Here is a 57,364-nt window from a genome sequence, read left to right as displayed (position 1 = left end):
AATTCTAGAAGCGGCACCGGCGTGTCGGATGGCTGGCTCATGCATGGACCTCCTCTTCGCTGACGCCGAGATAGGCCGCGACGACGGCCGGATCGTTGGCGACGTGTTCAGGCGTGCCGTCGGAGATGACCTCGCCATGATCGAGCACGACGATGTGGTTTGAAATGCGCATGACGAGGCCCATGTCGTGCTCGATGACGAGCACCGTCTGGTCGTGGTCGGCGCAGAGCCGATGGATGACCTCCGCAAGATCCCGGGTTTCCGAGGGGTTCAGGCCGGCGGCCGGTTCGTCGAGGCATATGAGGCTCGGGCTCGTGCACATGGCGCGGGCGATCTCGACGCGGCGCTGTCGGCCATAGGGCAGCTCGCCGGCAAGGCGGTTGGCGTCTTCGGCGAGATTCATCTGCCGCAGCCAATGATAGGCGCGGTCGACTGCCTCTCTCTCGGCCTTGCGGAACATCGGCGTGCGGAAAACCCCGCTCAGAATATTGTTGCGGGTTGCGAGATGCTGGGCGACCAGAAGGTTTTCGATGACCGACATTTCCTTGAACAGGCGGATGTTCTGGAACGTCCGGGCGATCCCGGCGCGGGTGACGAGGTGCGAGCCGCCGGTGATCGGTTTCGTCACCAGCTCGCCGATATCGGTCGGACCATCGCGCCCGTTCAGGATGATGCGGCCGTCGCTGGCGCGATAGAAGCCGGTGATGCAGTTGAACATCGTCGTCTTGCCGGCGCCGTTCGGGCCGATCAGCGCGGTCACCGCGCCGCGTTCGACGGTGAAGCTGACGTTCCTGTTGGCGACGATGCCGCCGAAACGCATCGTGACGTTCTGTACGTCGAGGATGGTTTTACTCATCGCCCCGCCTCCGCCTTGCTGGGGAAGGACAGTGCGCTGCCGACGCCTTCTTCCATCGTGCTCGGAAAGAAAGCCGGGCGTTTGATGCGCACCAGCCCGCGCGGCTTCCAGATCATCATGACGACCATCAGAATGCCGAAGACCAGCACCCGGTATTCGGCGAACTCGCGCAGGAGCTCGGGAAGAATGGTGAGGACCAGAGCCGCCGCGATGACGCCTGCCGTCGATCCCAGGCCGCCGAGCACGACGATTGCCAGGATCAGCGCGGATTCGAAAAACGTGAAGGATGTCGGGTTCACGAAACCCTGTTGTGCGGCGAAGAAGACGCCGGCCAGCCCGCCGGTGGAAGCGCCGAGCATGAAGGCGGTGAGCTTGGTGAAGACGTGATTGACGCCGAGCGAACGGCAGGCGATCTCGTCTTCGCGCAGTGCTTCCCACATGCGGCCGAGCGGTATGACGCGCAGCCGCTCCACCGCGTAGATAACGAAGCAGACGACGAGAAACAGCACGAAATAGAGGAACCAGAACTTGTAATCCGCACTGTAGGGGATGCCCAGATATTCATGAATGGGCACGCCGCCCTGTTTGGCCGTGCGGGTGAATTCGAGGCCGAAGAAGGTCGGCGGCGGAACCGGAGCGCCGTTGGGGCCGCCGGTGAACTCAAGCCAGTTGTTCAGCACCAGGCGGATGATTTCACCGAAGCCGAGCGTGACGATAGCAAGGTAATCGCCATGCATCTTGAGGACGGGAAAGGCGAGAACCATGCCGCAAAGGCCGGCGAGGAACGGGGCAAGGATCAGCGCGCTCCAGAATCCCAGGCCAAGATATTGCGATCCGAGCGCCAGTAGATAGGCTCCGACGGCGTAGAAGGCGACGTAGCCGAGGTCCAGCAGGCCGGCAAGCCCGACGACGATGTTTAGCCCCAGGCCGAGCAGGCAGTAGATCAGCGCGAGGATTGCAATGCCTAGGAAATATTTGTCGGCAAAAAACGGCAGGCTCAGCCCTGCGACAAACAACAGGGCAAGGACGAGCATCGGCGACCGTTCCTGGCCGTTCATGACGGTCACGCCGGCGCTGTTGCCTGCCATGCGCAGGCTGAGCTTTCGACCGAGGCTGCTCATCTGAAATAGTGAGAGCGCCGATCGGCCCACCGTGACAATGGCGGCGAGCAGCAGCGCCCGTGTCAGTTCGTTGGTGAACGAAAATCCGTCGAGCACCAGTCCCGAGATCGGGCCGAACAAGATGATGGAGACCGTGAAGGTGAGGAGCGCTTGTTTGAGGAGCGTGTAAAGGCGATTGGGTTCCATGATTTCTGCTCCTCCTCAGACCTTCTGGATTTCAGGACGGCCAAGCAGGCCATACGGTCGGAAAAACAGAAGGGTGATGAGCAATGCGAAGGCGAAGACGTCCTTGTAGTCGGTGCTGACATAGCCGGCGAACAGCGCCTCCGTCAGGCCGAGGACGATGCCGCCGAGCACAGCACCCGGCAGCGAGCCGATTCCGCCGAGAACCGCGGCCGTGAAGGCCTTGATGCCCATGACGAAGCCGATGAAGAAGTTGAAAGACCCGTAATTGAACGTGACCAGCGTTCCACCAACGGCGGCGGTCGCTGCGCCCATGACGAACACCGTCGAGATGATCCGGTCGGTATTGACCCCCAGGATCGCCGAGATGCGGATATTCTGCTGGGTGGCGCGGCACTCGCGGCCGATCCTCGTGTAGTTGATCACATAGGTGAGCAAACCCATGGCGATCAGCGAGGCGAACAGGATGACCGTCTGCATATAGGTGATCTGCGCGAAGTGAGTTTCGTTGCCGATCCGGAACGCTCCCTGGATCAGCGTCGGTACGCCCTGGTCGCGCGCGCCCTGGGCGATCTGGACATAGCTCTGCAGCATGAGCGAGATGCCGATCGCCGAGATGAGCGGAGCAAGCTTGGTCGAGCCGCGAAGCGGTCGATAGGCCACGCGCTCGATCACCCAGCCATAAACGGCGGTGATTGCGCAGCTTATCACCAGCACGGATATCAAGGCGAAGGGAACCGACTGGACGCCGAAATAAGCAAGCACGGCAAGGGTGATGGCGGCGATATAGGCCGATACCATGTAGACGTCGCCATGGGCGAAATTGATCATCCGGATGACGCCGTAGACCATGGTGTATCCGACCGCGATCAGGCCGTAGATCGTCCCGAGCGTGATGCCGTTGAATAATTGTTGAACCAGGATGTAAAAGTCCATGGTGAACCCCTCTTATGTTTTCGGGGATGGATAAGCCGGCCGAACCTTGGGGTCCGGCCGATCCGGCAAAATTGCCTTACTTCACCAAGACAGGGCTTCCCTTGTCGTCGAAATTGTAGAAGACGAACTTGAAGTCCTTGATGTCGCCCTTCGCATCCCAGGTGATCTTGCCGATGGCGGAATCGACGGTGTTGTTGCGAAGATAGTCGGCTTGGGCCTTCAGCTCGTCGCCGGCCTTCAGCGCGGCGACGACCGCCTGCGCATTGGCATAGCCGTAGAGCACGTAGTTGGCGGGCGTAATATTGGCTTTCTTCAGCGCATCCTGGACGCCCTGCGTGGACGGATCCGCCAGCGGATCCGGTGTCGCCGAATAGTAGACGTTCTTCAGATTCTGAGCGCCGCCGGCGGCTGCGACGAGTTCTGCCTGGGCGAAGGCGTCGCCGCTGACGACGGCCACGTCGACACCCTGTTCCTTCAACTGGCGGATCAGCGGGCCGCCTTCGGGAATGAGCCCGCCGAAATAGACGGCGTTGGCGCCGGAGCTCTTGATCTTGGTGACGAGCGCATTGAAGTCGCGTTCGCCGCGGGTGAGACCCTCATACATGACCGGCTTTACGCCGCGCGCTTCGATCGTCTTCTTGACGGCGTCCACCAGGCCCTGGCCATAGGTGTCCTTGTCATGGATGAGGGCGATCTTGTCCCGCTTCAGCGTATCCAGAATGAAGCTGCCGGCCACCACGGCCTGCTGGTCGTCACGGCCGCAGCCGCGGAACAGATTGTCGAAGCCGCGATCGGTCACGGTCGGGTTGGTCGAGGACGGCGTCATTTCGAGGATGCCGGCGTCATTGTAGACTTCGGACGCGGGGATGGTGTTGGACGAGCAGAAATGCCCGATCACGGCCTGGACCTTGTCCTGGTCGACGAAACGGTTGGCGACCGCCACTGCCTGCTTCGGTTCGCAAGCGTCGTCGCCCTTCACCAGTTCGATCTTCTTGCCTTTGATGCCGCCATTGGCGTTGACGTCGCCGACATAGGCCGAGACGCCGCTGAACACCTGCTCACCGAAGGTCGCATTGGCGCCGGTAAAGGGGCCGGCGACGCCGATCTTGATCGTGTCGGCTGCGAAAGCGCTGGAAAAGAGCAGGGCGGAGGCGAGCGTGGTCGCCGTAAGAAGCGTTGAGATGGATTTCATTGTGCTTTCCCTCTGGTTGAAGCAACTCTGATGTTCTTGTCTTTCGGGATGCGGGTTCGGCCCGCATTCACCCTTCGTCGTCACGCGAAGCCATTATTTTTATTCAGTTATTCGGCGTTCTCCAAAAACGCTTGGAAAGCGCGTTTCGAGATTTTTGACTGTTTTTCCAATTGACACTTATATGATAAGTGACATATACGAGGATCGTCAAGCGGAAATGTTGCAGCGGCGCTGGCAACAGTGAAGAATGGCTGGATGCGGGGCCGCATGAGCGCGGACTCAAACGTGAGAACTGGGGAACAAGACGGTGAGCAGCACGCCACGAAACTGCCGGGTGGGCGTCGATATCGGCGGCACCTTTACGGATATCGCTCTCGACCTCGATGGGACGCTTCACTCGACGAAGATATTGACCGATTATACGGCGCCGGAGCGGGCGATCCTGAAGGGCGTCAAATCCGTCGCCGAGATGGCGGGCATCGCTCTTTCGGAGATCGGCATCCTTATCCACGGCACAACGCTTGCCACCAACGCTCTCATCGAGCGGCGCGGCGCCAGGACCGCTTTCGTGACGACCGAAGGGTTTCGCGATGTGCTGGAGATGCGCACCGAGAACCGTTTCGAACAATATGATCTCAATATTTCCCTGCCGCCGGCGCTGATCGCCCGCGCCGACCGCTTCGTCATACGCGAGCGCATCGATGCTACCGGCAAGGTCCTGCTCGATCTGGACGAGGCCTCGGTCGCCGCAGCCGTCGAGAAGATTGCGGCGGGCGGTTACGAAAGTGTCGCGATCGGCTTCATTCATGCCTATGCCAATGGCGCGCATGAAATTGCCGTCCGCGATGCGATCCTGAAGCGGCTTCCTGGTATTTCCGTTTCGATCTCGTCGGAAGTTTCGCCGCAGATGCGCGAGTTCGAGCGCTTCAACACGGTCTGCGCCAATGCCTATGTTAAGCCGGCGATCAAATCCTATCTCGACCGTCTCGTCGTGTCGCTGAAGGAGATCGGCGTCGGCTGCCCGGTCTTTATGATCCACTCCGGCGGTGGGATCGTTTCGGTCGAGAGCGCCTCCGAATTTCCGGTGCGCCTCGTCGAATCAGGTCCTGCGGGCGGCGCGATTTTTGCGGCCGACATCGCCCGCCAATATGGCCTCGATACAGTTCTGTCCTTCGACATGGGCGGCACGACCGCGAAGATCTGCCTGATCGAAAACCAGGTGCCGAAGACAGCTAAGACTTTCGAGGTCGCGCGCACCTATCGCTTCCGCAAGGGATCCGGCATGCCGATTTCCATCCCTGTCGTCGAAATGGTCGAAATCGGCGCCGGCGGCGGTTCGATCGCTTCGGTCGACGGCATGCGCCAGATCCGCGTCGGGCCGCATTCGGCTGCCTCCGAGCCGGGGCCGGCCTGTTATCAGCGCGGCGGCAAGAATCCGACGGTAACCGACGCGGACCTGATCCTCGGTAAGCTCGATCCTGATAATTTCGCCGGCGGCGCCATCCCGCTTTCCATCGAGGCGAGCCGTAAGGCGATGAGCGACGCTATCGGCGCAGTCATCGGCCTCGACCCGGAAGCTTCCGCCTACGGCACCTGCGAGATGGTGGATGAGAACATGGCAAATGCCGGCCGCGTCCATACCGTCGAGAACGGAAAGAACATTTCCGATTTCACCATGATCACCTTCGGCGGCGCAGGCCCGCTGCATGCCGCGCGGCTCTGCGAAAAGATGGGGATCTCGACCTTCCTCGTGCCACCCGGCGCCGGCGTCGGTTCAGCGATCGGCTTCCTCAAGGCGCCGTTCGGCTATGAATCGGTCCGCAGCGCCGTCTTCAACCTGTCGCATTTCGAATATGCCGAGGCCAACCGGCTGCTGGAAACCATGAAGGCTGAAGCGCTCGGCTTCGTCGAAGGCGGTCTCGACGCCGGGGCTCCGGTCATCGAACGCACGCTCTTCATGCGCTATGCCGGGCAGGGCTGGGACATTCCGGTGCCGCTTGCTGACGACAACTTCGATTCAACGAGCGCTGAAGCGATCGCAGCCGCGTTCGAGCGTGAATATGAGCGCTTCTTCGGTCGTGCCATCGAAGGTTTGGATATCGAGATCGTCAGTTGGTCGGTCAAGGCGAGTTCGCCGCTGCCGCCGGTCGAGCGCATCCCTTCCGTCGCCGAAGGCGGTGTCGTGCCGCCGGTCAAGACCCGCCGCCTGTTCGAGGCCTCGCAGGGCGCCTATCTCGAAGCCGGCATTCACGAGCGGACCACGCTGAGGCCGGGTGACGTCGTCAAGGGTCCCGCCGTCATCGTCGAGCGCGAGACATCGGCGGTCCTTACCGCCTCCTTCAAGGCCATCGTCCAGCACGACGGCTGCCTGCTCGTAACCCTGATCTGAGGATCGTCACATGAACAAATCCATGATCGATATACATATGCAGGTCATGTGGAACCGGCTGATTTCCGTCGTCGAGGAGCAGGCGCAGACGCTGATCCGCACGGCCTTCTCCACCTCCGTCCGCGAGGCGGGCGATCTGTCGGCCGGCGTTTTCGACCTCGACGGCCGCATGCTGGCGCAGGCGGTGACCGGTACGCCCGGCCACGTCAATGCGATGGCGGAATCCGTCGCGCATTTCATTGCCGATATCGGGCCGGAGAATATCTTCGAAGGCGACGTCTACATCACCAACGATCCGTGGAAGGGGACGGGTCACCTGCACGACATCACCGTCGTCACCCCCTCCTTCCATCACGGCAAGCTGGTGGGGTATTTCGCCTCGACCGCCCATGTCGTCGACGTCGGCGGCCGAGGCTTCGGCCCGGATGCGCGCGAGGTCTATGAAGAAGGCATCTTCATCCCGATCATGAAGTTCTTCGAGCGTGGCGAATTGAACCGGACGCTGATCCATATCGTCCGCAACAATGTGCGCGAAAGCGACAAGGTTGTCGGCGATTTCTATGCGCTCGCCGCCTGCAACGAGACGGGTCATCGCCGGCTCGCCGATATGCTGACGGAATTCAATCTCCCCGATCTGTCGACGATCGGCGGCTTCATCCTCAAGCACAGCCGCGAGGCGACGCTGGAGCGGCTGAGGAACCTTCCGCATGGCGCCTGGAGCTACAGCCTCGATCTCGACGGCTATGACGAGCCGGTGCATCTGGCAGCCAGGCTCAGCATCGGTCCCGAGGGCATCGTCGTCGATTTCGACGGCACCTCCGGCATGAGCAAGTTCGGCATCAACGTGCCGCTCATCTATGCCAAGGCCTATGCCTGCTACGGCATCAAATGCGTGGTGGCGCCGGAGATTCCGAACAATGCGGCCTCTCTCGCCCCCTTCGACGTGGTGGCGCCTGAAGGCTGCATCCTCAACGCCAAGCGGCCGGCGCCGGTCGCGGTGCGCCACGTCCTCGGCCATTTCGTGCCGGATCTCGTTTTGGGCGCGCTGCACCAGGCGCTCCCGGGCCAGGTGCCGGCCGAAGGTGCGAGCGCGCTCTGGAATCTGCATATGAGCGTGCGCCCGCTTTCCGACCAGATCGGCGGCAAGGGCGCGGAAATCCTGATGTTCAATTCCGGCGGCACTGGTGCGCGCGCCTCCCTCGACGGCTTGAACGCCACCGCCTTTCCGAGCGGCGTGCACACGATGCCGATCGAGGCGACGGAGAATGTCGGCCCGGTCATCGTCTGGCGCAAGGAGTTGCGGGAGGGGTCGGGTGGCGCCGGCGCGCAACGCGGCGGTCTCGGCCAGATGATCGAAATCGAGGCGGCCGAAGGCTTCAGCTTCCGCTTCTCCGCCATGTTCGACAGGCTCGGCCATCCCGCGCGCGGCCGTGATGGCGGATTGGACGGCGCGGCCGGCGCCGTTGCGCTCGATGACGGCACGGTTCTCAAGGGCAAGGGGCTGCAATTCGTGCCGGAAGGCCGCCGCCTCGTTCTGTCGCTTCCGGGCGGCGGCGGTTACGGCGATCCGGCCGCCCGCCCGAGCGAGGCGGTCGAACACGATCTCATGCATGGATACATCACCGAAGAACAGGCTGGCGCTTACGGCCGGAGCCGGAGCCAGGGAGAGAAGGCATGAATATGGTTGCATTCGAAAGCACGCGTGTCGCGACGATCAAGTCCTCGCCCTCCATGGCGGTCTCCATGGCCGCCAAGGCAATGCGGGCCAAGGGAGAGCATGTCATCGACCTGTCGCTCGGCGAGCCCGATTTCGATACGCCCGCTCACATCGTCGAAGCTGCGATCGGGGCGATGAAGCACGGCATCACGCGCTATACGGCGCCGGACGGCCTGCCAGAACTGCGCCAGGCAATCGTCGCCAAGTTCAAGCGCGAAAACGGCCTCGACTATGCCATGGACGAAATCTCCATCGGCAACGGCGCCAAGCAGATCCTCTTCAACGCTTTCCTCGCCACCTTGGAGCCCGGCGACGAAGTGGTCGTGCCGGCGCCTTACTGGGTCTCCTACACCGACATCGTCATCCTGCATGGCGGCGTGCCGAAGGTCGTTGCCTGCGGCGTCGAGGATGCCTTCAAGATCACGCCGGAACGCCTCGAAGCGGCGATTACGCCAAGGACGCGCTGGTTCCTGTTCAACTCGCCATCGAACCCGACGGGCGCGATCTACACGGCGGACGAGTTGAGGGCGCTCGGCGCGGTGCTGGCGCGCCATCCCCATGTCGCCATCATGTCGGACGAGATCTACGAGCATATCGTCTGCGCCGACGTGCCGTTTACCTCCTTCGCCGTCGCCTGCCCGGAGCTGAAAGAGCGCACGCTGATCATCAACGGCGTCTCGAAAGCCTATGCGATGACGGGATGGCGCCTCGGCTATGCGGCTGGTCCGAAGCAATTGACCAAGACCTTGAACAAGCTCCAGTCGCAGAGCACGACCTGCCCGTCCTCCATCACCCAGGTCGCGGCCGCTGCCGCCCTCGACGGCCCTCAAGACTTCGTCACGACGGCGGTCGCTGAATATAAGGCGCGCGGCCAACTTGTCGCCAAGGGTTTCGCCGCGATACCGGGCCTCGAAGTGCGGGCGCCCGAAGGTGCCTTCTACCTCTTCCCCAAATGCGCCGGCTATATCGGCAGGACGGCGCCTGACGGCACCCGGATTTCCAACGATACGGAACTGGCCTCCTATCTCCTGAAAGAGGGGAAGGTCGCCACCGTCCCCGGTGCCGCTTTCGGCGTCGAGCCCTATATCCGCCTTTCGTTCGCAACATCGCGCGAAAATCTCGCCATTGCCATCGAGCGCACCGCCGATGCGCTGGCCAGACTTCGCTAAGGGGAAAATATTATGACCGATTATCAGCGCACGCTTCTGACCGGCGCGGCTGGCGCTCTCGGAACCCAGCTGCGCGAATCCGGAACAAGGCTCGGCAAGATCGTCAGGCTGTCGGCGCGCAAACCCTGCGAAAACCTTGCTCCGCACGAGGAGGATGTTCCGGCTGATCTTTCCGATTTCGACGCCGTCTCGAAAGCGGTGGAGGGCTGCGACGCCATCATCCATATGGGCGGCCAGGGGCTGGAAGCGTCCTGGAACACCATTCTCAACGCCAATATCGTCGGCAGCTACAACATTTATGAGGCGGCCCGGCAGCACGGCGTCAAGCGTATCGTCTATGCCAGCTCCGTTCACGCTATCGGTTTTTACGAGCGCACCGAGACGATCGACGGCAATGCGCCGACCCGCCCCGACAGCCTCTACGGCGTGTCGAAGACCTTCGTCGAAAACCTCGGCCGCTATTATTTCGATAAGTTCGGCATCGAGACGGTCAGTCTGCGCATCGGCTCCTCCTTCCCGGAGCCGACGGACCGGCGCCATCTCATCACCTGGCTCTCCTATCGCGATTGCCGCCAGCTCGTCGAAAAGAGCCTGTCGGCCGAACGCGTCGGCTTCATGGTCGCCTATGGCATGTCCGACAACAGCCGGGCTTTCTGGGACAACCGCACGGCGGCTTCCCTCGGTTACAAGCCGGAAGACAGCGCCGACGACTACGAAGAAAAGGTCTTCGCGAAGACACGGCAGGGCGATCCCAACGATCCGGCCGTGCGCTTCCAGGGCGGCAGCTTTGCCGCCGCCGGCCATTTCGAAGACGAGAAGAAGTGAGACGCCGATGCAAGCATCCAAGTCATCCTATGACGTGGTGATCGTCGGCGGCGCGGTAGTCGGCAGTTCGGCCGCCTACTTCCTCGCGACCAATCCCGACTTCAAGGGCTCGGTCCTGGTGATCGAGAAGGACTGGACCTATCAGCGTTCGGCCACCGCGCTTTCCTCCAGTTCCATCCGCCACCAGTTCTCCAATGCAATCAACGTCAAGGTCTCGCAATTCGGCACGGAGTTCATCCGCAACTTCAAGGAAAACGTCGCGATCGATGACGACACGCCGGAGATCGGCTTTCACGAGGCCGGTTACCTGTTCCTTGCCGAGGACGAGCGCGGCGATCAGGTCTTGAGACGCAATCACGAGACGCAGCTTTCCTGCGGCGCCGAGGTGACGCTTCTGGATCCTGACGGCCTCGGCCGGCGGTTTCCCTGGCTCAATCTCGAAGGGCTGACGCTCGGCAGCACCGGTGAGCGTGGCGAGGGCTGGTTCGACAGTGTCGGCCTGCTGCAAGGCTTTCGCAAGAAGGCTCGCTCGCTCGGGGTCGAATACATCGAAGACGAGGTCGTCTCCGTCAACAGAGAGGGACACCGCGTCGTATCCGTATCGACGAAGAGTGGTCAGACGATCGCATGCGGCACGATGGTCAATACCTCAGGCACCAACGGCAAGAAGGTTGCGCGGATGGCCGGTCTCGACGTTCCCGTCGAGCCGCGGCGGCGCTCGCTGTTCGTCGTCGATTGCCGCACGCCGCTCGAGGGAAAAGTCGGCCTGACGATCGACCCCACGGGCGTTTTCTTCCGGCCGGAAGGCAAATTCTATCTGATGGGCACCTATCCCAAACACGATCCGGAAGTGGACCCGAACGATTTCGACGTCATGCATGACGAATTCGACGAGGAAATCTGGCCGATCCTGGCGAACCGGGTTCCGGCCTTCGAAGCGATCAAGGTCGTCAACTCCTGGGCCGGCCATTACGACTACTGCACCCTCGACCACAATGTCGTCCTCGGGCCGCATACGGAAGTCGGAAATTTCCTCTTTGCAAACGGCTTCTCAGGCCACGGCCTGCAGCAGTCGCCGGCGATGGGCCGGGGTCTCTCGGAGCTGATCGCCTATGGCGGCTTCAAGACCCTCGATCTTTCGCCATTCGGCTATGAGCGGGTGACGGTGAACCGGCCCTTCCTCGAAGACGCCGTCATCTAACGAACAGGAGAGGGAACCCGATGAGAAACGAAACATCAAAGCGCAGCGGCGGCCAGGTGCTCGTCGATGCCTTGCACATCCACGGCGTCGATCGTGTGTTCGGCGTGCCGGGTGAAAGCTATCTTGCCGCCCTCGACGCCTTCCACGACCTAGAAGAGGCCATCGAATTCGTCATCTGCCGGCAGGAGGGCGGGGCTGCCTATATGGCGGAAGCCTATGGCAAGATGACCGGCAAGCCCGGCATCTGTTTCGTGACCCGCGGGCCGGGCGCCACGAATGCGTCTATCGGCGTGCATACGGCTTTCCAGGATTCGACGCCGATGATCCTGTTCATCGGCCAGGTGGCGCGTGACCAGATGGAGCGCGAAGCCTTCCAGGAGATCGATTATCGCCGGATGTTCGGCCAGATGGCGAAATGGGTGGTCGAGATCGAGGACGCCGCCCGCATCCCCGAACTCATCAGCCAGGCCTTCCACCGCGCCGTCAACGGCCGGCCGGGACCGGTGGTCGTCGCGCTTCCCGAGGATATGCTGACCGATATGGTTGATGTCGCCGACACGCCGCCCCACAAAAAGGTCGAAGCCTTTGCCGGCGAACAGCAATTGGAGGAATTGCTCGGTCTTCTCTCGCAGGCCAAGCGCCCGATGACCGTCGTCGGCGGCGGCGGCTGGACGCAGCAGGCCGTGGATGACCTCAAGGCCTTTTCCGAGGCCTTCAGCCTGCCGATCGCCGCGTCCTTCCGCTGTCAGGACCTGTTCGACAACCGCCACGAAAACTATGCTGGCGACCTCGGCCTTGCCGCAGGGCCGAAGCTGATCAGGCACGTCAAGGATTGCGATCTGCTGATATCGATCGGCGCCCGTCTCGGGGAGATGACGACAGGCGCTTATACGCTGATCGACATTCCCGTTCCGAGGCAGTCACTCGTTCACATCCATCCGGGCGCCGAAGAACTCGGGCGGGTCTATCACGCAAGCCTGCCGATCAATGCCAGCGTCGCCGGTTTCCTGTCGCAGGCGGCAAAGCTGAAGCCGCCTGTCGCACCGGTATGGACGGATTGGACCAGGACTGCCCATACCGACTACCTCGAAAACCTCAAGCATCCCGAGGTGCCGGGTCCGGTGCAGATGGGCGACATCATGGAATGGCTGCGCGGCCATCTCAAACCCGATGCCATCCTGACCACCGGCGCCGGCAATTATTCCGCCTGGGCTCATCGTTTCTATCAGTATCGCTCGTTCCGCACCCAGCTCGGGCCGACCAACGGCTCCATGGGTTATGGCGTGCCGGCGGCGGTCGCCGCCAAGATCACCGATCCCTCGCGCACGGTGGTTGCCTTTGCCGGCGACGGATGTTTCCTGATGAACGGCCAGGAACTCGCAACGGCGATGCAATATGACGCCCGGGCGATCTTCCTCGTCATCAACAACGGCATGTACGGAACGATCCGCATGCATCAGGAGCGCAGCTATCCCGGCCGTGTTTCCGGCACCCGCCTGACGAACCCGGATTTTGCCGCGCTGGCGCGGTCCTACGGCCTGCATGGCGAGACCGTGGAGAAGACGGAGGACTTCGCCGGCGCTTTCGAACGCTGCGAGGCATCGGGCAAGCCCGGCCTCATCGAAATCCGAATCGACCCGGAAGCGCTGACGCCGAAAATGAGCCTGACGCAGATTCGCCAGCAGGCGATTGCTCAGGGAAAATGATCGGGAATGCGCCGCCTGAAAGCTAGGCGGCGCGCTTCAATCTTCCGCGTCGATGCTCGCCGGCTCGTCGAGCATCGTGCGGTAACGATGCAAGCTTTCTTCCAGGTGGGTGATCAGCGCGTTCTTCGCGGCCTTGACGTCACCCTGGGTGATCGCGGCCAGAATGGCGGCATGTTCCTTGTTTATCTTCTTCAGATAACCGCTGTAGCCGCGCGCCGATTGCCGATGCTTGAGCACGAGATCGAAATTGATGCTCTCCATCACCGCTTCCAGAAAACTCGGAAAATGCGGATTGCGGGTGGCACGGGCGATCGCAAGGTGGAATTCGTAATCGGCGCGCGCCTCGACGACGGCATCATCGGTGACCAGGTTTTCGAGGGCGTCGTAGGCCCGGGCGATCTCGGCAAGCGCCTCTGGCGTACGCCTCGCGGCTGCAAGCGCGACGGACTGGATCTCGACGCCGAGCCGCAATTCCAGGATTTGCATCGCCGAGCGAATATCCTCGATGCGGCTGATCTCGAAATTGAGAGTCTTGGCATCCTTGTCGGAAACATAGACGCCGGCGCCCTGGCGCGCGGTCACCCTGCCGCCGACCTTGAGCGAGGTGAGCGCCTCGCGAATGACGGTTCGGGAAACGCCGAATTCCTCGCATAGCTGGGCACTTGACGGAATTTTCTCGCCGGGCGCATAAAGGCCGGAGTCGATGCGCTCCATCAGCTTCGCAACGACGATTTCCGCGAGATTGCCTCGTTGCGTGATGATTGACACTTGTGTGCTCCGGTTTCCACGATCGAATTTAGCACATATCACATGTCATGCCACATATGATCACGAGATGTCCGGCTTTTCGGAAATTATCCGGTTGATGACCTGAAACGGATGCGGGATACGCTTGCCGTCGATTTCCTTTACCTGGGAGCGGCACGAATATCCTGTCGCCATGAGGATATCGGCTTCACCGGCCGCATCAAGCTCGGGCTTCCAACTCATCGCATAGAGGCGTTCGGAGATCGGTCGGTTGCGGGCTTCGTGGCCGAAGGTGCCGGCCATGCCGCAACAGCCGGTTTGTGCCGCCTGAAGGTCGATGCCGAGGCTTTCGAATATTTTCTGCCATTGTGCGACGGAGGCGGGCGCATTGGTGCGCTCGGTGCAATGGGCCATCAAGCGGAAGCTTTTGCCTTCGGCAGCGGAAGGCGAGGCGGCGAGCCGATCGAGGTTGGCGACCAGCCATTCCTGCGGCAGCAGGACATTCGCCTTCGATATCCCCTTATATTCGCTGCGAAAGGCGAGCGTCATCGATGGATCGAGCCCGACGAGCGCCACGCCTGTTTCATCCAGTCGCTCGAGATAGCGGGCCGTCCGCTTGGCCGCCGCCTCGAAGCGTCCGAGATAGCCATGAACATGCAGGGCTTTGCCATTGGTGTGGGAGGCTGCAAGGAACGGCGTGAGCCCGATTTTTCTGGCGAGCCCGATTGCGGCAAGCGCAACGTCAGGATCGAAATAGGCGGTGAAGGCGTCGGCGACGAAGACGACGCAGCGCTGCCGTTCTTGCGGCGGCAGAGCTTCGATCGTTTGAGAGGTCGCAAGCGGCACGCCGAGGCGGGCGGCTTCCCTGGCGAGCGAGATCCGCGGCAAATGCGGCAGGGAGGTCAGCCCGACGACACGCATCATCGTCCTGCCGGCGCGCGTGCCCACGACCAGATTATAGGCGGGCCGGATGCGCCGGACGAGCGGCAGGGTGGTTTCGATCGCCGCGACCAGCGGATCCTTCAGCGGGCGGAGGTAGCGTCCGTAATACAGTTCGAGGAATTTCGAGCGGAAGGCCGGCACGCTCACCTTCACCGGACACTGCCCCGCGCAGGCCTTGCAGGCTAGGCACGTGTCCATCGCCGCGCGCACCTCGTGGGAAAAGTCATCGCGGTTTGCCGGGTTCAGCGAATTGAAGGCGCGCCGCGCGAGGCTGGCGAACGGAATGCTCCGCCGCAGGCGCGCCGCCTCCTGGCGGGGGTCGATGCCCTTCTCGGCCAGCAGCCTCAGCCATTCCCGCATCAGCGCGGCGCGGCCCTTGGGCGAAAAGCGCCGGTCGCGCGTCGCCTTGTAAGAGGGGCACATCGGGCTCGTTTCGTCGAAATCGAAGCAGGCGCCGTTGCCGTTGCAATAGGCGGCATTGTCGAAGGCGGAGCGGATCTCGTTGCCGATGATGCGATCGATGCCTCCGCGCAACGGAACATTGTCGATCTTCGTCAGTCCCTCCGCGGAAGGGGTCGCGATCTTGCCAGGATTGAGCCGATTCTCGGGATCGAATGCCCGCTTGATCTCCTGCAGGCTGGGATAAAGATCGCCGAAAAATTCCGGCACATATTCCGAACGTACGCCCTTGCCATGCTCTCCCCAGAGCACGCCGCCATATTTGCGGGTGAGCGCCACGACGGCGTCGCTGACTTCGCGAACCAGCCGGACGTGATCAGCGCGGGTCAGGTCGAGCGCCGGCCGCACGTGCAGGACGCCGGCATCGACATGGCCGAACATGCCGTAGGAAAGGCCGGCGCCATCGAGAAGTGCGCGGAATTCGCGAATATAGGCCGCCAGATTTTCCGGCGGCACGGCCGTATCCTCGACGAAAGCGACGGGTCTGACCGGCCCTTCCACGTTGCCGAGCAGGCCGACCGCGCGCTTGCGCATCGACCAGATCGCCTCGACATCGGCATGACCCCGGGCGATCGTATAACCGGCATGGCGGGCATTCGCGCCCGTGTCGAGCGCGGCGGTCACCTCCGCAAGCTGGCGTTCGAGTTCCTCTTCATCGTCGGCGAGCACTTCGGCAATATTGATGCCGTTCGTCGTGCTGTCCGGATCGTCGGGAAAGAAGCGCGCAATGCCGGTCCAGACGATGTCGCCTTTCGCGAGGCCGAGAACTTTCTCGTCGACCGTTTCCACCGAGGCGACGTTCAGCGCCACGAGGTTGCGGGCATCCTCCAGGGCGGTGTTGAAGTCGCCGTAGCGGATGTTGATCAGCGCCGCATGGGCGGGGATCGGCAGGAGGTTAAGCTCGGCTTCGGCGATCATCGCCAGCGTTCCCTCCGAGCCGCAGAGTATGGCATTGAGGTCGAAGTGTCCGTCGCCGCGCCTGACATGGGCGAGGTCGTAGCCGGTCATATAGCGGTTGAGCTTCGGGAAGATTTCGGCGATCCGCTCGTGTTTTTCCCGGGCGATCCGTTCAACCGCCCTGTGGATCTTGCCGACGCGGCTCTCTCGCGCGGCGATCTCCTCGAACGCTTCCGCGTCGAGCGGGCGCGACCAAAAGTCGGACCCGTCCGTAAGAACGATGCGCAATCCGAGGACGTGGTTGCTGGTCTTGCCGTAGAGGCAGGAACCCTGGCCGCAGGCGTCGGTGGAGATCATGCCGCCGATGGTGGCGCGGTTGGAGGTGGAGAGTTCGGGAGCGAAAAAGAGGCCATGGGGCTTCAATGCCCGGTTCAACTGATCCTTGACGACGCCCGCCTGGACGCGCGCAATCCTTCGGACGGGATCGATCTCGAGAACGGACGTCATGTGCCGCGAACAGTCCAGCACAATGCCCGATGTCAGCGATTGACCGTTGGTGCCGGTGCCGCCGCCGCGCGGCGCGAGGCCGATCCCTCGGAAGGCGGGTTCCGATAGCACGGCCGCCACGACCTGCAGGTCTTCGACGGCCCGCGGAAAAAGGATGCCGGTCGGTTCGACCTGGTAGATGGAATTGTCGGTCGAAAACACGGTTCGGCTTGCCGCGCCGGTTTCGATATCGCCGGAAAACCCCGCCTCGACAAGCCGCTGGAAGAAACCTGCGGGGGGCAGGGGGATTGAAACCTTCGGCTGGAGGCGTGGAATCATTTCGAAACCTTCAGAATGCACTTGAGCTTTGCCAAGCTTAGCATATAAGTGATAACATACAATGATGGCGCAGCGCCAAACAACGAGGTGGAACTTTGAAGAACCAGACCGCAATCATCGTCGGCGGCGCTTCCGGGCTCGGATTGACGACGGCGAAGCTCATGATCTCGCATGGGGCCACCAGGATTGGGCTCATCGATCGCAACGAGGAACTGCTTGCTTCGTCGGCTACGGCGCTGCGCGCGCTGGGCGCCGAGGTCGCAACGGCCGTTGCCGATATTTCCAAGTCGGAAACGGCGCATCGCGGGTTTAACGAGATCGCCGGCACGCTCGGCCGGATCCATGTGCTCGTCAACAGCGCCGCCATCTATCCCCGGCGGCCTATCCTTGAGATCACCGATGAGGAGTGGGATCTCGAAAATGCGATCAACGTCAAGGGTACCTATCATATGATGGTCGCTGCCGTCCTGCATATGCGCCAGCATGTGAACGCGCCCGCGGTGACGGGGCGGATCGTCAACGTGACCTCGGTCGATGCTTTCAAGGCCCACCCCCAAAACGCCCATTATGCCGCAACCAAGGCTGCCGTCGTCAGCCTGACGAAATCTTTTGCCCAGGAATGCGCCAAGGATCAGATCCTTGTCAATTCCGTCGCACCCGCCGGTTTTGCGACCGACCGCGCAAAGGAGCTCGGATTTCTCCCCGAGCTCGCCAAGGCCAGCGCGCTTGGCCGTGCGGCCGAGCCGGCCGAGATGGCGGAATGGATCGTCATGATGGCGTCGAGCCGCAACACCTATGCCACCGGCGAAAACGTCGTCGTCAGCGGAGGCTACATCTATGTCTGAGCCGCTGGCCTATCGGGTCGCCGTCGTCACGGGTGCGACGAGCGGCATCGGCCGCGCCACCGTCGGCAGGCTGCGCGACATGGGGCTGACGGTTTATGCCGTCGGCCGAAACGCCGAGGCACTCGATGAATTGGCCGCGGAGAGCGGAGCCAAGCCGATCCGGGCCGATGTCCGCGACACCGCTGAAATCGTGCGGCAGCTTGATGGCGTTGATGTCGACATCCTGGTCAACAATGCCGGCATTCTCTCGACGCGGGCAACGTTCAGCGAGATCGAACCTTCCGAGATCGATGCCATGATCGACATCAATCTCAAAGCGCCGATGCATCTGACCCGCGCGTTCCTGCCTGCCATGGTCGAGCGAAAGCGTGGCCATCTCATCTATATCGGTTCGAGCGGCGGCCAGGCGCCCTATCCGAACATGGCGGCCTACGGCCCGTCGAAGGCCGGGCTCAGCCTGTTTTGCGACAATCTCCGCTGCGATCTGCTCGGAAGCTCGGTTCGCGTGACGGAGGTAGTGCCGGGCCGCGTCCAGACGGACCTTTATCGCACCGCAATGGCGGGCAATCAGGCTCGGACCCTGCTCTACGACGGCTACCGTCCGATACAGTCCTCCCACATCGCCACTATCATCGCCAATGCCATCGAGCTTCCCATCTTCGTCGACGTAGCCCGGATCGAAGTCTTCCCGACGGATCAGGCGACCGGCGGCGGCACGATGGTCAAATTCCCTGGGCAGTAGGCGGGCAATCTGGAGACTTGCCGATGATGGCTGAACTTTCCGCTCCGGACTGTCGGCAATCCAGCGCCTCGATCGGGCGGCAACGATGCCGGTGCCGAGGCACCTGCATCGCCCTCCAGGGAACAGAAGCGCCACTCCGGCGTTCGAACTAAAGACGACGGTTCTCACGTCTTTTGGGAGTGCGCGATATGGAAGAGATGACCAATATCATCAAGGACCTCAGCATCGAGGAACGCGAGGAAATCTTCGTCGACATCGCTCGTACGCTGGAAGACACGGCACGTGAGGCCCTTGTCGAGGGCAATATGCAGTTTGCAGAAATTTCCAACAACATGGCCGAAGCGATCCGCGTCAACGCTGACGAACTCGCCCGCGACGATCCTGAGAATGCCGAGCGCGTGCTGCTGCAGGCAACGGCGATGATCTCGCAGTTCGAGGCCGTGCACCCCTATCGCATGGTGAGCATGGCCGTCCACTGACGGCCGGCCGAGTGCTCCGGTTGATCCTCCGTTCAAATCATTTGCCATAGGCGGGAACTCTCGCTACCCGCGAGGGTTATCGGATCACAACATCCTTTGCATGAATGGAAGGAGGACCGCTATGACGTCCAGATCCGTTGTGCCGCCGGAAAGCGGTACCGACGACGCGCGCTCCGCCGACACGCGAGATGCCGAGAAGGATCGCCGAAGGACATTGGAGAATGTCCGCAGCACCGTAAGGCCTGAGACAGACGGCGACAGCAACACCGAAACTCCAAGCCTGAAGCTCGCGAAGGAATATCTTAGCCTCGGCGGGCGCCGCCGGTCCAAGATTGACGACAATATCACCGAAGTCCGCCAATGGGATCGAGATCCGCCCGAGGCCGAACGGTTCTGGACGGAACGGGTAGAGACGCTTTCAAAACATGACCGTAAACAGGTGGAGGATTTTCTTCCAACCATCAACACGCCCTGAACGGCTCATTGAAATGTGTTGGAGGAGATCATGGCTATAGACAAGCACGAGCAGATACGCCGCCGTGCCTATGAAATCTGGGAGGCCGAGGGCCGCCCTGATGGTGCGGACCAGCGCCATTGGCTGCAAGCCTGCGATGAACTGGCTGGCGACGATGAGCATGAGACCCTGCAGGACCTGCTCGATGAAGACGATAGGGATGATGCGGCGCTGCTTCAAGGCGCCGGTGAGAGCGGCGACCTCGATCGGCCGCCACCAAGGCTTGGCCGGGCCGCCCTGACTTCCGTGCCCGATATCGAGGTGACCACAGGCGAAAAGCCGTCCTCCCAGCGGAAGATCAGGAAGACTGAAGGGCCTTAATCGGATTCAGCATCTCGATCACGCCATCCAGATCGCTCTCGAGGCGCATGAAGGGCAGGCTGATAAGACCGACCGGCCGTACTTCGAGCACTGCCAGCGGGTAGCCCTTCTCGTTTCCGGCGACGAGACGCGAACGGTCGCCTACCTTCATGACGTCGCCGAGAAGGGAAACGGGTGGACGCTCGACAGGCTGAGGGAGGAAGGCTTTCCGCCGGCGATCATCTCCGCGGTGGATGCCTTGACACGGCGGCCCGACGAGGCGGACGACGACTTTGTCAGACGCGCGGCGTCAAACCCGCTGGCGCTGCCGGTCAAGCAGGCCGACCTCGAAGACAATCTTCGCCAGGCCGAACAGGCCAGCAAGAACACGGAGAAATACCAGCGCGGCCTGGATCTCCTGCGCGATCTGAGGAGCGGGCAATAGGAGCGCTCGGAAGAGCGCGTACGACCCGACTTCAAGTCATGCGCCGAGAGCGGCTGCAGTCGTTTGCCCCATCTCACGTTTTATTGGCAAACCACACGGTCGGAGTGCCGAGCACGCCTCCGTTGCGCATGGCCGTCTTCAGCTCTTCGAGCTTGCCGAAGGCCTGAGCTGCTTCCAGTGTGGCGAACTCGTGCGTGACGGTAATGTCGTTGGGATTGTCAGTGGCCCGGTAGACGGCTTGCGCCGTAACGCCATTGGCCTTTTGCACCTGATCAAACGCATCGTATATCTTGCGCCATGTGGCGTAGTCGGAGACCTCGTGCCTCACGAATAGAGTGGTCATATCATCCTCCCGCGTTGCCCGCGCTGCATTGCCAAGTCCCGTTGAGATGTGTGTTACGATTGAACCAGGATCATCATGGTCTCCGGTAGGACGCCGTCACTCGCCATCGCATCGGCCGCGGTCTTAGTCTGCATGAAGGCCATCAACTTTTGTATGTCTGCGACCTCCATCACCAAACCAACGCGGTTGGGCGTTTGAGGGTCTGTAAAGGTGCGAATATTCGTGACGCCGACGGGTTCCAGCACCTGCTTGCGAACAGGCGAGGCGAGCCAGTGTTTCGTGTCTTTGACGTTGTGGCAGACCATTACGGTAGGCATCGCATCCTCCTCCCATGACTCCGAAATGAAGTCGGAGTATACCACTGGGGCAGGCTGGATTTCACTTAAATAATATTGCATTTAAGGAGAGCTAAACTATGAATTAAGGGGGTCAGTATGATTATTATAAGTAATCCGAAAATATTAATGGCGCGCGAGATAAATACATAGAACTCGCCAAATCTGAAGGATCGTGACGGATTTTGGGATACCATGGCAATATCGGTCGACGTATCATCGACAATCGAAGCGCGCACGAGAGGGTCAGCAATGATCGAACGCGTACCATTTGATCTCAAGGCCTATGTGCGCGGCAGTGAAACAAGGCCATGCTTTATCTGCGGCTTGGTCAACAACGACCCCGCTTGCTTTCATCATCGCATTTTCGAGGACGATGAGACCATCATCTTCCTGAGCAAATATCCGACCCTTCCTGGTTATTGCCTTGTCAGTCCGAGGGAGCACCGGGAGGATCTGGCGCGAGACATATCGACAGACGAATATCTTCGATTGTAGGAGAAGGTTCACATCTTGTCGCGCGCCCTCAAAAGGGTGTTCGACGCCGAGCGAATTTATGTGCTTTCACTCGGCAGTCAGCAAGCCAATAGCCATTTACATTTTCACGTCGTTCCCCTGCCTTCGGGCGTGCCGCTTGAAAAGCAGCAATACCATGCGTTGATGGGTGAGCATGGCGTTCTGCAGATACCGGACGATCAAATGGCAGAATTGGCGCGGCAGATCGCTGAAACTTACGATACTGAACGGATCGCATCATAGCTAAACGGCGTACTTGGAGTCGACGTGGCCGCCCTAATTTGGTGACGCTACCGGTCGCCGCACTGTGTGAAAAGCAGTCGGCATCCGATCTCAACTCAAAAAATCCGGAAATCCCGTATATTACGGAAAATAGGTGATCCGAATGACATCCACAGTCACGGCCGCTGCCGTGTCCAAGAATTTTGGTGCCTATCAGGATGCGGCTGTACGTGAGCCGGTGATTATTACAAAGAACGGTCGGCCGCGGACGGTATTGATAGCCTATGAAGACTATCTCCGTTTCACGAAACGCGATCGTCGTGTCGACCTGACGACGACCCTCGGCGATGAAGAGCTTGCGGCGATCGAAGCGTCGCAGATGGGGCCGGGGCTTGAGCATTTGGATTCCGAACTAATGAATAAGCATGCTTCCGACTGAGCCGAAGGTTGGTTGGTTTTTCCGCTATTCTTATCTCTGGCATTGGCAGCATCTCGAAGGTCGAGAGGAGGGCGACAAGGATCGTTCGGCCCTGGTGCTTGCGATCGTCACCGCGCTGGACGATGAAGTGCCGATCGTGCGAGTGCTGCCGGTGACCCATTCGCCACCGTTCGATCCGGCTGATGCGGTTGAAATCCCGGCCGCCACGAAACGGCGTCTTGGGCTGGATGACGAGCGATCGTGCATCGTACTGACGGAAAGCAATCGCTTTGTTTGGCCGGGGCCGGACGCTCGGCCGCTCGACAATGAGAGCGGTTATTGGGCCCGCTGCCGCCGGCGCTGTTCGACGAAGTCAAGCGCCGTTTTGTCGAGCTGGCGCGCGGACAGCGTCATCGCGCCACTCCCCGCAGCGAATGATTGTGCCGCTGCAATAGGCCCCGAAGGGCGCCCGATCCCGAGCTAAGACTGAAGATCAAAGGCCGGCACGCGCACGCCGTTCTCACCGAAGTGCCGCTCCAGCTCGTCAAGATCCGGACGGGCCGGCGGATTGCCGAGCGCCTCTGCCCAGTTCTCGCGGCTGGGCAGGGCCATCGCCGCGGTGACGAGCACGGTGGTTCCCGGGCCGAGTTCGCCGCGCAACTGCGGCAGCAGGGTCTTGGCATGGACGAGGTTGGTGTTCGGGATCGGGCTCATCGTATGCCCGGCCCTCGGACCGGATGACAGATCCACGATGGCGCTGACATCCGTCTGCCCGTACCAGACGGCCCGGCCTTCCGCCTGTTCGGATCGATCGGCATTGAAATCGGCGCGTTCGATCGCAAAACCACCTTCTATGGTACTGAGCCCATGCGGCGTGGTTATGCGGTGGATGCGGATGTGCCAGGGGTTTGCGGGAATGAGCCAGGTCTCGATGGCGACATCGTTCCAGGGGCGCCAGCGCGAATAGAGCAGGTCGCCCGATATCAACGCCTCTTCGAGGGATTCCCGCATGCGGAAATGGACGCCGTCGTCGGAGAGGCCGAGCGTGCCGTCGAAGCTCGCGGCGGCAAAATTGCGGTCGTCGGCTTCGATATTGAAGGCGTAGCGGGTGGAGTAGACGAATTTCGAATATTTCTCGTTTGCGCCGCGCATCTTGTCGTGCTGCTGGCCGGAGGAGAGCACGACGACATTTCCCGGCGTATGCATGGCGACCATGCCCGCCGGCTTCAAAGCCACCGGCTCTGAGAATTCCGGCTGCGGCGCTTCTTCGGCCGCCCAGAAAGGGTGATCCTGAGGAAGGGCGAGCGGCAGGAAGAATTTCAGCGCCCAATAGGGCGAGCCGGGAGAGTTATAGCTCTCGCTCATCAGCAGGTTCGGGTAGCCGTAGCCAATGGAGAGAACGCCATCCCGGTCGGCGATCGGCAGCGCCGACCACCAGCGGATATGGCGCATGTAGTAGCCCTTGATCTCGGCCCAGGGCAGCGCCTCGAGGCCGGCAAAGGCAAGCGCGCCCCAGAAGCCGCCGGCGGCGAAACGGTAGGTCTGGCTGCGGCCGAAAGCAAGGGCGGCGCCATCAGGGCCGAACCAGTGGCGGATATCCCGGGCGAAGATTTCGGCGCGATGGCGGAAGCGCTGCTTGCGCGCCTCGTCGCCGCGCGCCAGCACCGCATAGATCAGGCCATAGAAATGCATGGCGAAGGGAATGTAATGATCGACCCGCCGGACCGGTCCGTCGCGATACCAGCCTTCCCCGAGGTCGAAAGCTTCCAGTTCTTCGAGATAGGCGAGGGTTTTCCGGTGATCGAACGCCACGCTTACGCGTTCCAGCCCGAGATCGATGAGCACACGAAAGAATTTCCAGTTGTTGTCGATGAATTCCAGCTCGCGCGCTCTGAGAAGATAGGCAGCGACCGTCTTCTTATCGCTGTCGTCAAGCGGTTCCCAGATATGCTCGGGGACAAGCGCCAGGGCGAAGCCGACGGCGGCGAGCTCGACCAGCCGCTGATTGCGGTCGGTAAGATCGCCCCAATATTCGGGATGAGCAGGATTGGTGCCGTTTGCGAGCCCGCGCCGATAGAGCTCCCAATGCGGGAACGCACCGCCGCCGGCAGCGAGCGGAACAATTCCCCAGAGCGGCCGCGCAAATCCTTCCAGATCCGCCGCTGCCCGGTCGAAGATCGCGCCGGCTGCACCGAGGCGCACACGAGCGCCGCCTTCGGAAAAATACGGCAGCAGCGGTTCGAACAGATCGATGACGGCCTTGGAGAGGTCGTCGCGTGTCTTCAGGGGATTGCCGAAAAGCGGATTGGCCCGGGCGGGATCATATATCATTGTCAGCTCGAAATTCATGGAAAACCCGATCGGCCGCGGGCGGATGGTAACCCGCGGCCGTCGATATCTCGTGGGCCTACTTGATGGCCTTCACGCCTTCGGTCATTTCCTTCAACCCGTCGTCGACGGAGGTGTTGTCGGTCATGATCGCGTCATGCACACGGTTGAGCACCACCTCGATCTTGGCGGCGTTCGGGTTGACCGCCATCTCAAGGTAGGTTTTCAACGGCTTCAGCGCCTCCTTGCTGGCGGCATCCTCAGGAAAGCCGGGCGTTGCCGCGATCTTGGCGCTGACGTCATCCGTCTTGAGCGCGGGGAAGGTGCCCGTCGACGCGATGACATCAGCGCCCTCAGGACCGGTGACGAACTTGATGAAATCGAGAGCTGCATCCTTGTGGTCGGAATTGGCGTTGACCGCCAGCCCGGAGATCTGCGCGGCCGTTGTCCCGGCCGCGACGCCATCGGGATGCGGGAACTTGACGATGCCCCAGTTCTTGCTCTTCGATTCACCCGATTTCACCTTGGTGATCTGGGTGCCGACGAACCAGGTTCCCATCGGCAGCATGCCGATCGTGCCGTTGAAGAAGAGCGCCGAATAATGCGTGTTTGACGTCTTCAGGAAGGCGTAGGAGGGAATCGCCCCATCCTTCTGCAGGGTGAGCGCCCTATCGTACCAGGGCTTGAGGAAGTCGTAGTCGCCGTCGACCAGCGTGTGTTTTCCGTCGAGGACGCCGGGCAGCTGAACGGTCGACCGCCAGGTATGCAGGAGCGCGCCGTAGGTCTTGTTGGTGCCCATGCCGCCGGTAAGCTTCTCGGCAGTCGCGTCGAATTGCGCCCAGGTCATGTCATTGGTAGGGTAGGGGACGCCTGCTTTGTCGAATATGTCTTTATTGTAATAGACGATCCAGAAGTCGGAGCGGAACGGCAGCGAATAGACCTTGCCGTCGATGGTCAGTTCCTCGATCAGGCCGCCATAGGGAGCCGGGTCGATCTTCTGATCCTTCACGAAGCTGCTGAGATCGGCGATGTTGCCGGCGCGCACCAGGTTGGTGTAGCCCGGCACATCTTTGATGGTGACGATGTCGATATCCTTGGAGCCGCCGGTCAGCTGCGTCGAGATCATCTGCTGATAGTCCTGCGAGCCGAGGTCCATCGGCTCGAACTTCACGTTGGGGTGTTTGGCCTGATAGGCCTCGATCAGCGGCTTGTAATAGGCGGTTTTGTCCCAGTCCCACAAAGCCCATTTGAGCGTCACAGCGTCCTCAGCAAGCGCTGCGCCGGCAGTCGTTGCGGCCAAGGTGAAACCTGCCAAGGCAAGTCTCATCGTCCTCCCGAATTTATCCAAATACATTCCCGTTCTCCTTCCCTGGATCATCTCTGGATCAGTTGTTTTATGAAGCGTCTCGTGCATGCGGTTCGCGGTGCGGCTGCGTTGCGTTTGGCAGGTCTAGAACCGTCACCGCCGCCCGATGGACGCCGAATGCGACGGCGAACATTCCGAGTGAAAAATTGAAGGTTGCCGGCATGAACACCGAAACCGGATAGAAGAGGATATGCGCCAGCCACAGGCTGGCGGCGAAGGCGAGCGCGGCTAGCGCCGGGAGCGGGCGGATGACCGAGGCGAGCGCGGCGAGGCGCAGCAGCCTAGAAGCCGGCAGATCGCGCATCACCATGAGAACGATGAGATGGCAGGCGAGGACCGCGATGAAAGCGGTGGCGACGAGGGCGATCGTCAGTGGTGCGCTCAGCAACAGATTGTCGCGTGCGCCGGCGGCATAGGTGACAATCGCATGGATACCGATTGCAAGCGCGCCGCTCAACGCCAGGCCCCAGGCGGTGGCGCGCCAGAAGTAGCGCAGAAAGGCTTCCGTGAAGTCCCGCAGCAGATAGGTGTTGCGATCTTCCACCAAGGCGACCGAGACCCGGGCCATGGCGGCGAGGGCTGCCGGCAGCGTCACGAGGAAGAGGCCGGCCAGGATGAAGAGGATGTTCAGCTTGACCATCTCCCACCATTCGCGGACGAGGATCTCGGCGAACAGAGCAAGGCCGGTCCTCTTCGGCGCATCCTTCGCAATGCCCGGTCCCTCCCTCGTCCACATGTCCCGCAACCACTGCATAGCCGTCTCCCGCAGGCGCCTCAGTATAGAATCGAGCGTTCCGTTTCCTTGTCGAACAGCTGCGCATTGGTCATATCGGCGACCAGCGTCGCCTCCTCGCCGATATCAGGCCGGTAGCGCGGCGAGACGCGGGCGATGAGATTGCGCCCGCCTGCCACCATGTTCAGATGCACTTCCGAGCCCATGGGCTCGGCCAGTTCGACGACCGCCTTGAGGGGCGCCAGGTTCTCCGGTGCGATGTCGGCCGGCGGCAGCTCGTGGAAATTCTCCGGACGGATGCCAAGCACCAGTTCGCGGCCCTCGTAGGGGGCGATCCTGCCCTTGTCGAAATGGGCGGGCAGCGGCAGTTCCCGGCCGTCGAAGACGGCGATATAGCCGTCGTCCCGGCGCAAAATGGTCGAGGGCAGCATGTTCATCTGCGGCGCGCCGATGAAGCCGGCGACGAACATGTTGACGGGACGGTCGTAGAGGTTCTGCGGCGTATCCACCTGCTGGATGTGCCCGTCCTTCATGACGACGATCCGGTCCGCCATGGTCATGGCCTCCACCTGGTCGTGGGTGACGTAGATGAAGGTGGCGTTGAGGCGCTTGTGCAGCTTGGTGATTTCCGAACGCATCGTGCCGCGCAGTTTGGCATCGAGATTGGAAAGCGGCTCGTCGAGAAGGAAGACCGCCGGATTGCGCACCATCGCACGGCCGAGCGCGACGCGCTGGCGCTGCCCGCCCGAAAGCGCCTTCGGCTTGCGGTTCAGGAGATGAGAGATGTCGAGGATCCTGGCGGCGTCCTGCACCTGGGCATCGATGAAGTCGCGCGACACCTTCCTCAGCTGCAGACCGAAAGCCATGTTCTTGTAGACGGTCATATGCGGGTACAGCGCATAGTTCTGGAAAACCATGGCGATATCCCGATCCTTGGAGGGAACGTCGTTCATGACGTCGCCGCCGATCTTGAGCTCTCCTCCCGATATCTCCTCGAGGCCGGCGATCATCCGCAGCGTCGTCGATTTACCGCAGCCGGAGGGGCCGACCAGGATGATGAATTCCTTGTCAGCGATTTCGAGGTCGATGTCGTGGACGACGGTGAGCGCGCCGTAGGATTTGTTCAGCTCTTTAAGCGAAATGCTGGCCATCGGGTCCTCCTGAATTCACCAATAGGAAGACCAGCTGCGCGAAAGGCGCGTCAAAGCTTCCATGTAATAATAATCTCCCCAGGAGACGCATTCATCGACACCCTCGCCGCGGCAGGTGTTGAACGGCGATTTCTTCGAATAGGTGGCGTGCAGCACCAGGCCGTTGGAGACGGCTGGGTCCTTGACCGCGTAGTGATCGGCAAGGCTCTTCATCATGCGGCGCGCCAGGGTGCGATAGCGTGCGGCCGGTTCCGGCTCGACGAGATCGGCCATTTCCAGAAGGCCGCAGGCGGTGATCGACGCCGACGAGCTGTCGCGCGGCTCGCCGTCGCCGTCCGAAAAGACGAGATCCCAATAGGGCACCATGTCGGCCGGCAGCCGGTTGAGATAGAAGGCGAGCAGCCGGTCGAAGGTTTGGCGGTATTCCTCGATCCGCTCATAGCGATAGGAGAGCGCCATTCCCGAGATGGCCCAGGCCTGTCCGCGCGCCCAGGCGCTGTCGTCCCTGTAACCTTGCTTGGTGGCGCCGCGCACCGGCGCTCCCGTGACCGGGTCCATGTAGAAGGTGTGATAGGTGGAATCGTCCGGCCGAACCGAATTGGCGAGCGTGGTGCGGGCGTGAATGAGAGCGATCTCGCGATATTTCGGATCGCCGGTCTCGCGGCTCGCCCAGTAGAGAAGCGGCAGGTTCAGCAAGCAGTCGATGATGTAGCGGTATTCTTCCGCCACCCCCTTGCGGCCCCAGGCCTGGATGAACTGGCCGACGGGTTGGAAACGCTCGATCAACTGGTCGGCTGCCAGGATGGCGGCCCTGCGGCCATCCTCATCTCCGACAAGCTTCCAGGCGGCGATGCAGGAGGGCGAATAGAGAAAGCCCATGTCGTGATGATCCGTCTCGATGCGGTTCACGATCCGATGCAGGAACGATTGGACCTGGATCTGCGCGGCATCGCGGAAAACCGCCTCGCCGCTGTGCTCGAAAGCGAGCCACAGCTCTCCGGGCCAGAAACCCGCGGTCCATTGGTCGTTCGCCACCGCGGGATAGAAATTTCCGACGCTTGAATGGTTCTGCGAGGCATGGGTGAAGGCGGGAAGGTTGCGCCTGATCTGCCCGACGGCAAGATCGAGCGCGGCTTTGACCTCCTGGTCGGTGATCGGCTGCGGGGCGACGGACGAGACGGCGTTCATGGATTTAACCCTTCAGTCCGGTCGAGGCGATACCCTCGACGAAGAAGCGCTGGAGAGAGAGGAAGACGACGAGAACCGGAATGAGGGCGACGACAGAGGCCGCCATGATGAGCCCGTATTCGGCCGAATATTGCGAGATGAACATGCGAAGGCCGATCTGGACGGTCTTCAGCTCGGTCTTGGTCAGGTAGATCATCGGCCCGAGAAAATCGTTCCAGGTGGTGACGAAGGTGAAGATCGTCAGTGTCGAGAGCGCGGGCTTCGACAGCGGCAGCATGATGCGCGCCCAGATCTGGTACTCGTTCATGCCGTCGATGCGGGCCGCCTCGCAGAGCTCGGTCGGGATCGACATGTAGAACTGCCGCATCAGGAAGACGCCGAAGGCGGTGAAAGCCTGCAGGCAGATCAGTGCCAGATGGGTGTTGTTGAGGCCGAATTCGCGCATCAGCAGGAATTGCGGCACCATATAGACCTGCCAGGGCATGGCGATGGTGGCGATGTAGCCGAGGAACAGGGTGTTCTTGTAGGGGAAATTCAGCTTGGCGAAGGCGTAGGCGGCAAAGCTGGAGGTCAAAAGTTGCAGCAGCGTGACGATGATCGTCAGCTTCGAGGTGTTGTAGATGAAGAGCGCAAGCGGGATCTTCGTCCAGATATCGACGTAGTTATGCCATTGCGGCTCGGACGGTATCCACTCGATCGGGAAGGCGAAGACGTCGCGGCTGAGCTTCAGGGATGCCGAGAGCATCCAGGCGAAGGGCATCAGCATGACAACCGTCACCGTGATGACGATCGCATAGAGGAGGACCGATTTGAGGGTCACCTTGCGTCCTGCGATCCTCATTCACCATCCTCCCTCTGGCGCCGGAACTGGAAGACGGTGACGGCGAGCACGAGGAAGAACAGAACGAGCGCAACCATGCTGGAATAGCCGAGATCCCAGGAAATGAAGGCCTCGTTGTAGATGTGGTAGACGAGGACGAGCGTCGAGGTGCCGGGTCCGCCCTGGGTGATCATGTAGATCTGGTCGAACACCTTGAAGGACTGGATCGTCAGCATGACGGTGACGAAGAAGGTCGTTGGCCCGAGCTGCGGCACCGTGACATGGATGAACTTCTGCCAGGAATTGGCGCCATCGAGATCGGCGGCCTCATAGAGCTCCGAATTGATGCCCTGCAGGCCGGCCAGATAGATGACCATGTAATAGCCCATGTTCTTCCAGATGCCGAAGAGGATCACCGTCACCATCGCCCAGTGGCGGTCGGCCGACCATCCTGGCATGTTCTTGGGGTCAAGGCCGAGCGTGTAAAGGATCATGTTCACCGGCCCCATCTCGGGGTTGAAGATCATGTTCCAGACGACGGCGACGGCGACCAGCGAGGCGACATAGGGGAAGAACATTGCCGTGCGGAAGAAATTCCGTCCCACGATCTTCTGGTTGAGAAGAACGGCGAGACCGAGCGCGCAAAGGAGCGTCGCCGGCACCGAGGCAGCCGTGTAGATGATCGTGTTCCAGAACGCCGCGATGAAGGCCTTGTCCTCGAAGAGCCGCCAGAAGTTGTCGAGGCCTGCGAAGGTGATCGCGTTCGAGCCGTCCCAATGCATGAAGGCAAGCGCGAAGGCGAAGAGGATCGGGCCGAGCGTGAAGACGGCGAAGCCGAGGAAGTTCGGCGCGATGAACGAATAGGCGACGAGCGCATTGCGGACCTTGCGCTGGCGCTTGGACAGGACGGTGACCTTCCGGCGGGCCACGGCCGGGGCGCCATCCCTAGAGATGACCGAATTCGATATGGACACCGATGCTTCCTCCTGGACGGGCATTCTGCGGCTGGCGGCTTCCAGGATTCTCCAACTTCAATCCAGAGCCGTTTGGGCGCGCGGGCGCCGCCTGTTCTTCCTCCTGCCAAGGACATAGCACATCTCCGGTATTGGTCAAACAAGTTCTGAATAGATCATACAAATTTTATGGCGAGCGCCAAAAACATATGATAGGTGAGCATCAGGCCGATGCCGCCATCGAGGCTTTTCCAATGCGGGGAGGGACATGTTCAGCGAGATTTCAGAGAAGCTGCCGGACGTCCTCGGCGATTTCACGCCGGGATCTACCTACTCCGACCGTGAGAGATGGAACGCGGTGCCGCAGACTGCGCGGGATGTGGTCGTGCGCGATGCCGAAGCCACATTTGCGCGCGCCTGGCCTCTCATCACTGCCTCCGATTACCGGGAGTACACGCAGACCGGCAACCGCTCGCACTTCGAGGCGCTTTATTTCACCCGTCGGCGGATGCTCAATGATCTTGTGCTAGCCGAACTCTTGGAAGCGGGGGGGCGGTTCCTGCCGAAGATCGTCGACGGCATCTTCCTGATTGCCGAGGAGAGCGGCTGGCAGCTTCCGGCGCATAATGCCTATGGGCGCGGCGGCCCGCGTTTGCCGCTTCCCGACACTTCGCAGCCGGTTGTCGATCTCTTCGCGGCCGAAACGGCAGCCCTTCTGGCGACGATCGTCGCCCTGCTCGGCGATGCGCTCGACGGCATCAGCGCGGAGATTGCGGCGCGTGTGGAACGCGAGATCGAGACCCGCATCCTGACACCCTATCTCGGCCGGCATTTCTGGTGGATGGGCAGCGGCGAGGAGCGGATGAACAATTGGACGGCCTGGATTACCCAGAATGTTCTTTTAACCACCTTCTCGCTCAAGACCGACAAGCCTACACGCCGCGCCGTGGTCGAAAAAGCGCTCGGCAGTCTCGATGCATTCCTTAAGGATTATGCCGAGGACGGGGCCTGCGAAGAGGGCGTCGTCTATTATCGCCATGCCGCACTCTGCCTGAACGGCGCGCTGACCGTGCTCGATAGCGTGGCGCCCGGCCTGTTCGACGGGATCTGGCAGCAGCCGAAGATCCGCAATATGGCCGAATACATCGCCAACATGCATGTTGCCGGCCGCCATTATTTCAACTTCGCGGATTCCTCCGCGGTGGTCGAGCCTTGCAGCCTACGGGAATACCTGTTCGGCAAGTCTGTTGGTTCGGAGATGCTGGCGACGTTCGCCGCAGCCGACCGGGCGGCAGCCGAGACCCCGCACCTGCCCGGCGAATGGAACCTCTGGTACCGCGTTCAGGAGCTGCTGGTCGGTCATACGATCCCCGCCGCCGAACCGCAGCCGGCATCCGGCCGGGATATCTTTTATCCCGGCATCGGCCTGTTCATCGCCCGCGACGGGCAATTTTCGCTCGCGGTCAAGGCCGGCAACAACGGCGAAGGCCACAATCACAACGATGTCGGCAGCCTCACGCTCTACAAGAACGGCCGACCCTTCCTGATCGACGTCGGCGTCGAGACCTACACGGCAAAAACCTTTTCGCCGCGGCGTTACGAAATATGGACGATGCAATCGGCCTATCACAATCTGCCGACCTTCGAAGGCGTCATGCAGTCCGCCGGCGAAGCCTTCGGCGCCGGCGATGTCGATTTCGATTTCGGCGACAGCGAGGCGCGCATCTCTCTCGATATATCAGGCGCCTATCCCCCGGAAGCGAATGTGCGCAGCTATCGGCGCACGGTCTCCCTGAAACGGGGTCGCCATGTCGAGATCGTCGATACCTATGACGGCGGCAAGCCGGCCGTCCTGTCGCTGATGACATGTGTGGCGCCGACCGTTGCCCCCGGCCGGATCAATCTCGCCGATCTCGGCAGCATTTCCGTCGATGGCGCCGGGTCGATCGAGATCGACGAGATCGACGTTGATGACATCAGGCTGAAAGCGGCCTGGCCCGAGAAGCTCTACCGGCTGCGCCTGCCGTTTGCCGGCAAGCTTCTGAGATTGCGGATCGTCTAGCCTGAGGAGGGCGAGCATGGAATTGACGCTGAAGATCATGGATGCCGATGGCTTCGTGCTGGCAAGCGCCACGGGGCAGGGCGAGACGTTTCTGGTCTATCGGCAGAGCTATCGCGAGGGCGACTGCGTAGTCGTGGAGGCGTCCGAACCCGGACATATCTTTCTGGCGCTGGACAGCGCGAATCAACCCGGCCCGGTCTATATGAAGGGATGCGATTATTGCCTCGCCGTGCCGTTCGGCGACAAGCGTAAACCCTATTCGCCGAACGCCTTCAGGGGCGATATTCATCGGCTTTCGGTCCGAAGCGCGCGGCCCGACGAGATTGCCCAGCGGCGTAATCTCGCCCTGAACCCCTGGGACGATCACGCCAATCGGACGCTGTTTCCGCATGCGCGCGCGAATGTCGAAACCCGGGGTGAGGCCGTCTTTGCCGCGCGCAACGCCATCGATGGCGAAAAGGCCAACGACGATCATGGCTTTTGGCCCTATACCAGCTGGGGCATCAATCGAGATCCTGAAGCCGCGCTGACGGTGGAATTCGGCCGGCCCGTCCGCATCGATGAGATTGTCTTCTACCTCCGGGCGGACTTCCCGCATGATTCCTGGTGGGAGAAAGCCAGCGTCACCTTCTCGAACGGCGGGAGCTGCTCCTTTCCGCTGGTGAAGTCCGGTGCTGCGCAAGGCTTTTCCATAGAACCCTGCATCGTCGAATGGGTGGAGCTGCACCGCCTGATCAAGGCGGAGGACGGCTCGCCCTTTCCGGCGCTGACGCAGATCGAAATCTGGGGAACGGAGGTGCCGATGGCCGGAGACCGGAACTTCGCAGCCGTTGCCGTCGAGGGCGAGGCCGAGCACGCCTAGAACCACCCGTGTCGCGCTTCCGCCAGACCGTCTGCCCGTGCTAAGGGGGATGGATGAGACTGCTTGTGGTGGAGGACAACAAGGATCTGGCGGCCTGGCTGGGCAAAGCCCTGCGGCAGGCGCAATATGCTATCGATATCGCCCATGACGGCGAGGATGCCGAGCATATGCTCAAGGTGGCCGAGTATTCGGCGATGATCCTCGACCTTGCGCTGCCCAAGCTTGACGGATTGACGCTTTTGAAGCGGCTAAGGCAGTCGGGAAACAAGCTTCCGGTGATCATCCTGACCGCGAATGCAAGCTTGGACGGCCGTGTGGCGGGGCTCGACAGTGGCGCCGACGACTATCTCGCCAAGCCCTTCGAAATTGCCGAGCTCGAAGCGAGAATCCGCGCGGTGGTGCGCCGCGGACAGGATCGCGCATCGTCCGAGATCACCGTCGGCAACCTGCGTTTTTCCGGCGGAACGCGGCAGTTTTTCGTCGCGGACGAGCTGCTGCAGCTGACGCCGCGAGAATATGCCGTTCTTGAACAGCTCGTCATGAAGCTGGGCAACACGGTGTCGAAAGCCGCTCTTTCCGAAAGCGTGTTCGGTTTCGACGACGAGGCGGATCCGAGCGCCATCGAAATCTACGTCCACCGGCTCAGAAAGAAGCTCGAAAGCAGCTCGGTTCAAATCGCGACGCTGCGCGGGCTCGGTTATCTCCTCAGACATGTCGAATAGCATCGTCATAAAGGCCGGCGCGACGATTGCGCGGCTCAGCCGGAGCCTGAGAGTACAGTTGCTCTGCTGGGTACTGCTGACCCTTCTCGGCGCGATCGGCTTCAATCTTTACGACAGCTTCTGGACGGCGGATGCGACGGCGAAGCTGGTGACGGATCGAACGCTTCTGGCCTCGGCCCGCGTCATCGCCGAGGCCGTCCGCGTCGACGAGGGCGGCAATGTTCAGGTGGACGTGCCGCCGGCAGCGCTCGAGATGTTCGATACGGGTTTCGGTGACCGGGTCTCCTATCAGGTGATCACCGCCTGGGGCAGTCTGGTGAGCGGCTTTCCCGATTTGCCGTTGCCGACTGTCCAACGGGTAGGTGAGGATCGCGCATTCCATGGCGCCAATGTGCGCGTCATGATGCTCGACCATCCCGTCGTCGGTCTTCCTGATGACGGCACCATCTCGGTCACTGTCGCCGTGACCCATAACAGCCAGTACGCGATGCGAAGGCAGCTGTGGCTTTCGGACTTCTCCAAGCAGTTCGTGCTCGTCTTCGTTGCAAGCCTGATGACCATCCTCGGGCTCCAACGCGGCCTCGCCCCGGCTCTCCGACTGCGGGACGCCGTGCGCCAGCGCGGCCGCAACCGTCTCGATCCGCTGCCGCCCGAGATGGTGCAGAGCGAACTGCAGCCGCTCGTTCATGCGCTCAACGACTATATGGAGCGTGTCCAAAGCCAGATGGCCGCGCAGCGGCGGTTCGTATCGAATGCCGCCCATCAACTGAGAACGCCCCTGGCGCTGATTTCGACCCAGGCAAGCGTGGCGGCCCGCGAAGCCGATGCGGCCCGCCGCGACGAGGCGCTTTTTGCCCTTCGCACCAGCACGCGGCAGATATCGCGCCTCGCCAGCCAGCTCCTGACCTTGTCACGGGCCGAGCCCGGAAGCCGGCGCCCGCGCAGCGATGCGGCCGACCTCAGCAAGGCCGCCCGCGAGATCTTGGAAGCGCATGCCGAAGAGGCGTTGAGGCGCAACATCGACGTCGGTCTGGAAGCGGACGGCCCCGTCATCGTCGAAGGCGACGGGACGATGTTGCGGGAGATGCTGGTCAACCTCGTCGACAACGCGATCCGCTATACTCGGGCGAATGGACGGGTGACTGTTGCGGTGGGGCAGGCCGATAGGCATGCCATCGTAACCGTCGAAGACAACGGGCCAGGTATTCCGAGCGGGGAGCGCGAACAGGTTTTCGAACGATTTTACCGGATCATGGGGACCGAAGCGGAAGGCAGCGGCTTGGGGCTGGCGATCGTCCGGGAAGTCGTCGAAGGCGCTGGCGGTTCAGTCTCGCTCGGCGAAGCTGAAGGCGGCGGCCTCGTCGTGACCGTGCGGCTTCCGCTCACGTGAACCTGAAGCGCATCAAATGCAGAAGGCCGGGCATGATGCCCGGCCTTCTCTTCGATCTGCCTTGGGAGGAGGTCGATCGTATTACTGCGTATCCATGTGCTGCTGCGGGCGCCATTTCGCCAGGCGGTTCTCGATCACCGTCATGATGAATTCGGCAACGAGCGTGACGACCATGACGAGCAGGATCGCCGCGAACATGCCGGCCGCGTCGAACGTGCCCTTGGCGATCGAGATAAGCTGACCGATGCCGAAGCGCGCGCCGACGAATTCGCCGACGATCGCGCCGATGATCGCAAAGCCGAAGGAGACGTGCAGGCTGGCGAAGATCCAGCTCATCGCCGAGGGAATGACCACCGTGCGGGTCACCTGCCAGTCCGAGGCGCCGAGAATGCGGGCATTGGCGATCATGTTGCGGTCGGCCTCGCGTACACCCTGAAAGGCGTTGGCGAAGACGACGAAGAATACCATGATGAAGGCAAGCGCGACCTTGGAGGGCAGGCCGAGACCCATGATCATGATGAAGATCGGGGCAAGCACCACGCGGGGGATCGAGTTGATCGCCTTGATGTAAACGGAGAAGATGTCCGACAGGAAGCGGTTGCGGCCGAGGCCGATGCCGACGAAGACGCCGGTGATCGAGCCGGCGAAGAAGCCGATCAGCGCCTCCTCCATCGTCACCCAGAGATTATACCAGAGCGACCCTTCGGTGGTGCCCTCGGTTGCCCATTCGTAGAGACGCTGAAGAACGCCGCTCGGGCTTGAGTAGAAGAACGGATCGATCCACTGCATGTTGGAGGAGAGCTCCCACATGCCGATCACGAAGACCAGGATGGCGATCTGCCAGAAACGCACGAGCGTATTGCGCCGGCGTATTGCCTTCAGCGCGGAGGCTTCGATCTCGGCATCTGATGTGCCCGGGCGAAACAGCGCGGCGGAACCGGCCTCGAAAGTGGTATGTGCCATGATATCCTCCTCTCAAGCCGCTTCGCTTGCGCGGCGGTAGCTGGTCTCGACCTCTTCGCGGAGGTCCTCCCAGATCGTCTTGCAATAATCGATGAAGTTCTGCTCGTAGCGGATCTCCGACACGACGCGCGGGCGGGGAAGATCGATCGTGTAGACCGACTTAACCGTGGCGGGGCCGGCTGTGAGCACATAAACCTTGTCGGCGAGCGCCACGGCCTCTTCGAGATCATGGGTTACGAAGACCACAGAAGCCTTTCGCTCCGCCCAGAGATTGAGGAGCTCCTCGTGCATGACGGTGCGGGTCTGCACGTCGAGCGCCGAGAAGGGCTCGTCCATCAGCAGGATTTCCGGTTCGTTGATGAAGGTCTGCGCCAGCGAGACGCGCTTGCGCATGCCTCCCGACAGCTGATGGGGATAGTGGTGGAGAAACTTCGACAGGCCGACGCGCGCCAGCCAGCCGCGGGCCATCTTTTCTGCCTCGGTGCGAGACTTGCCGCGGAACAGCGGCCCGGCCATGACGTTGTCGATGACGTTCTTCCAGGGGAACAACGCGTCGGTCTGGAAGGCGAAGCCGACCCGCGGATCGATGCCGGTGATCGGCCCGCCCATCAGGCGGACTTCGCCGGCGGAGGGGCGTGCCAGGCCCGTTACGAGATTGAGCGTCGTCGATTTGCCGCAGCCGGTGGGGCCGACGACGGCGACGAACTCACCGCGGGCGACCGTCATGTTGAAATCGCGCAGCGCGGTCAGTGATTTTCCGGTCGGCGAGACGAAGCGCCGGCTGACATTGATCAGCTCGATCGCGGGGATCTGTTTGTTGTCCTGTTGCATGGTAATACCCGAGGCGTGCTTGAGGGCGCGCACGCAAAGCCCATGATCGAACGGAGGCCGCTCCCGCTTGGGAGCCGGGAGCGGCGCGACTGACTTACTTGACGTTCTTGACGAATTCCGTCGTGTAGGTCTTGGAGAGGTCGATCTGCTTGCCCTTGACGTTCTTGGAGAATTCCGAGAGCACAGCAAGCACGGTCTTCGGACCGTCTTCGGGCATGACGCCATCCGGCGTGAACATGCCCTTGCCGTCGTTCAAAGCCTTGATGTAGCCGTCCTTGTCGCCGACGTAGAAATCCTTCGGCATCTTATCCGCGATCTCGGCTGCGGAATGCGTGTTGATGTAGCGCAGGGTTTTGACGAAGGCGTTGGCGAGCTTCTGCGCCTCGTCTTTGTGCGCGTCGACCCAGGCGGTTTCCATGTAGAGCGAGGCGGCCGGATAGGTGCCGCCGAGCGCCTTTCGGGTCGATTCGACCGTCCGCATGTCGACGAGAACACTGGCTTCGCCGGTTTTGATGAGGCGCGAGATCGTCGGCTCCGTCGTCATGCCGGCCTGGATCTGGTCCTGCTGCATGGCGGCGATGAACGTGCCGCCGGCACCCACAGGAACGGTGACGACGTCACCCGGCTGCAGTCCGGCCTTCGAGGCCATGAAGAGCGTCAGGAAGTTGGTGGACGAGCCGAGGCCGGTAACGCCGAGGGTCTTGCCCTTGAAATCGGCCGGCGATTTGATCTCAGGATGCTTGCTCGAGACCATCTCGACCTCACCCGGCGCCTGGCTGAACTGGACGAGGGATTCGACGAATTTGCCCTTAGCCTGCAGGTCTACGCAGTGATCGTAGAAGCCGACGACCCCCTGGACGGCGCCTGCCAGCAGCTGGTTTTCGGCGTCGACGCCGGCAGCTTCGTTCAGGAGCTCGACGTCGAGGCCCTCGTCCTTGAAGTAACCGAGAGATTCGGCGAGCTTGGCGGGCAGATAGATCTGCTTCTCATAGCCGCCGACCATGATGGTGATCTTGTCGGCCGCATGGGCAGCTGTTGAAGCAAAGGATGCCGCGGTCAGCAGCGTGGAAAAAGCGACGGTGTGAAAAAGGCTGCGTGAAGAACGCATTGATATCTCCTCCTGGTGGTGTGACCGCATCGTCGTCTCGCCACTTAGACCGTGTCTCCTCCACGATGCTGCCCTTTCCTATGACCTCGAAGCTTTCAATTAGCTTTCAGCCGCTGACGGGGTAGCCAGTCCGTCCATGCATCCCGCTGATGCGCGCCGGTGCAGAGGCGATCACAATAAAGGCGGCTGCGCAAACCGGCCAGCAGGTTCGTTCCCGACGCCACGTTCGGATGGCGGGTTGGCTGGTGATTTCCGGCTTCTGGCAGGCCTCAGCTCGTAAAGCTTCGCAGATCCTTCAGCAGGTTGCGGTATCTGGCCTGGCTGCCGACCAGATGCTCGCGCATTGCGTTGCGCGCGGCCTGATCATCCCTGTCGGAGATGGCCATGACGATCGCTTCGTGTTCCCTGTGGATCAGCTTTCGGTAAGCGGTCTGCTCGGCGGTTCTCGTTTCCGGAACGAGCCGCGACTGCGGGATGATCACGGTTCCCTGCGATTCCAGGAAGTGTTTGAACAGCGGGTTGTTCGTCGCCTCGGCGATCGCGACATGGAGGTCGAGATCCGCCTCGCGGATGGATTGATCGGTCTCGATGCGCTGGAGGATTTTCCGGTGGCATTCGAAGATCGCCTCCTCTTGTGCCGGCGAGCGGCGCAAGGCGGCAAGTCCCGCCGCCTCGATTTCGACAGGCGTCCGGATTTCGAGCACCTCCAGATCGGAGGCGACGCGGGCCTTGTCGACCTTTCTGCCTGACAGTGACGGATCGGCGCCGATCACGAAAATGCCCGCGCCCTGGCGCACTTCGACCAGTCCATCGGAACGAAGCGCAGCGACAGCCTCGCGCACTACGGTGCGGCTGACGCTGTGCGTCTCGGTGAGTTCATGCTCGCTCGGAAGCTTGTCGCCGGCGGCATACTGGCCGCTGAGGATTGCTTGCCGGAGGCTTTCGCCGACCTGCGAGACCAGCGACCCCGAGCCTCTGCTGCGATCCTTTGCCTGCATAGCCACGCCTTGACCCCCGCTCCGGCTTTGATCCGCATGCCGACAAGATTGGCGGCATGCGGAATCTATATTCATCACACATGTATGACAAATCCTCCGATCTTTCAATGACTAGCGGCATCGTCGCTGTCTGTTTTGCTGGAGTGTCGCCGGGCGCAGAGCGTCTTGTTGGCCTTAGTCGGCATCATCCGACGCTCCTCATGCTGAGGTGCGCAGCCGAAGGGCCAAGCCTCGCAGCACGCCGCAACGCTGCTTCTTGCATGTATCAGCGCCTGAGCACCCACCTCGTCCTTTGCCTAGTCAGCAGAGCCCGAGGGAGGGGACTCAGAGCCGCCTGGTCGACTCCCCGCGCACGAATCTCGGCGTCAGGATAAAATCCTGCGGCGGCTCGGCGGCGGCCTCGGGGCTTGCGATCCTTGCCAGCAGGCGCTGGGCCGCGAGTTCGCCGAGCTTCTGCGCATCCTGCACGACCATGGTGATGCGCGGCGTGATGACGTTGCTCCAGGGCACGTCGTCGACCATCGCCAGCGATACGTCGTCGGGGCAGCGGAAGCCCATTTCCTGCATCACCTGCAATGCTGCCAGGCCCATCATGTTGTTGGCGCCGATGATGGCGGTCGGGCGGTCGCGCCGCGTCAGCAGGCGCATCGCCTGCGCATGGCCGCCGGTTCTGGTGTAGCCGCCTTCGACCACCAGCGAGGGGTCGATATCCACGCCGGCGGCGGACATCGTATCCATAAAGCCCTTCAGCCGCTCATCGGCGGTATGCAGGCCGGAGGGGCCGGAAATGAAGCCGATGCGCCGGTGGCCGAGCTGCAGCAGATGCTCCGTCAGAATGGTCGTCGTCAGCGGATTGTCGGAGCCGACGAAATCGCGCGCCGCGCCCTCCACCTTCTGATCGAACATCACGATCGGGGTCTTGAAATCGCGCAGGAACGCCGCGTATTCCGCGCCGTGGCCGTTTGTCGCCAGCGCGATGCCGGCGATCTTCTGCGCTTCCATCCGCTCCAGCAAGGCCCGTTCGAGTTCGGCCCGGCCGGAAGAATCGGCGATCAGGACGAAATAGCCGTGATCGAGCGCCTGATGCTCGATCTCCCGGCGGATATCGCCGAAGAACATGTTGCCGAGATTGGCCGAAACAAAACCGATCAGCGAACTGCGCCCGCGCGCCAGCGTCTGGGCCACCGGATCGATGCGGTAACCGGTCGATTTTATCGCCTGCTGGATGCGGTCGAGCGTCTCGACGCCGACCCGCTTCGGGCTGTTGAGCGCGAGCGAGACGGTCGAGATCGAAACTCCCGCGAGGCGCGCGACATCTCGTATGGTCGTCATGTCTATCGAACCGGTTCTAAAGCTTTGTTATGTCAGTTTCTATTTCTCGGTGCAACAGACTTTTCTGAAATGGCGCTTTATGGCTGGGAAAACTTTTCATAGGCGGCTGTGGTGGAATCGGCTTGACAGGCGGGGCATCAAGGAAGATGTTCAGTCACCGAACCGGTTCGATATGGTGTGGAGCCGGAAAACAGGGAGGAGAAACCTGTGACGAGTTCGGAACACCAGCCGGAAAATTCTGTATCGGGAGAGGCGGGCAAGCACGCCTGGTTCAGCCATGATCGCCTTGGCATGTTCATCCATTGGGGCCTCTATGCTCTCGGAGCCCGGCACGAGTGGTTGAAGAACCGCGAAGAGCTGACCGATGAGCATTACCAGCGCTATTTCGACAATTTCGATCCCGATCTCTACGATCCCAAGGAATGGGCCCGCCGGGCGCGTCTCGCCGGCATGAAATATGTCGTGGTGACGACCAAGCATCACGAGGGCTTCTGCCTTTGGGACAGCAAGGTTACCGATTACAAGGCGACGAATACGCCCTGCGGCAGGGATCTGCTGACGCCGCTGGTAGAGGCGTTTCGCGCCGAGGGGCTGAAGATCGGCTTTTATTATTCGCTGCTCGATTGGCACCATCCTGATTTTCCGATCGACGTCCACCATCCCCTCCGCAACCATGCCGACGCCAAGGCGCTGAACGCCGGCCGCAACATCGCTAATTACGCCGCCTATATGCGCGAACAGGTGCGCGAGCTTCTGACCGGTTTCGGCCGCATCGACATCATCTGGTTCGATTTCAGCTATCCCGGCCGCGAATATCACGGCCTGCCAGGCAAGGGACGCGCCGATTGGGAAAGCGAGCGGCTGATCGAGCTGGTGCGCGAGCTGCAGCCCGAAATCATCGTCAACAACCGCCTCGACCTGCCGCCGGGCAAGCTGCCGGATGTGACGACGCCGGAGCAATATACGCCGCGCGTGGCGCCTGCCATCGCCAGCCAGGGGGTGCTCTGGGAAGCCTGCCACACCTTCAGCGGCTCCTGGGGCTATCACCGCGACGAGGATAGCTGGAAGAGCCCGGAACAGATCATCCAGCTGCTGATCGATTCCGTCGCGCTCGGCGGCAACCTGCTGATGAATGTCGGCCCGACCGGGCGCGGCACCTTCGACGCGCGCGCCGTCGATGCGCTTGCGGTCTACCAGAACTGGATGGCCATCAACGGCCGCTCCATCTACGGTGCCGGGCCATCGGAACTGCCGGTGCCGGCCGGATGCCGCTATACCCAGCGCGGCAATCGCCTCTATCTGCATGTCTACAACTGGCCCTACCGCCACATTCATATCGAGGGCCTCGCCGACAGGATCGCCTATGCGCAGTTCCTGCACGATGCCAGCGAAGTGCGTTGGCTCAGCCAGACGAAGGAAGTGGATTCCAATATCGGCGTGATGGTGCCGGAAGGCATGATCACGCTCGAACTGCCGGTTCGGCGACCTGACGTTACCGTCCCGGTGATCGAGATCGTCCTCAAGGCGTGAACTCGGTCGCATCCGCGTGTTCATTGCGTCATGGAGGGAGGAGAAACCCATGAAGGTTCTGAAGAAAGCGCTTTTGCTTGCCACAATCGGCGGCAGTCTTTTTGCCACAGCCGCATCGGCCGAACAGGTCAACCTGACCTGGCAGATGTGGACCGGTTCCGATGCCGACACCAAGGGCTGGCAGCACCTGGCCGAGATGGTCACCGCCAAGTATCCCGATATCAAGGTGACGCTGACGACGACCGGCTGGGTCGATTACTGGACGAGGCTGCCGGTGCTGGCGGCGTCGGGACAGCTTGCCGACATCGTTTCCATGCAGTCGCTGCGCATGCCGAATTTTTATTCGCTGCTTGAGCCCCTGAATGATCGGATCGCCGCCGACAAATTCGATGTCGGCGCTTTCACCCCCTCGATCATCGGCGGCATGTCCGTCGACAAGCAGCTTTACGGCCTGCCTTACGACGTCGGTCCGTGGGTCATCTATTATAACCAGGACGCGCTCGAAGCCGCCGGCGTTCCGCTGCCGAAACCGGGCTGGACGCTTGCCGAATTCACCGATGCCGCCAAGAAGCTGACCAAGGACGGTAAATACGGCTTCGGTATCACCCCGACCAACTATTCGGTCCTGGCGGCTGCCTGGGGCGATAAATATGTCAACGACGCGGGAGAGCTCGACCTCACCAATCCGAGCGCCGTTGCCGCGGCCGAGAGGGTGATCGGCTTTGCCGCCAAGGACAAGGTGGCGCCGCTGGTGCCATCGAGCGCCGATGCCGGCACGGTCATCCAAGGCCGGTTCTATTCGGGCAATGTCGCCATGTATGTCGACGGTCCATGGTCGATCATCGGCATGAAGGACAAGGTTAAGTTCAAAATTGGTTCCACCTCTCTCCCGCGCGGAGACGGCGAGCTTACCGCCGTCACGGCGGGCTCCGGTTTCGGCATCGCCACGACGAGCAAGAACAAGGATGCGGCCTGGAAGGCGATCCAGGTGCTGACCAGTCCCGAGGCCCTGCAGTATCTTGCCGAACAGGGGCGTGCGCTGCCGGCGCGTGCGGCGTCGCAATCCTCCTGGTACAAGGTGGCCGCCAAGGACATCACCAATGGCGGCGAGGCCATCGACTATTCTCTGGCGCATTCCGTGCCCTACGTGATCACCAACAACTGGGCGGCGGTCGAAAATCTGTTCAACCAGTATTTCCCGCCGGCCTTCGGCGGCAGCGCCGACGCCAAGCAGACGATGGAGTCGATCCAGAGCCTCGCGCAGCAATAGAGCCTATGCGTCCGAAAGGATGCGCAGGCGCCCGCCGCGGCAGGAATTGCCGCGCATGGAGGAAGACATGTCGGAAAGCGCCGTTGCCGAAATGACCCTGCAGCCTGGTCGGCCGCAGCGCTTTCTGAAGCCTGAGACGCAGACGGCCATGCTGTTCCTGCTGCCGAGTTTTCTCGGCTTCATGATCTTCATGGCCCTGCCGATCCTGGCGTCGCTGGCGCTCTCCTTCACAAACTGGCAGCTAATCTCGACGCCGTCCTTCGTCGGTCTTCAGAATTATATCAAGCTCTTCACCGTCGATCCGGCCTTCTACACCATCCTCAGAAACACGCTGTTTTTCGCCGTCGAATATCTGGCGGTGAACATCATCGTCTCGCTGCTGCTGGCGGTTTGGATATCCAGCCTGAAGCGCGGCAAGGCGATCTTCCGGGTGATCTTCTTTCTGCCGACCTTCACGCCGACGATTGCCGCTTCGGTGGTGTGGCTGCTGATCTTCACGCCGGATGGACTGGCCGACACCGTCATCCGTTCGCTCGGCCTCGGCCTGCCGAATTTCCTGCTGAACCCGACCTGGGCGATGCAGGCGGTCGTGATCGTCACGCTCTGGGCCAATGTCGGCTATAATGTCGTGATGTTCAACGCCGCCCTCGATCTGGTGCCGAAACACTATCTCGAAGCGGCGACGATCGACGGCGCCAATGCCTGGCAGCGCTTCTGGCGCATCCGTCTGCCGCTGATCTCGCCCACCGTCTTCTTCGCCACCGTGATGACGGCGATCACCTCGCTGCAGGTCTTCGACGAAATCTTTGCAATGACGCGCGGCGGCCCGGGCTCGGCGACGGCAACCCTCGGCTTTGCCATCTACCAGAAGGGCTTCACCAATTTCCAGATGGGCTATGCCTCCGCTCTCGCCTGGGTGATGTTCGTCATGATCATGGCGCTCACCATCCTGCAGTTCCACATGCAGCGCAAATGGGTGCATTATGACGACTGACCCGACCTCACGGCATCCGTATTCCGTCTCCGCGGGTCGGCATCGTCTCCTGCGGCGCATCGGCACCTTCTTCAGTTATGCCGGCCTTTCACTGATCGCGCTGCTTTTCCTCTTCCCCTTCTTCTGGATGGTGTCGAACGCGGTGCGCTCGAATGCCGAGGTAATGGCCGTGCCGGTTCGCATCTTCCCCGAGGAATATCATTGGGGCACATTCGTCGAGGCCCTGGTGGCTCTGCCATTCGGCACCTTCCTGCTGAATTCCCTGGTGGTCGCCTGCGGCGTCACGGCGATCGTGATCGCGGTATCGTGCCTTTCCGCCTACGCCTTCGCGCGGCTGCGGTTTCCCGGCCGTGAGGGGCTGCTGCTTACCTATCTCAGCACGCTGATGATCCCGCAGGTGATGCTGGTGATCCCGCTTTTCCTCCTGGTCAGCAAGCTCGGCTGGATCAACACCTATCATGGCATGATCCTGCCGGTCGCCTTCTCGTCCTTTGGCACGTTTCTGCTGCGACAGTTCATCCTCGGCATTCCTAAGGATCTCGACGAGGCCGCGATGATGGACGGTGCCTCGCGCCTGCGCATTCTCGTCACCGTCATCGTGCCGCTCGCCATGCCGGCAATCGGCCTTTTGTCGCTCTTCACCTTCATCGCCCAGTGGAAGAGTTTCCTGTGGCCGCTGATCGCTACCAGCGGGGTGGAAAAAGCCACACTGCCGCTCGGGCTCACATTGTTTCAGACCCAGCAGGGCACGGCGTGGAACTATATCATGGCCGGCGCGACGATCTCTATGCTGCCGGGCGTGGTCCTGGCCATCGTGCTGCAAAGGGTGATCTATAGGGGCATCACCGTCAGCTCCGGCTTCGGCGGAAGATAGTAAAAAACAGAGATTTATGTGCATCGCGCGAAGTTCGAGACGAAGCCTGTCAAGGTCGGTTGCTCGCCGCCGAAGAAGGCGCTTCCGCGCCACAATATCCTATCCCCGTTCTTAACTTTCGTTTCCTCACGAAAAGTAAAATTTAACCAAGATTTGAAATAACGCATTCACATCCGAATTGCGTAGGGGAATTCATGAAAACGGCCACGCTTGCATCCATCGCCTTGGCGATATCGGTCTCTGTTGCCAATGCACAGACGATCGGGGTTTCGATGACCAATCTCGATAAATTCAGAGAGATGCTTCTGAACGGCGTCGTCTCGCACGGGAAGACGATATCAGGCCTCAAGCTCGTCACCGCGAATGCCGAGGGCGACAACGAACTTCAGAAGAAGCAGGTTCAGCAGTTCGTTGCCGACAAGGTCGATGCCATTATCATGATGCTGTCTGATGGCGATTTCGGACCGCAAATGACCAAGATCGCAGCGGATGCCGGCATTCCCCTGATCTACATCAACACGACGCCCTCCAATCTCTCGGACTTGCCGGACAATCAGGTCGTTGTCGCCTCCGATGAGAAAGACTCCGGTACGCTGGAGACAAAGCAAGTGTGCTCTCTGCTCAAGGGCAAGGGCCGTGTCGTCGTGCTGATGGGGGAGGTCTTCCATGTGGCCGCCCGCACCCGCACCCAGGACATCGCCGATGTCATCGCGACGCCGGAATGCAAAGGCCTTGAGATCGTCGAGCAGCAAGCGGCCTATTGGTCGCGCGATTATGCCGATCAGCAAATGCAGGAATGGCTGGCGGCCGGCGTCAAGTTCGATGCTGTTATCGCCAACAATGACGAGATGGCGCTCGGTGCGATCCGCGCCATGAAGAAGGCCAATATCCCGATGAAGGACGTCGTCGTCGCCGGCGTCGATGCTACCGACGATGCGCTTGCCGCCATGGTGGCCGGGGATCTCGACGTCACCATTCTCCAGAGTGCGGTCGGGCAGGGGGCGGCGGCCGTCGACGCTGCCGTGAAGCTCGTCAACAAGGAGAAGGTGCCTCGCGAAAACAACGTCCCCTTCGAACTCGTCACACCCGAGAAAATAGCCCAATACCTGCCGAAGAGCCAGTGAGCATAAGAGGCCTATGATGTTGCATTTCTGGAATAAATTCGGCATTCGCGCGCAGATCACCGCAGGCTTCGTGCCGTTGATCCTGCTGATGAGCCTGCTCACCGTCAGCGCGATCTCCGGCATGAACGGGCTTGCCGCGATCTTCGCTTCCTATCGTGTCACGGCCGGCCAGAGTCTGGCTATCTCCGACTACAGCGACCAGTTGCACGAGATCCAGATGTCGGCGGAGGCTTTCCGTTCGACCCCGACGCAGGCTGTCGTCGACAGTTTCCGCGCCGGCGTGAAGGCCTTCGAGGCGGACGACCCGCGTTTTGCCGGCAACAAGGACCTGCAGTCGGGGCTTGCAGAAATCCGCCAGGATATTGCCGCCTACGGCAAGGCCTTCGAACAGATCGTTTCCTTGCAGGCTCGGCGCGACATGTTGATCTCCAAGGTCACCGAATTCGGCCCCTGGACCAGTATCGCGCTCAACGACGTCGTGCGCAGCGCCTGGCGCCAGAACGACGTGACGCTGCTGCAGATGACGGCGGCGACGCTGGAGGCCTTGAACCGCAGTCTCTATTTCTCTGAACGCTTCGTGCATTCCAACGATTTCGCGGCTTACGACACGGCGCAGGCGGCTCTCGCCGAAGCCGTGGCGCTCAATGACGCCGCCGCCAAGGCTGCGAAGAATGAGCTGCAGAAGAAGCGCCTGATGGGTGCCGGGCAGCTCATGCAGAACTACACCGCCCGTCTCGGCGACATGAAGGAGGTGCTGCAGGCCTCCGGCAATATCCGCCAGACGCAGCTTGGCGTGCTCGCGCCGAAAATATCAGGCGAATTCACGGATTTGCAGGCGACCGTGACAGGTGCCCAGAAGGCCCTTGATGGTTCCGTGGAGGCGACGGTCGCCTCCGCGACCAGCACGACGCTCGTCATCAGCGGGCTGCTGATCGTCATCGGCCTCGTGCTTTCCTATTTCGTCGGCCTGCTGATTTCCTCTGCGGTGCGCAAGATGGCCCAGTCCATGGAGCAGCTTGCTCGCGGCGAGGAAGGGATCGCGATAACGGGCGTCGAGCACCGCCACGAACTCGGCGCCATGGCGCGTTCGCTGAAGGTTTTCCAGGAGACGGGCCGCGCCAAGCTGATCGCCGAAGCCAATGCCGAGCGAGCTCGCCTCGCCGCCGAAGAAGAGCGGCTGCGCCAGGAAGCCGAGCGGCTGTCCGATGCGCAAGTGATGGAACATGCCTTCCGCCAGATTTCCGTCGGTCTCGACGCGTTGTCGAAGGGTGATCTCACCGTTCGCGTCGGCGAAGTCGACCATCGCTACGTCAGGATCCGCGATCATTTCAACAATTCGGTCGCAAGCCTCGAGGAAGCGGTCGACTCTGTCATTCGCGCGGTCGCCACCATCCGCTCCGGTCTGTCGGAAATCTCCACCGCCTCCAACGATCTCGCCCGCCGCACCGAGCAGCAGGCAGCCTCGTTGGAAGAAACGGTCGCAGCACTCGGCGACGTGACCCGCGGCGTCAACGGCACGGCAGAGGGCGCAGGCCGCGCCCAGGCCGTCGTTGCGACGGCCCGCACCAATGCCGAAAAGGGCGGCGAAATCGTCGCCCGGGCTATCGACGCGATGACGGAAATTCAAAATTCGTCGTCGAAGATCGGCAACATCATCAGCGTCATCGACGAGATCGCCTTCCAGACCAACCTCTTGGCGCTGAATGCCGGCGTCGAAGCGGCGCGCGCCGGTGAGGCGGGCAAGGGCTTTGCCGTCGTCGCCCAGGAAGTCCGCGAGCTCGCCCAGCGCTCCGCCAATGCGGCGCGGGAGATCAAGCAACTGATTTCCACCTCCTCCGCGCAAGTCAAGACCGGTGTTCAACTGGTCGGCGAATCCGGTCTCTCGCTGGAACAGATCGTCGAGCAGGTTACCGCCATGAATGCGACCGTCGCCGAGATCGCCGTTGCTGCCCGCGAACAGGCAACGAGCCTGCGCGAAGTCTCGGCCGCCGGCGACCAGATGGACAAGGTGACCCAGCAGAACGCCGCGATGGTCGAAGAAACCACGGCGGCGGCCCAGAGTCTGACGCAGGAAACCGAAAGTCTTGCTGATCTGTTGCGGCGGTTCAAGACGGGCAGCGGTCGGGCACGAGACCATCGCCCCTGCGCAATGGCATCGTGACGATCTGTCGGAGCGGTTAATAGAACACCGCCGCTCCGAAAGGGCGGCGGTGACCCCGTCAGTGGCTTTCGGATGTGGGGCCGTGCGGCACGCCGGCGATGCTTCGGCGCACGTGACGGACCGCGGTCCAGACGGCGAAGAGCACGAGCGGGATGGCGCCGAGAACAGCGAGTTTTGCCACGTGCGGATCGACGCCCAGTGCGGAAATGCTTTCGAGGCAGATCTTCACCAGGCCGACGGTATAATAGGTGATGGCGATGACCGAAAAGCCTTCGACCGCCTGCTGGATATGCACCTGGATGCGCGCCCGCTCTTCCATTGAGGTCAGCAGTGAGGCATTCTGATCCTCGAGCTGAACCTGCACGGTGGTTCTGAGAAGGTCTCCGGCCAGGCTGACGCGTTCGGCCAGCTCGTCGAGGCGCCGTTCTGCCGCATAGACCGAGCGGACAGCCGGTTGGAAGCGTCGGTCGATGAACGTACCGAGCCTTTGTCTTTGCTCGACCCGCTCTTCTCGAAGCTCCGACAGCCTGCTCGCCACGATCTCGGCATAGGCTTTTGTCGCGCCGAAGCGGTGGCGGGCGAGTGCCGAGAAGTTGAGCACATCGGAAGAGAGCCTCGTCACCTCGGACAGCAGCGCCTTGTCGACTTTGACGGCGCTCTGCATATGGACGATCAGGAGATCGAGGCGCTGGTCAAATGCGGAAAGCTTCGACACGGTCTCGCGCGCCATCGGCAACGCCAGCAGCGCCATCATCCGATATGTCTCGATTTCCAGGAAACGCCGGACCATGCGGCCGGTCCGATAGGCGTTGAGGTTGCGGTTGAAGAACAGGAACTCGAGGAATCCGCTGTCGGTCAGCCGAAAGTTCGAATGCACCTCGGCGTCGCCGCCGCCGACCCGCGAAGCGACATAGTCGAGTTTGGGTTTTTCCAGGATGCGCCCGTCCTTCTCGTCACGCACCAGCACGCGCACGGCCGCGATGACCTTTCCGCCAATCTGGCCGCAGCAGGCCCGAAAAGCTTCCGGCGGGTTGCTGCCGGGTTCGGCCGATGCCGGCACCACGAAGGTGAGGGTGAGGAACTCGGTATGGGCTTCCCATTTCAGTCGGCCGTCGCCGACGCGGCCGATGCCGTGATTGCCCTCGCCCGTCGTGGTGACATCTTCCAATCCCGGCAGGGAACCGGGCAGCGAAGGAGGGCCATTCTCGCCGATGATAGCGACATGCCAGACATCGGTGTCGCCATCGAAATAAAGCGACGGCCGGGCATGCAACTCGTTGTGAAGCTCCCTGCGCAGCGGATGCTCGGAACCCATCGGCATGGAGATGCACCTCTATACGATAGACAGTCGCTGGATCGCCGGCGGAAGGACCGGGTGCCGGCGCTTGATAATTTGATATGGCGCCTGGAGCTGCCCCCAGGTCGACAACGCCTATAGCCTCTCCCGCGGCTCGTGTCACGACGCCTTCGCAGCAGTCGCCCAATCGCGCGTTCAGAGTGAGCGCCAGGCAAGGATGCTCCCGAGCAACTGCACGCTGCCGCCTGCAGACATCGCGACGATGAAGCCGGTTTCGGCTTCTCCGAGGAAGGCGAAGATCGCCCCGAGCAGGGCGACGCCTATCGTCGCGCCCACCATGCGGGCAACGTTTATCAGGGCGCTCGCCGTGCCGGAACGATCGGCGGTGACGGTTGAAACCGCGACCGCGGTTAGGGGGCCCGTCGCCATTCCCATGCCGACGCCGGTCAACAGCAGCCCGATCTCTTCGGCAACGAACCAGTCGGCCAGGAAGGATGCGCCGAGCAGGAGATTGCCCAAACCCATCAGCGCCAGCCCTGCCGATATGGTGCGTTTTTTCCCAAGGCGCTCCGAGATCGTGCCGGAGAAGGGGGAGATCGCGATGAAGCTGAGGGCCATCGGCAGCAGCGATAGTCCTGCTTCAAAGGAGGCCAGGCGGCCGAGGCTGAGGGAGACCAGTGGAAAGAGAAACAGCGTGCCATACATGCCGAAGGTCATCGCCGCCGTTCCGGCCATCGCCCCGCGGAATTGGCTGTCCTGGAACATCGACATCGGAACGAGGGCCGTCTGTTCCAGGCGCTTCTCCACCATGACGAAGAGCAGCAGGAGAGCCGCGCCGGCGATTGCCAGGAGCGCCGTCCACAGCGGCGGCAGATGCGATGATTCAATCGCGGTGAGGGTAAGGGCGGTGAGGGATGCGATCCCCAGCAACTGACCCGGCAGGTCGAAGGATCTGCCCTGCCGATCGGCGCTTTCCGGAATGAAAAGCCACGCGCTCGCCGCCGCGATCAGCGCGATCGGGATGACCACGAAGAAAACGGATCGCCAGCCGAAACCGCGGATCAGAAAGCCGCCGAGGGTGGGGCCGATCGCAAGCGACATCCCATTGCAGCCGGCCCAGATTCCGAGCACGCGCGCACGGAGCTTCTCATCCCGGTAGATGACCCGGATCAGTGAAAGCGACGCCGGCAGCAGGAGGGCGGAGCCGAGACCGGTCAAGGCCCTGGCCCCGATCAGCATTGCGATGCTCGGGGCAAAGGCGCAGACGAGGCTCGCCAGGGCAAAAACCGCACAGCCGATCACGAACATCCGGCGCCGACCGTAGAGATCGGCAAACAGGCCGCCGCTGATGAGGAGTGCTGCGTAAACGAGATTATAAGCGTCGACGACCCACTGCAATTGCGTCACCGACGCCTTGAGGTCGAGGCCTATCGGCTGGACCGCCAGATTGACAACCGATGTGTCGACCTGCGCCACGATCACGCCGAGGCAGAGAATGGCGAGGGCGGCTGGTCTCAGGTCCGAGCGGGAGCCGGTGTTTCGATTGATGATATCCATAACGCTACCTTTCGTTGCGGGAAGACGTAGCGTGGTTCAGTCCATCGACAATTCGAAACCGATCGAACTGTTCGGCATGTTGGCATAGGCAGAGGCAAAAAAACGATCAGCCACGGCCCGTTGCGAGGCCGTGGCTGATGCAGCGCGCAATCTGTGGGAGACAGGCGCGGCCGTTTACTTGTTGGCGGCGAGGGCGACGTTGACCTTGTCGACGTCTGCGCTCATCGCCTTGAAGGTGTCCTCAAGGGAAAGCTCGCCGACGATCAGCTGGCTCATCCGCTGGACAATGAGCTGATAGATGGCGGAGGAGCCCTTCAGGCGTTCCAGGTCGCGAGCTGCCTTCGGCGCGCTGTTGCGGCTTGCGAGGAAGACGGCCATGGCGTCCTTGGCGTTCTTGCTATCGAGCTTGTACTGCGGATCCTTGATGTCGGCGCCGGTCAGGATGACGTAGTTTTCGGCGATTTCACGCTGGACCTTTTCAGAGCCGAGGAACTCGATGAAGGAGGCGACGGCCTGCGGGTACTTGGTGCGCTTGAAGCCGACGATCGCGGTACCGCCCGGCATCGCATAGCAACCGGCATCGCCGCAGGGCGCGCTGATCGCCGTCCAGTCGAAGGCGTCGCCGATCTTCTTCTGGAACGGATTGACCATCCAGTTGCCGGCAAGATAGGTCACGACATTGCCGTTGACGAACTCGTCACCCATGTTCTTGTACTGGGTTCCGCCGGCCGCGCCCCACATTTCCTTCGGGAAAGAGCCGTCCTTCGTCCAGTTGTAGAGATCGGTGATGTAGTGCTTGGCGGCATCGTCAGGGAAGGAGAACTTGCCGTCCTTGACGTAGTTCGAGCCGTAGGAGAAGGCCGCGCCGGAGAAACGGTGACCCGAGCGGTCCATCGTAAAGGGGATCTGGGCGCCGGTCGCCTTGGCGACGCGTGCCGAGGCTTCGACGATGTCCTTCAGCGTGGCGGTCGGCTTCGGAAGCGGTTCTTTCGCCTGCTCGAACAGCGTCTTGTTGACGAAGGGCAGGTTGAAGGTCTGCGACGCGACGTAGCCGTTGATCGAATTCGGATCGTTGACGCCGGGGAAGCGAAGGGTGTTCAGGCTGTCGCCGTGCAGCTTGGCGAAGCCATCGGGATCCTTCATCAACGGGCGCATGTCGAGGTAATAGGGCGCCAGCTGCCAGTCGGTGATCTTGGCGATGTCGGGACCTTCGCCGATGGCAAGCTGCACCGGCAGCTGTTTGGCGACGGCATCGTAACCCGAGGAGACGAAGTTCACCTTGATGTCGGGATGCGCCGTCTCGAATTCCTTGCTCAGCGCTTCCATCCGCTCGACATAAGCCTGGTCGTCGTCGGTGAAGAGAAAGGTGATCGTCTGCGTTTCCGCCATGGCCACGCTCGACCATGCGAAAGAAACCGTAGCCAACGCCAGTGCGAAAGCCCCTGAAAGATACGTTTTCATTTTCATCCTCCCATGAAAACATTTTCATCAATCGCGGCCTTGGCCATCGATAAGTGAATTTCATATACTTGACATTCGTTCCGTCAAGCTATTTTCTACGCAAATAGCGATGTTTTTGAGCAATTTTCAAAAATCATGCACCCAAATAACCTAATGAAAATATTTTCATATGATTGCGGAGGAGGCGATCTTTGAAAACGGAAAGCATCAAGCGGCCTGATGGCATGGCCCCGGCATACAGCGTGGCGGCGGGGCAGACGGTGACGGCCTGGGCCGTTTCCGCCCTCATTGAGCGCTATTTTCCCGGCGAACCGGCCCCGGCCGAAGATCGCGTGAACTATCGCTTCATCAACGGTTTCGTCGATGTCGGCGACCTGCCGTGCCGCAAGGCCTTCTGGTCCACCATGGTCGGGCGGGCGCTGGAGCCGGACACGTCCTGGCCGACGGAAAGCCTCTATCTTCCCGGCTCGAACCGCCGCGTGGAGTTTACCAGCTTCTGGCATGTGCCCGCACATGTCAGGCGATGGCTGAAGGGCACGTTCAGGACGGAAGCCCCGCGCACGCTCAATCTCGCGCTCAAGACCTGCGGCGGCGTCCGCATCTGGGTCAACGGGCAGGAGGCGGTGCGCTTCGAACCCTTCAGGCGCAACGTCGAGAGCGCAACCGAGATCATGCTGACGCTCGAGGCCGGCGACAACGAGATCCTCGTCCATACAGAAGACCTCGCCGAGCGCGACACGACCTGGTTCTTCGAGCTCGAAATGCTGGACAAGGAGCCGCTCTGCGTGCTGCTGCCGGTGCCGCTGGATCAGAACGAGGTGCGCGAGCTGGAAACCCTTTCGCGCGGCGTGCGCCCGGCCCGCGACGTCTTCATCAATCAGCCGCTGGAGATCATCTTCGACACGGCGCCCGAGCGCGACCTGCCCGTCGATCTCAAGGTGGTCGGCCATGGCCATGAGCGGCCGATTCTTGCCCATTCGAAACTGACCCTGCGCGCCGGCGAGAGCCGTCTGATCGCCGAAGAAGTCTGCGGTATTGCGGACGGTTATCACGGCATTCACATGACGATCGGTTCCGGACCGGGTTCGGTCACCCGCGTCATCGATGCCGCCTTCATGAGCAGCCTATCGCCATTGCCTGAAGAGGCGTCGCTTTCCGCCCGCAAGCGGCAGGCGCTGGAATACAGCGCCCGCTTCGGCGCCAATCGCGCCGGGCGTCTCATCGCGATGATGGAAACAGGCCATCACGATCCGGAAAGCTTCGAGCGCATCGTCGATGCGACCCTTGCCTCGATCGATGCGCGGGAGGATTGCTCGGACTTCATCATGGTGCCCCTCCTCTGGCTGCTCGGCGCCTATGGCGACCGGATGCCTGCGGCCACGGTCGAACGCATCCGCCGTTCCGTTCTCTCTTATCGCTACTGGGTCGACGAGCCGGGCAATGACGCGATGTGGTTCTGGAGCGAGAACCATGTGCTCTGCTTCCATACCAGCCAGCTGCTGGCCGGGCTGTTTCTCCCCGATGCGGTGTTCTCGGCCTCCGGGCGGACGGGACGGCAGCAGGCGGAACTCGCCGTCGAGCGGCTCGGGCGCTGGTTCGACAGCGTCGAGGCTCATGGCCTGGCGGAGTGGAATTCGGCCGCCTATTACCCGATCGATTTCATCGGCCTGCTGGCGCTGGAGCGCTGGGCCGAGAGGGGGATTGCCGATCGCGCCCGCGGCCAGATCGACCTCATCTTCCGCATGATCGCCCTTCATACGCTGGCCGGCGTTCCGGCCGGCTCGCAGGGCCGCGCCTACGACAAGGAACTGCGCGCCGGCCCGCTGACCGAGCTTGCGCCCTTTGCCCAAGTGGCTTTCGGCACCGGTTGGCTCAACAACGGCGTGGCGGCATTGACGATGTTCTGCGCCGGCGGTTACGAGCCGCCCGCCGATCTGATCGAGCTTGCCGCCCCTTCCAGGGGCAGAAGCGTCGAGGCGCGTTACAGCCAGGGGCTCGAGAGTGGAAAGCTCGTGCTGTTCAAGAACGAGGCGGCGCAGCTTTCGACGGTGGTCGATCACAAGACTGGTCGGAAGGGTCACCAGCAGCACGTCCTCGACATCAGGCTGGCCGGCCATCCAATGGCGCGACTCTGGGTCAATCATCCCGGCGAGGACGATCCCTGGGGCAATCAAAGGCCGTCCTATTGGGCCGGCAACGGCATCCTGCCGCGAGTCGCCCAGCATCGCGACGTCGCGCTTTTCATCGAGGACACCGGCGACGCACGGCACGCATGGACGCATGCCTATATCGGCCGCGATGGCCTCGATGATCTCATTGTCGAAGGCAAGTGGCTGATCGCACGGTCGGGCCGGGGATTTTCCGCCCTCTGGGCCTCCAACGGCCTGGAACTGATCACCGAGGGGCCGACCGCCGGCCGCGAGGCGCGCTCCTACGGGTCGCTCTGTGGCTGGGCTGCTATCGTTGGATGCGGCAATGGCGACGCCTTCAAAACCTTCCTCGAACGCCGGTACCAGACGGCGGTTTCCTTCGATCCTGCGCTTCGCCTGCTAACGCTGACGCCGCCGGGCGGCCCCGTGCTCTCGCTTTCCTATGCCGACGGTCTTTCGATCGCCGGCAAGCGCCGGCCGTTCACACATGATCAGCCGCACCCGATTCTCACCCACGACAGTGCCGCGTCCCAAGCCGGTACTGACGGACCGCTCTACTCGTAAAACATAGGTCCCCAGCATGAACACTACATCTGTCGATAACGCCGCGCTCCTGACGACGATCGATCGCGTGGCAACGGCTTTCAGCCGGCTTAGAGGCATCAAGGAAGGTCTCGTGACCGGAAGCTCCACCTCCGGGATCCAGTTCGACGAGTGGGACTGGGAAGTCGGCGTCGGCCTCTACGGATTCTTGCGACGTGCGATTTCCACCAACGATCAGAAAGCGCTGCAGGAGCTCGTCGCCTGGTATGCCGGCCAGATCGAGCGCGGCCTGCCGCCGCGCCAGATCAACAGCACGGCGCCGATGCTGCCACTGGCAATCCTCGTCCAGCATGTCGACCGTCCCGATTTCCGCGCGCTGGTCGAGGATTGGGCCGAATGGCTCGTCAAGGAATTGCCGAAGACGGAGGAGGGCGGCTTTCAGCACGTCGTCAAGGAACGCCTCAACGACGGCGAATTGTGGGATGACACGCTGTTCATGGCCTGCCTGTTCCTTGCGCGGGCCGGCGTGCTCTGCAAGCGCAACGACTGGATCGATGAGGCCGTCTATCAGTTCGTGATCCACACACGCTATCTCTCCGATCCGGTCAGCGGTCTCTGGTATCACGGCTGGACCTTCAACGGCCGGCACAATTTCGCCAACGCCTTCTGGGCGCGCGGCAATGCCTGGATCACCGTCGCCATTCCCGAACTCTTCGATCTTGTCCCGACGCTCGGCGAGAAGGATCGGCGCTTCCTTTCGAATGTTCTCGTCAGCCAAGTGCGCTCGCTGAAGGCATATCAGCGGCCGGACGGGATGTTCACGACCCTTCTCGACGATCCGTCCTCGCCGCTGGAAACCTCGGCGACGGCAGGCATCGCTTACGGCATATTGCGCGCTATCGATGCCGGCATTCTGGACGAAAGCGACAGGGCCTATGCCGAGCGTGCGCTTGCGGCGGTGCTGGCGCAGATCGACGAGGAGGGCGTCGTCCACGGCGTCTCGGACGGCACGCCGATGGGGCACGACCTCGATTTCTACCGGCGCATCCCGAACCTGCCGACGCCTTACGGCCAGGCGTTGACCATGCTGCTGCTGACGGAAGTCTTTCTCGAAAGCGGTCAGCGTCAATGAGTGCCGCCTCCCTCGTTTCGATCGAGGCGCTCGACGGCGACAATACCGAGCGCCTGCAGGCGGCGATCGACGATCTCTCGGCTTCCGGCGGCGGACGCCTGGAGCTCCTGGCGGGCATCCACATCTGCCGGGGGCTCCGG

Annotated in this window: 50 protein-coding genes and 2 pseudogenes (2 of these 52 cut by a window edge); 28 read left to right on the top strand and 24 right to left on the bottom strand. The window is 61.7% G+C overall.

Annotated elements, in window-relative coordinates:
* The 5 genes from K6N12_RS04710 to K6N12_RS04690 all read right to left on the bottom strand — a co-directional run.
* Window positions 1-41 carry the beginning of an ABC transporter ATP-binding protein gene (locus K6N12_RS04710; RefSeq protein WP_097628131.1) on the bottom strand. It extends 694 nt beyond the left edge of the window, so only the first 41 of its 735 coding nucleotides appear in the window; it begins with the start codon at window positions 39-41; the stop codon falls past the left edge of the window.
* Window positions 38-856: an ABC transporter ATP-binding protein gene (locus K6N12_RS04705; RefSeq protein WP_097628130.1), complete on the bottom strand. Its 819-nt coding sequence runs from the start codon at window positions 854-856 to the stop codon at window positions 38-40. The genes K6N12_RS04710 and K6N12_RS04705 overlap by 4 nt, the downstream gene beginning before the upstream one ends.
* Window positions 853-2,163 carry a high-affinity branched-chain amino acid ABC transporter permease LivM gene (livM, locus tag K6N12_RS04700; protein ID WP_131710462.1) on the bottom strand — a complete coding sequence of 437 codons (1,311 nt, stop codon included), beginning with the start codon at window positions 2,161-2,163 and terminating at the stop codon, window positions 853-855. Before livM ends, K6N12_RS04705 begins: the two co-directional genes overlap by 4 nt.
* Window positions 2,164-2,178: 15 nt before the next feature.
* Window positions 2,179-3,096 (bottom strand): ABC transporter permease subunit, encoded by a 918-nt coding sequence (locus K6N12_RS04695; protein ID WP_097628128.1) that lies wholly within the window; start codon window positions 3,094-3,096, stop codon window positions 2,179-2,181.
* A 76-nt stretch (window positions 3,097-3,172) separates the two neighbouring features.
* A complete protein-coding gene (locus tag K6N12_RS04690; RefSeq protein WP_097628127.1) occupies window positions 3,173-4,288 on the bottom strand; it encodes an ABC transporter substrate-binding protein in 1,116 nt (371 codons plus the stop codon).
* Window positions 4,289-4,595: 307 nt separating this feature from the next.
* On the opposite strand from K6N12_RS04690, the gene K6N12_RS04685 reads away from it, so the two are divergent.
* The 6 genes from K6N12_RS04685 to K6N12_RS04660 are packed head-to-tail and all read left to right on the top strand — an operon-like array spanning window position 4,596 to window position 13,295.
* Window positions 4,596-6,677 carry a hydantoinase/oxoprolinase family protein gene (locus tag K6N12_RS04685; RefSeq protein WP_097628126.1) on the top strand — a complete coding sequence of 694 codons (2,082 nt, stop codon included), beginning with the start codon at window positions 4,596-4,598 and terminating at the stop codon, window positions 6,675-6,677.
* A 10-nt stretch (window positions 6,678-6,687) separates the two neighbouring features.
* The gene (locus tag K6N12_RS04680) at window positions 6,688-8,355 is read left to right on the top strand and encodes a hydantoinase B/oxoprolinase family protein (protein ID WP_097628125.1); all 1,668 of its coding nucleotides are present in this window, start codon (window positions 6,688-6,690) and stop codon (window positions 8,353-8,355) included.
* Entirely contained in the window at window positions 8,352-9,563 is a 1,212-nt protein-coding gene (locus K6N12_RS04675) for a pyridoxal phosphate-dependent aminotransferase (RefSeq protein WP_097628124.1), read from the top strand. The genes K6N12_RS04680 and K6N12_RS04675 overlap by 4 nt, the downstream gene beginning before the upstream one ends.
* 12 nt (window positions 9,564-9,575) lie before the next feature.
* Window positions 9,576-10,388 (top strand): NAD-dependent epimerase/dehydratase family protein, encoded by an 813-nt coding sequence (locus tag K6N12_RS04670; protein ID WP_097628123.1) that lies wholly within the window; start codon window positions 9,576-9,578, stop codon window positions 10,386-10,388.
* A 7-nt stretch (window positions 10,389-10,395) separates the two neighbouring features.
* Window positions 10,396-11,589 (top strand): NAD(P)/FAD-dependent oxidoreductase, encoded by a 1,194-nt coding sequence (locus K6N12_RS04665; protein ID WP_097628122.1) that lies wholly within the window; start codon window positions 10,396-10,398, stop codon window positions 11,587-11,589.
* Between the two features lie 20 nt (window positions 11,590-11,609).
* Complete coding sequence (locus K6N12_RS04660) at window positions 11,610-13,295, top strand: thiamine pyrophosphate-binding protein (protein ID WP_097628121.1); 1,686 nt, start codon at window positions 11,610-11,612, stop codon at window positions 13,293-13,295.
* A gap of 36 nt (window positions 13,296-13,331) precedes the next feature.
* On the opposite strand, the gene K6N12_RS04655 is transcribed toward K6N12_RS04660, so the two are convergent.
* Window positions 13,332-14,063: a FadR/GntR family transcriptional regulator gene (locus tag K6N12_RS04655; protein WP_097628120.1), complete on the bottom strand. Its 732-nt coding sequence runs from the start codon at window positions 14,061-14,063 to the stop codon at window positions 13,332-13,334.
* 60 nt (window positions 14,064-14,123) lie between these two features.
* Window positions 14,124-17,165 (bottom strand): D-2-hydroxyglutarate dehydrogenase YdiJ, encoded by a 3,042-nt coding sequence (ydiJ, locus tag K6N12_RS04650; RefSeq protein ID WP_097628149.1) that lies wholly within the window; start codon window positions 17,163-17,165, stop codon window positions 14,124-14,126.
* Window positions 17,166-17,260: 95 nt separating this feature from the next.
* Here ydiJ and K6N12_RS04645 point away from each other — a divergent pair, with 95 nt between their 5' ends.
* The 6 genes from K6N12_RS04645 (at window position 17,261) to K6N12_RS04620 (ending at window position 20,490) form a co-directional block, all read left to right on the top strand.
* Entirely contained in the window at window positions 17,261-18,010 is a 750-nt protein-coding gene (locus tag K6N12_RS04645; RefSeq protein ID WP_183779658.1) for an SDR family NAD(P)-dependent oxidoreductase, read from the top strand.
* A complete protein-coding gene (locus K6N12_RS04640) occupies window positions 18,003-18,752 on the top strand; it encodes an SDR family oxidoreductase (protein ID WP_097628118.1) in 750 nt (249 codons plus the stop codon). Before K6N12_RS04645 ends, K6N12_RS04640 begins: the two co-directional genes overlap by 8 nt.
* A 188-nt stretch (window positions 18,753-18,940) precedes the next feature.
* Window positions 18,941-19,231 (top strand): hypothetical protein, encoded by a 291-nt coding sequence (locus K6N12_RS04635; RefSeq protein ID WP_097628117.1) that lies wholly within the window; start codon window positions 18,941-18,943, stop codon window positions 19,229-19,231.
* 121 nt (window positions 19,232-19,352) lie between these two features.
* Complete coding sequence (locus K6N12_RS04630) at window positions 19,353-19,706, top strand: hypothetical protein (protein WP_097628116.1); 354 nt, start codon at window positions 19,353-19,355, stop codon at window positions 19,704-19,706.
* Between the two features lie 30 nt (window positions 19,707-19,736).
* Window positions 19,737-20,066, top strand: a complete 330-nt coding sequence (locus K6N12_RS04625) for a DUF2934 domain-containing protein (RefSeq protein WP_097628115.1) — start codon at window positions 19,737-19,739, stop codon at window positions 20,064-20,066.
* A 4-nt stretch (window positions 20,067-20,070) separates the two neighbouring features.
* Window positions 20,071-20,490, top strand: coding sequence for an HD domain-containing protein (locus K6N12_RS04620; protein WP_097628114.1), 420 nt, complete (start codon window positions 20,071-20,073; stop codon window positions 20,488-20,490).
* 73 nt (window positions 20,491-20,563) lie between these two features.
* Here K6N12_RS04620 and K6N12_RS04615 read toward each other — a convergent pair whose 3' ends face one another.
* Together K6N12_RS04615 and K6N12_RS04610 are read right to left on the bottom strand one after the other, a co-directional pair.
* Complete coding sequence (locus K6N12_RS04615) at window positions 20,564-20,833, bottom strand: cyclase (protein ID WP_097628113.1); 270 nt, start codon at window positions 20,831-20,833, stop codon at window positions 20,564-20,566.
* A gap of 53 nt (window positions 20,834-20,886) precedes the next feature.
* Complete coding sequence (locus tag K6N12_RS04610; RefSeq protein ID WP_097628112.1) at window positions 20,887-21,150, bottom strand: hypothetical protein; 264 nt, start codon at window positions 21,148-21,150, stop codon at window positions 20,887-20,889.
* A gap of 270 nt (window positions 21,151-21,420) precedes the next feature.
* Here K6N12_RS04610 and K6N12_RS04605 point away from each other — a divergent pair.
* From K6N12_RS04605 to K6N12_RS04595, 3 genes and pseudogenes are all read left to right on the top strand, one after another.
* A pseudogene (locus K6N12_RS04605) lies at window positions 21,421-21,927 on the top strand (HIT family protein).
* Window positions 21,928-22,069: 142 nt separating this feature from the next.
* Window positions 22,070-22,345 carry a type II toxin-antitoxin system Phd/YefM family antitoxin gene (locus tag K6N12_RS04600; protein WP_097628110.1) on the top strand — a complete coding sequence of 92 codons (276 nt, stop codon included), beginning with the start codon at window positions 22,070-22,072 and terminating at the stop codon, window positions 22,343-22,345.
* Window positions 22,332-22,762, top strand: a pseudogene (locus K6N12_RS04595) (plasmid maintenance toxin (PemK-like)). Before K6N12_RS04600 ends, K6N12_RS04595 begins: the two are co-directional and overlap by 14 nt.
* A 42-nt stretch (window positions 22,763-22,804) precedes the next feature.
* Here K6N12_RS04595 and K6N12_RS04590 read toward each other — a convergent pair.
* From K6N12_RS04590 to K6N12_RS04560, 7 genes are all read right to left on the bottom strand, one after another.
* Complete coding sequence (locus K6N12_RS04590; RefSeq protein ID WP_097628148.1) at window positions 22,805-24,655, bottom strand: DUF2264 domain-containing protein; 1,851 nt, start codon at window positions 24,653-24,655, stop codon at window positions 22,805-22,807.
* A gap of 76 nt (window positions 24,656-24,731) precedes the next feature.
* Window positions 24,732-26,006 (bottom strand): ABC transporter substrate-binding protein, encoded by a 1,275-nt coding sequence (locus K6N12_RS04585; protein WP_047620768.1) that lies wholly within the window; start codon window positions 26,004-26,006, stop codon window positions 24,732-24,734.
* A gap of 40 nt (window positions 26,007-26,046) precedes the next feature.
* Window positions 26,047-26,772, bottom strand: coding sequence for a DUF624 domain-containing protein (locus tag K6N12_RS04580; protein ID WP_097628109.1), 726 nt, complete (start codon window positions 26,770-26,772; stop codon window positions 26,047-26,049).
* A gap of 20 nt (window positions 26,773-26,792) precedes the next feature.
* The gene (locus K6N12_RS04575; RefSeq protein ID WP_018245936.1) at window positions 26,793-27,902 is read right to left on the bottom strand and encodes an ABC transporter ATP-binding protein; all 1,110 of its coding nucleotides are present in this window, start codon (window positions 27,900-27,902) and stop codon (window positions 26,793-26,795) included.
* 15 nt (window positions 27,903-27,917) lie between these two features.
* Complete coding sequence (locus K6N12_RS04570) at window positions 27,918-29,090, bottom strand: glycoside hydrolase family 88 protein (protein ID WP_018245935.1); 1,173 nt, start codon at window positions 29,088-29,090, stop codon at window positions 27,918-27,920.
* A 4-nt stretch (window positions 29,091-29,094) separates the two neighbouring features.
* On the bottom strand, window positions 29,095-29,931 hold the full coding sequence (locus K6N12_RS04565; protein ID WP_097628108.1) for a carbohydrate ABC transporter permease: 837 nt from the start codon (window positions 29,929-29,931) through the stop codon (window positions 29,095-29,097).
* Entirely contained in the window at window positions 29,928-30,908 is a 981-nt protein-coding gene (locus K6N12_RS04560) for a carbohydrate ABC transporter permease (RefSeq protein WP_210295846.1), read from the bottom strand. Before K6N12_RS04560 ends, K6N12_RS04565 begins: the two co-directional genes overlap by 4 nt.
* A gap of 223 nt (window positions 30,909-31,131) precedes the next feature.
* Here K6N12_RS04560 and K6N12_RS04555 point away from each other — a divergent pair, with 223 nt between their 5' ends.
* Genes K6N12_RS04555 through K6N12_RS04540 form a run of 4 tightly spaced genes read left to right on the top strand, consistent with a single transcriptional unit; the run spans window position 31,132 to window position 35,899 of the window.
* On the top strand, window positions 31,132-32,925 hold the full coding sequence (locus K6N12_RS04555; protein ID WP_097628107.1) for a heparinase II/III domain-containing protein: 1,794 nt from the start codon (window positions 31,132-31,134) through the stop codon (window positions 32,923-32,925).
* A gap of 16 nt (window positions 32,926-32,941) precedes the next feature.
* Window positions 32,942-33,787, top strand: coding sequence for a discoidin/SUN/FTP domain-containing protein (locus tag K6N12_RS04550; protein ID WP_097628106.1), 846 nt, complete (start codon window positions 32,942-32,944; stop codon window positions 33,785-33,787).
* Between the two features lie 53 nt (window positions 33,788-33,840).
* Window positions 33,841-34,509 carry a response regulator gene (locus K6N12_RS04545; protein ID WP_097628105.1) on the top strand — a complete coding sequence of 223 codons (669 nt, stop codon included), beginning with the start codon at window positions 33,841-33,843 and terminating at the stop codon, window positions 34,507-34,509.
* Window positions 34,499-35,899 carry a sensor histidine kinase gene (locus tag K6N12_RS04540; protein WP_222148770.1) on the top strand — a complete coding sequence of 467 codons (1,401 nt, stop codon included), beginning with the start codon at window positions 34,499-34,501 and terminating at the stop codon, window positions 35,897-35,899. Before K6N12_RS04545 ends, K6N12_RS04540 begins: the two co-directional genes overlap by 11 nt.
* Window positions 35,900-35,980: 81 nt before the next feature.
* On the opposite strand, the gene K6N12_RS04535 is transcribed toward K6N12_RS04540, so the two are convergent.
* The 5 genes from K6N12_RS04535 to K6N12_RS04515 form a co-directional block, all read right to left on the bottom strand.
* Window positions 35,981-36,862 carry an ABC transporter permease gene (locus K6N12_RS04535; protein WP_097628103.1) on the bottom strand — a complete coding sequence of 294 codons (882 nt, stop codon included), beginning with the start codon at window positions 36,860-36,862 and terminating at the stop codon, window positions 35,981-35,983.
* Between the two features lie 12 nt (window positions 36,863-36,874).
* On the bottom strand, window positions 36,875-37,693 hold the full coding sequence (locus K6N12_RS04530; RefSeq protein ID WP_222148769.1) for an ABC transporter ATP-binding protein: 819 nt from the start codon (window positions 37,691-37,693) through the stop codon (window positions 36,875-36,877).
* Between the two features lie 94 nt (window positions 37,694-37,787).
* Window positions 37,788-38,801, bottom strand: a complete 1,014-nt coding sequence (locus K6N12_RS04525) for an ABC transporter substrate-binding protein (protein ID WP_097628101.1) — start codon at window positions 38,799-38,801, stop codon at window positions 37,788-37,790.
* 269 nt (window positions 38,802-39,070) lie between these two features.
* On the bottom strand, window positions 39,071-39,799 hold the full coding sequence (locus tag K6N12_RS04520; RefSeq protein ID WP_097628100.1) for a FadR/GntR family transcriptional regulator: 729 nt from the start codon (window positions 39,797-39,799) through the stop codon (window positions 39,071-39,073).
* 324 nt (window positions 39,800-40,123) lie between these two features.
* On the bottom strand, window positions 40,124-41,131 hold the full coding sequence (locus K6N12_RS04515) for a LacI family DNA-binding transcriptional regulator (RefSeq protein ID WP_131710486.1): 1,008 nt from the start codon (window positions 41,129-41,131) through the stop codon (window positions 40,124-40,126).
* Between the two features lie 207 nt (window positions 41,132-41,338).
* Here K6N12_RS04515 and K6N12_RS04510 point away from each other — a divergent pair, with 207 nt between their 5' ends.
* From K6N12_RS04510 to K6N12_RS04485, 6 genes are all read left to right on the top strand, one after another.
* Entirely contained in the window at window positions 41,339-42,661 is a 1,323-nt protein-coding gene (locus tag K6N12_RS04510) for an alpha-L-fucosidase (protein ID WP_097628097.1), read from the top strand.
* Between the two features lie 49 nt (window positions 42,662-42,710).
* Window positions 42,711-43,931, top strand: coding sequence for an ABC transporter substrate-binding protein (locus K6N12_RS04505; protein ID WP_097628096.1), 1,221 nt, complete (start codon window positions 42,711-42,713; stop codon window positions 43,929-43,931).
* Between the two features lie 67 nt (window positions 43,932-43,998).
* Window positions 43,999-44,925 carry a carbohydrate ABC transporter permease gene (locus K6N12_RS04500; RefSeq protein WP_097628146.1) on the top strand — a complete coding sequence of 309 codons (927 nt, stop codon included), beginning with the start codon at window positions 43,999-44,001 and terminating at the stop codon, window positions 44,923-44,925.
* Window positions 44,915-45,799 (top strand): carbohydrate ABC transporter permease, encoded by an 885-nt coding sequence (locus tag K6N12_RS04495; RefSeq protein ID WP_097628095.1) that lies wholly within the window; start codon window positions 44,915-44,917, stop codon window positions 45,797-45,799. The genes K6N12_RS04500 and K6N12_RS04495 overlap by 11 nt, the downstream gene beginning before the upstream one ends.
* A 194-nt stretch (window positions 45,800-45,993) precedes the next feature.
* Complete coding sequence (locus tag K6N12_RS04490) at window positions 45,994-46,923, top strand: substrate-binding domain-containing protein (protein ID WP_097628094.1); 930 nt, start codon at window positions 45,994-45,996, stop codon at window positions 46,921-46,923.
* 16 nt (window positions 46,924-46,939) lie between these two features.
* Window positions 46,940-49,084 carry a methyl-accepting chemotaxis protein gene (locus K6N12_RS04485; RefSeq protein ID WP_097628145.1) on the top strand — a complete coding sequence of 715 codons (2,145 nt, stop codon included), beginning with the start codon at window positions 46,940-46,942 and terminating at the stop codon, window positions 49,082-49,084.
* A gap of 58 nt (window positions 49,085-49,142) precedes the next feature.
* On the opposite strand, the gene K6N12_RS04480 is transcribed toward K6N12_RS04485, so the two are convergent.
* The 3 genes from K6N12_RS04480 to K6N12_RS04470 form a co-directional block, all read right to left on the bottom strand.
* Window positions 49,143-50,405 carry a DUF3422 domain-containing protein gene (locus tag K6N12_RS04480; protein ID WP_097628093.1) on the bottom strand — a complete coding sequence of 421 codons (1,263 nt, stop codon included), beginning with the start codon at window positions 50,403-50,405 and terminating at the stop codon, window positions 49,143-49,145.
* Between the two features lie 171 nt (window positions 50,406-50,576).
* Complete coding sequence (locus K6N12_RS04475; RefSeq protein ID WP_097628092.1) at window positions 50,577-51,938, bottom strand: MFS transporter; 1,362 nt, start codon at window positions 51,936-51,938, stop codon at window positions 50,577-50,579.
* A gap of 174 nt (window positions 51,939-52,112) precedes the next feature.
* Window positions 52,113-53,399 carry an ABC transporter substrate-binding protein gene (locus tag K6N12_RS04470; protein ID WP_097628091.1) on the bottom strand — a complete coding sequence of 429 codons (1,287 nt, stop codon included), beginning with the start codon at window positions 53,397-53,399 and terminating at the stop codon, window positions 52,113-52,115.
* Window positions 53,400-53,590: 191 nt separating this feature from the next.
* Between K6N12_RS04470 and K6N12_RS04465 the strand changes: the two genes are divergently transcribed.
* The 3 genes in view from K6N12_RS04465 to pglB are tightly spaced (at most 16 nt apart) and all read left to right on the top strand, a layout consistent with a single transcriptional unit that may run on beyond the window.
* Entirely contained in the window at window positions 53,591-56,113 is a 2,523-nt protein-coding gene (locus K6N12_RS04465) for a hypothetical protein (protein ID WP_097628090.1), read from the top strand.
* A gap of 16 nt (window positions 56,114-56,129) precedes the next feature.
* Complete coding sequence (bglB, locus tag K6N12_RS04460; protein WP_097628089.1) at window positions 56,130-57,224, top strand: beta-galactosidase BglB; 1,095 nt, start codon at window positions 56,130-56,132, stop codon at window positions 57,222-57,224.
* Window positions 57,221-57,364, top strand: partial view of a polygalacturonase PglB gene (gene pglB, locus K6N12_RS04455; RefSeq protein WP_097628088.1) — the 5' portion only. The gene runs 1,221 nt beyond the window's last position; 144 of the gene's 1,365 nt are visible here — the first part of the coding sequence; the start codon lies at window positions 57,221-57,223; its stop codon lies beyond the right edge, outside the window. Before bglB ends, pglB begins: the two co-directional genes overlap by 4 nt.

This window comes from Rhizobium redzepovicii (assembly GCF_019793435.1).
In the GTDB taxonomy this organism is placed as follows: domain Bacteria; phylum Pseudomonadota; class Alphaproteobacteria; order Rhizobiales; family Rhizobiaceae; genus Rhizobium; species Rhizobium redzepovicii.
Note: the sequence above shows the minus strand (reverse complement) of the source record. Positions and strands in the feature narration are given on the sequence as shown.

What these genes read in the sequence shown, in the direction of transcription:
- K6N12_RS04705 (WP_097628130.1), bottom strand. Translation starts at nt 856, where the DNA reads ATGAGTAAAACCATCCTCGACGTACAGAACGTCACGATGCGTTTCGGC.
- livM (WP_131710462.1), bottom strand. Translation starts at nt 2,163, where the DNA reads ATGGAACCCAATCGCCTTTACACGCTCCTCAAACAAGCGCTCCTCACC.
- K6N12_RS04695 (WP_097628128.1), bottom strand. Translation starts at nt 3,096, where the DNA reads ATGGACTTTTACATCCTGGTTCAACAATTATTCAACGGCATCACGCTC.
- K6N12_RS04690 (WP_097628127.1), bottom strand. Translation starts at nt 4,288, where the DNA reads ATGAAATCCATCTCAACGCTTCTTACGGCGACCACGCTCGCCTCCGCC.
- K6N12_RS04680 (WP_097628125.1), top strand. Translation starts at nt 6,688, where the DNA reads ATGAACAAATCCATGATCGATATACATATGCAGGTCATGTGGAACCGG.
- K6N12_RS04675 (WP_097628124.1), top strand. Translation starts at nt 8,352, where the DNA reads ATGAATATGGTTGCATTCGAAAGCACGCGTGTCGCGACGATCAAGTCC.
- K6N12_RS04670 (WP_097628123.1), top strand. Translation starts at nt 9,576, where the DNA reads ATGACCGATTATCAGCGCACGCTTCTGACCGGCGCGGCTGGCGCTCTC.
- K6N12_RS04665 (WP_097628122.1), top strand. Translation starts at nt 10,396, where the DNA reads ATGCAAGCATCCAAGTCATCCTATGACGTGGTGATCGTCGGCGGCGCG.
- K6N12_RS04660 (WP_097628121.1), top strand. Translation starts at nt 11,610, where the DNA reads ATGAGAAACGAAACATCAAAGCGCAGCGGCGGCCAGGTGCTCGTCGAT.
- ydiJ (WP_097628149.1), bottom strand. Translation starts at nt 17,165, where the DNA reads ATGATTCCACGCCTCCAGCCGAAGGTTTCAATCCCCCTGCCCCCCGCA.
- K6N12_RS04640 (WP_097628118.1), top strand. Translation starts at nt 18,003, where the DNA reads ATGTCTGAGCCGCTGGCCTATCGGGTCGCCGTCGTCACGGGTGCGACG.
- K6N12_RS04635 (WP_097628117.1), top strand. Translation starts at nt 18,941, where the DNA reads ATGGAAGAGATGACCAATATCATCAAGGACCTCAGCATCGAGGAACGC.
- K6N12_RS04630 (WP_097628116.1), top strand. Translation starts at nt 19,353, where the DNA reads ATGACGTCCAGATCCGTTGTGCCGCCGGAAAGCGGTACCGACGACGCG.
- K6N12_RS04625 (WP_097628115.1), top strand. Translation starts at nt 19,737, where the DNA reads ATGGCTATAGACAAGCACGAGCAGATACGCCGCCGTGCCTATGAAATC.
- K6N12_RS04615 (WP_097628113.1), bottom strand. Translation starts at nt 20,833, where the DNA reads ATGACCACTCTATTCGTGAGGCACGAGGTCTCCGACTACGCCACATGG.
- K6N12_RS04610 (WP_097628112.1), bottom strand. Translation starts at nt 21,150, where the DNA reads ATGCCTACCGTAATGGTCTGCCACAACGTCAAAGACACGAAACACTGG.
- K6N12_RS04600 (WP_097628110.1), top strand. Translation starts at nt 22,070, where the DNA reads ATGACATCCACAGTCACGGCCGCTGCCGTGTCCAAGAATTTTGGTGCC.
- K6N12_RS04590 (WP_097628148.1), bottom strand. Translation starts at nt 24,655, where the DNA reads ATGATATATGATCCCGCCCGGGCCAATCCGCTTTTCGGCAATCCCCTG.
- K6N12_RS04585 (WP_047620768.1), bottom strand. Translation starts at nt 26,006, where the DNA reads ATGTATTTGGATAAATTCGGGAGGACGATGAGACTTGCCTTGGCAGGT.
- K6N12_RS04580 (WP_097628109.1), bottom strand. Translation starts at nt 26,772, where the DNA reads ATGCAGTGGTTGCGGGACATGTGGACGAGGGAGGGACCGGGCATTGCG.
- K6N12_RS04575 (WP_018245936.1), bottom strand. Translation starts at nt 27,902, where the DNA reads ATGGCCAGCATTTCGCTTAAAGAGCTGAACAAATCCTACGGCGCGCTC.
- K6N12_RS04570 (WP_018245935.1), bottom strand. Translation starts at nt 29,090, where the DNA reads ATGAACGCCGTCTCGTCCGTCGCCCCGCAGCCGATCACCGACCAGGAG.
- K6N12_RS04565 (WP_097628108.1), bottom strand. Translation starts at nt 29,931, where the DNA reads ATGAGGATCGCAGGACGCAAGGTGACCCTCAAATCGGTCCTCCTCTAT.
- K6N12_RS04560 (WP_210295846.1), bottom strand. Translation starts at nt 30,908, where the DNA reads ATGCCCGTCCAGGAGGAAGCATCGGTGTCCATATCGAATTCGGTCATC.
- K6N12_RS04555 (WP_097628107.1), top strand. Translation starts at nt 31,132, where the DNA reads ATGTTCAGCGAGATTTCAGAGAAGCTGCCGGACGTCCTCGGCGATTTC.
- K6N12_RS04550 (WP_097628106.1), top strand. Translation starts at nt 32,942, where the DNA reads ATGGAATTGACGCTGAAGATCATGGATGCCGATGGCTTCGTGCTGGCA.
- K6N12_RS04545 (WP_097628105.1), top strand. Translation starts at nt 33,841, where the DNA reads ATGAGACTGCTTGTGGTGGAGGACAACAAGGATCTGGCGGCCTGGCTG.
- K6N12_RS04540 (WP_222148770.1), top strand. Translation starts at nt 34,499, where the DNA reads ATGTCGAATAGCATCGTCATAAAGGCCGGCGCGACGATTGCGCGGCTC.
- K6N12_RS04535 (WP_097628103.1), bottom strand. Translation starts at nt 36,862, where the DNA reads ATGGCACATACCACTTTCGAGGCCGGTTCCGCCGCGCTGTTTCGCCCG.
- K6N12_RS04530 (WP_222148769.1), bottom strand. Translation starts at nt 37,693, where the DNA reads ATGCAACAGGACAACAAACAGATCCCCGCGATCGAGCTGATCAATGTC.
- K6N12_RS04525 (WP_097628101.1), bottom strand. Translation starts at nt 38,801, where the DNA reads ATGCGTTCTTCACGCAGCCTTTTTCACACCGTCGCTTTTTCCACGCTG.
- K6N12_RS04520 (WP_097628100.1), bottom strand. Translation starts at nt 39,799, where the DNA reads ATGCAGGCAAAGGATCGCAGCAGAGGCTCGGGGTCGCTGGTCTCGCAG.
- K6N12_RS04515 (WP_131710486.1), bottom strand. Translation starts at nt 41,131, where the DNA reads ATGACGACCATACGAGATGTCGCGCGCCTCGCGGGAGTTTCGATCTCG.
- K6N12_RS04505 (WP_097628096.1), top strand. Translation starts at nt 42,711, where the DNA reads ATGAAGGTTCTGAAGAAAGCGCTTTTGCTTGCCACAATCGGCGGCAGT.
- K6N12_RS04500 (WP_097628146.1), top strand. Translation starts at nt 43,999, where the DNA reads ATGTCGGAAAGCGCCGTTGCCGAAATGACCCTGCAGCCTGGTCGGCCG.
- K6N12_RS04495 (WP_097628095.1), top strand. Translation starts at nt 44,915, where the DNA reads ATGACGACTGACCCGACCTCACGGCATCCGTATTCCGTCTCCGCGGGT.
- K6N12_RS04490 (WP_097628094.1), top strand. Translation starts at nt 45,994, where the DNA reads ATGAAAACGGCCACGCTTGCATCCATCGCCTTGGCGATATCGGTCTCT.
- K6N12_RS04485 (WP_097628145.1), top strand. Translation starts at nt 46,940, where the DNA reads ATGTTGCATTTCTGGAATAAATTCGGCATTCGCGCGCAGATCACCGCA.
- K6N12_RS04480 (WP_097628093.1), bottom strand. Translation starts at nt 50,405, where the DNA reads ATGCCGATGGGTTCCGAGCATCCGCTGCGCAGGGAGCTTCACAACGAG.
- K6N12_RS04475 (WP_097628092.1), bottom strand. Translation starts at nt 51,938, where the DNA reads ATGGATATCATCAATCGAAACACCGGCTCCCGCTCGGACCTGAGACCA.
- K6N12_RS04470 (WP_097628091.1), bottom strand. Translation starts at nt 53,399, where the DNA reads ATGAAAACGTATCTTTCAGGGGCTTTCGCACTGGCGTTGGCTACGGTT.
- bglB (WP_097628089.1), top strand. Translation starts at nt 56,130, where the DNA reads ATGAACACTACATCTGTCGATAACGCCGCGCTCCTGACGACGATCGAT.